This is a genomic window from Saezia sanguinis (assembly GCF_963921665.1).
Taxonomy (GTDB): Bacteria; Pseudomonadota; Gammaproteobacteria; order Burkholderiales; family Burkholderiaceae_C; genus Saezia; species Saezia sanguinis.
On sequence record NZ_CAWUGC010000008.1, the window covers coordinates 1 to 57671 of the forward strand.

52 protein-coding genes and 1 other RNA gene (1 of these 53 running past the window's edge) are annotated in these 57671 nt (G+C 51.5%); 18 read left to right on the forward strand and 35 right to left on the reverse strand.

Annotated elements, in window-relative coordinates:
- Positions 1-155: 155 nt before the first annotated feature.
- Complete coding sequence (locus tag AACY98_RS05590) at positions 156-551, reverse strand: response regulator (protein WP_126978326.1); 396 nt, start codon at positions 549-551, stop codon at positions 156-158.
- Between the two features lie 813 nt (positions 552-1364).
- Here AACY98_RS05590 and AACY98_RS05595 point away from each other — a divergent pair.
- The 6 genes from AACY98_RS05595 to AACY98_RS05620 all read left to right on the forward strand — a co-directional run bounded on the left by AACY98_RS05595 (position 1365) and on the right by AACY98_RS05620 (position 6156).
- On the forward strand, positions 1365-2108 hold the full coding sequence (locus AACY98_RS05595; protein ID WP_126978328.1) for an amino acid ABC transporter permease: 744 nt from the start codon (positions 1365-1367) through the stop codon (positions 2106-2108).
- Positions 2108-2782 (forward strand): amino acid ABC transporter permease, encoded by a 675-nt coding sequence (locus AACY98_RS05600; RefSeq protein ID WP_339802658.1) that lies wholly within the window; start codon positions 2108-2110, stop codon positions 2780-2782. The genes AACY98_RS05595 and AACY98_RS05600 overlap by 1 nt, the downstream gene beginning before the upstream one ends.
- A 20-nt stretch (positions 2783-2802) precedes the next feature.
- Positions 2803-3537, forward strand: a complete 735-nt coding sequence (locus tag AACY98_RS05605) for an amino acid ABC transporter ATP-binding protein (protein ID WP_126978572.1) — start codon at positions 2803-2805, stop codon at positions 3535-3537.
- A 97-nt stretch (positions 3538-3634) separates the two neighbouring features.
- Positions 3635-4684, forward strand: a complete 1050-nt coding sequence (pyrC, locus tag AACY98_RS05610) for a dihydroorotase (protein ID WP_339802661.1) — start codon at positions 3635-3637, stop codon at positions 4682-4684.
- 425 nt (positions 4685-5109) lie between these two features.
- An RNA gene (gene rnpB / locus AACY98_RS05615) (RNase P RNA component class A) lies at positions 5110-5436 on the forward strand.
- A gap of 198 nt (positions 5437-5634) precedes the next feature.
- Positions 5635-6156: a hypothetical protein gene (locus tag AACY98_RS05620; protein ID WP_339802664.1), complete on the forward strand. Its 522-nt coding sequence runs from the start codon at positions 5635-5637 to the stop codon at positions 6154-6156.
- A gap of 101 nt (positions 6157-6257) precedes the next feature.
- On the opposite strand, the gene rplS is transcribed toward AACY98_RS05620, so the two are convergent.
- The 4 genes from rplS to rpsP all read right to left on the reverse strand — a co-directional run bounded on the left by rplS (position 6258) and on the right by rpsP (position 8672).
- A complete protein-coding gene (gene rplS / locus AACY98_RS05625; protein WP_126978336.1) occupies positions 6258-6662 on the reverse strand; it encodes a 50S ribosomal protein L19 in 405 nt (134 codons plus the stop codon).
- A 105-nt stretch (positions 6663-6767) separates the two neighbouring features.
- Positions 6768-7559 carry a tRNA (guanosine(37)-N1)-methyltransferase TrmD gene (gene trmD / locus AACY98_RS05630; protein ID WP_339802666.1) on the reverse strand — a complete coding sequence of 264 codons (792 nt, stop codon included), beginning with the start codon at positions 7557-7559 and terminating at the stop codon, positions 6768-6770.
- A gap of 99 nt (positions 7560-7658) precedes the next feature.
- Complete coding sequence (gene rimM, locus AACY98_RS05635) at positions 7659-8312, reverse strand: ribosome maturation factor RimM (RefSeq protein ID WP_339802669.1); 654 nt, start codon at positions 8310-8312, stop codon at positions 7659-7661.
- 81 nt (positions 8313-8393) lie between these two features.
- Entirely contained in the window at positions 8394-8672 is a 279-nt protein-coding gene (gene rpsP / locus AACY98_RS05640; RefSeq protein WP_339802672.1) for a 30S ribosomal protein S16, read from the reverse strand.
- Between the two features lie 242 nt (positions 8673-8914).
- On the opposite strand from rpsP, the gene AACY98_RS05645 reads away from it, so the two are divergent.
- Positions 8915-9439, forward strand: a complete 525-nt coding sequence (locus AACY98_RS05645) for a GNAT family N-acetyltransferase (RefSeq protein WP_204250808.1) — start codon at positions 8915-8917, stop codon at positions 9437-9439.
- 48 nt (positions 9440-9487) lie between these two features.
- On the opposite strand, the gene AACY98_RS05650 is transcribed toward AACY98_RS05645, so the two are convergent.
- Positions 9488-10381 carry a LysR family transcriptional regulator gene (locus tag AACY98_RS05650; RefSeq protein ID WP_339802675.1) on the reverse strand — a complete coding sequence of 298 codons (894 nt, stop codon included), beginning with the start codon at positions 10379-10381 and terminating at the stop codon, positions 9488-9490.
- Positions 10382-10496: 115 nt separating this feature from the next.
- On the opposite strand from AACY98_RS05650, the gene AACY98_RS05655 reads away from it, so the two are divergent.
- Entirely contained in the window at positions 10497-10964 is a 468-nt protein-coding gene (locus AACY98_RS05655) for a multidrug/biocide efflux PACE transporter (protein WP_126978348.1), read from the forward strand.
- Positions 10965-11046: 82 nt separating this feature from the next.
- Here AACY98_RS05655 and AACY98_RS05660 read toward each other — a convergent pair whose 3' ends face one another.
- From AACY98_RS05660 to AACY98_RS05680, 5 genes are all read right to left on the reverse strand, one after another.
- Positions 11047-12057 carry an inorganic phosphate transporter gene (locus tag AACY98_RS05660; protein WP_126978350.1) on the reverse strand — a complete coding sequence of 337 codons (1011 nt, stop codon included), beginning with the start codon at positions 12055-12057 and terminating at the stop codon, positions 11047-11049.
- Between the two features lie 2 nt (positions 12058-12059).
- Complete coding sequence (locus AACY98_RS05665; RefSeq protein WP_126978352.1) at positions 12060-12707, reverse strand: DUF47 domain-containing protein; 648 nt, start codon at positions 12705-12707, stop codon at positions 12060-12062.
- Positions 12708-12854: 147 nt separating this feature from the next.
- A complete protein-coding gene (locus tag AACY98_RS05670; protein ID WP_339802680.1) occupies positions 12855-13508 on the reverse strand; it encodes a deoxynucleoside kinase in 654 nt (217 codons plus the stop codon).
- A 231-nt stretch (positions 13509-13739) separates the two neighbouring features.
- Complete coding sequence (locus AACY98_RS05675) at positions 13740-15092, reverse strand: DUF945 family protein (protein ID WP_339802683.1); 1353 nt, start codon at positions 15090-15092, stop codon at positions 13740-13742.
- A gap of 156 nt (positions 15093-15248) precedes the next feature.
- Entirely contained in the window at positions 15249-16601 is a 1353-nt protein-coding gene (locus tag AACY98_RS05680) for a DUF945 family protein (RefSeq protein WP_339802686.1), read from the reverse strand.
- Positions 16602-16834: 233 nt separating this feature from the next.
- Here AACY98_RS05680 and AACY98_RS05685 point away from each other — a divergent pair, with 233 nt between their 5' ends.
- Positions 16835-17263 (forward strand): GFA family protein, encoded by a 429-nt coding sequence (locus AACY98_RS05685; RefSeq protein WP_339802689.1) that lies wholly within the window; start codon positions 16835-16837, stop codon positions 17261-17263.
- 27 nt (positions 17264-17290) lie between these two features.
- Here the strand turns inward: AACY98_RS05685 and uvrA are convergent, their stop codons facing one another.
- A complete protein-coding gene (gene uvrA, locus AACY98_RS05690; protein WP_339802692.1) occupies positions 17291-23044 on the reverse strand; it encodes an excinuclease ABC subunit UvrA in 5754 nt (1917 codons plus the stop codon).
- A gap of 168 nt (positions 23045-23212) precedes the next feature.
- Here uvrA and AACY98_RS05695 point away from each other — a divergent pair, with 168 nt between their 5' ends.
- Positions 23213-23845, forward strand: a complete 633-nt coding sequence (locus AACY98_RS05695) for a YggT family protein (protein ID WP_339802695.1) — start codon at positions 23213-23215, stop codon at positions 23843-23845.
- Between the two features lie 77 nt (positions 23846-23922).
- Here the strand turns inward: AACY98_RS05695 and accD are convergent, their stop codons facing one another.
- The 12 genes from accD to leuC form a co-directional block, all read right to left on the reverse strand.
- Positions 23923-24795 carry an acetyl-CoA carboxylase, carboxyltransferase subunit beta gene (gene accD / locus AACY98_RS05700; RefSeq protein WP_339802698.1) on the reverse strand — a complete coding sequence of 291 codons (873 nt, stop codon included), beginning with the start codon at positions 24793-24795 and terminating at the stop codon, positions 23923-23925.
- A gap of 45 nt (positions 24796-24840) precedes the next feature.
- Complete coding sequence (trpA, locus tag AACY98_RS05705) at positions 24841-25653, reverse strand: tryptophan synthase subunit alpha (protein WP_339802701.1); 813 nt, start codon at positions 25651-25653, stop codon at positions 24841-24843.
- 14 nt (positions 25654-25667) lie between these two features.
- Positions 25668-26870 carry a tryptophan synthase subunit beta gene (gene trpB / locus AACY98_RS05710; protein ID WP_339802703.1) on the reverse strand — a complete coding sequence of 401 codons (1203 nt, stop codon included), beginning with the start codon at positions 26868-26870 and terminating at the stop codon, positions 25668-25670.
- A gap of 9 nt (positions 26871-26879) precedes the next feature.
- Positions 26880-27539, reverse strand: coding sequence for a phosphoribosylanthranilate isomerase (locus tag AACY98_RS05715; protein WP_339802705.1), 660 nt, complete (start codon positions 27537-27539; stop codon positions 26880-26882).
- 406 nt (positions 27540-27945) lie between these two features.
- Positions 27946-28740 carry a tRNA pseudouridine(38-40) synthase TruA gene (gene truA, locus AACY98_RS05720; protein ID WP_339802708.1) on the reverse strand — a complete coding sequence of 265 codons (795 nt, stop codon included), beginning with the start codon at positions 28738-28740 and terminating at the stop codon, positions 27946-27948.
- Positions 28741-28799: 59 nt separating this feature from the next.
- Positions 28800-31331 carry a type IV pilus assembly protein FimV gene (locus AACY98_RS05725; RefSeq protein WP_339802711.1) on the reverse strand — a complete coding sequence of 844 codons (2532 nt, stop codon included), beginning with the start codon at positions 31329-31331 and terminating at the stop codon, positions 28800-28802.
- A 206-nt stretch (positions 31332-31537) separates the two neighbouring features.
- Positions 31538-32653 (reverse strand): aspartate-semialdehyde dehydrogenase, encoded by a 1116-nt coding sequence (gene asd / locus AACY98_RS05730; RefSeq protein WP_339802714.1) that lies wholly within the window; start codon positions 32651-32653, stop codon positions 31538-31540.
- Between the two features lie 105 nt (positions 32654-32758).
- Positions 32759-33841 carry a 3-isopropylmalate dehydrogenase gene (gene leuB, locus AACY98_RS05735; RefSeq protein ID WP_339802717.1) on the reverse strand — a complete coding sequence of 361 codons (1083 nt, stop codon included), beginning with the start codon at positions 33839-33841 and terminating at the stop codon, positions 32759-32761.
- Positions 33842-33886: 45 nt separating this feature from the next.
- Positions 33887-34537 (reverse strand): 3-isopropylmalate dehydratase small subunit, encoded by a 651-nt coding sequence (leuD, locus tag AACY98_RS05740; RefSeq protein ID WP_126978381.1) that lies wholly within the window; start codon positions 34535-34537, stop codon positions 33887-33889.
- A 241-nt stretch (positions 34538-34778) separates the two neighbouring features.
- A complete protein-coding gene (gene sodC, locus AACY98_RS05745; RefSeq protein ID WP_423817531.1) occupies positions 34779-35300 on the reverse strand; it encodes a superoxide dismutase [Cu-Zn] SodC in 522 nt (173 codons plus the stop codon).
- Positions 35301-35774: 474 nt separating this feature from the next.
- Positions 35775-35900 carry an entericidin A/B family lipoprotein gene (locus tag AACY98_RS05750; protein ID WP_204250812.1) on the reverse strand — a complete coding sequence of 42 codons (126 nt, stop codon included), beginning with the start codon at positions 35898-35900 and terminating at the stop codon, positions 35775-35777.
- A 52-nt stretch (positions 35901-35952) separates the two neighbouring features.
- Positions 35953-37374 (reverse strand): 3-isopropylmalate dehydratase large subunit, encoded by a 1422-nt coding sequence (leuC, locus tag AACY98_RS05755; protein WP_339802723.1) that lies wholly within the window; start codon positions 37372-37374, stop codon positions 35953-35955.
- A 444-nt stretch (positions 37375-37818) separates the two neighbouring features.
- Here leuC and rquA point away from each other — a divergent pair, with 444 nt between their 5' ends.
- A complete protein-coding gene (rquA, locus tag AACY98_RS05760) occupies positions 37819-38583 on the forward strand; it encodes a rhodoquinone biosynthesis methyltransferase RquA (RefSeq protein WP_339802726.1) in 765 nt (254 codons plus the stop codon).
- A gap of 100 nt (positions 38584-38683) precedes the next feature.
- Here rquA and AACY98_RS05765 read toward each other — a convergent pair whose 3' ends face one another.
- The 7 genes from AACY98_RS05765 to AACY98_RS05795 form a co-directional block, all read right to left on the reverse strand.
- Positions 38684-39997 (reverse strand): citrate synthase, encoded by a 1314-nt coding sequence (locus AACY98_RS05765; RefSeq protein ID WP_126978389.1) that lies wholly within the window; start codon positions 39995-39997, stop codon positions 38684-38686.
- A gap of 20 nt (positions 39998-40017) precedes the next feature.
- Positions 40018-40296, reverse strand: coding sequence for a succinate dehydrogenase assembly factor 2 (locus AACY98_RS05770; protein WP_339802730.1), 279 nt, complete (start codon positions 40294-40296; stop codon positions 40018-40020).
- Positions 40297-40362: 66 nt separating this feature from the next.
- Positions 40363-41070 carry a succinate dehydrogenase iron-sulfur subunit gene (locus AACY98_RS05775; protein ID WP_126978393.1) on the reverse strand — a complete coding sequence of 236 codons (708 nt, stop codon included), beginning with the start codon at positions 41068-41070 and terminating at the stop codon, positions 40363-40365.
- Between the two features lie 33 nt (positions 41071-41103).
- Positions 41104-42912 carry a succinate dehydrogenase flavoprotein subunit gene (gene sdhA, locus AACY98_RS05780; RefSeq protein WP_339802733.1) on the reverse strand — a complete coding sequence of 603 codons (1809 nt, stop codon included), beginning with the start codon at positions 42910-42912 and terminating at the stop codon, positions 41104-41106.
- Between the two features lie 12 nt (positions 42913-42924).
- A complete protein-coding gene (gene sdhD / locus AACY98_RS05785; protein WP_339802736.1) occupies positions 42925-43290 on the reverse strand; it encodes a succinate dehydrogenase, hydrophobic membrane anchor protein in 366 nt (121 codons plus the stop codon).
- Positions 43291-43313: 23 nt separating this feature from the next.
- Complete coding sequence (gene sdhC / locus AACY98_RS05790) at positions 43314-43742, reverse strand: succinate dehydrogenase, cytochrome b556 subunit (RefSeq protein ID WP_126978399.1); 429 nt, start codon at positions 43740-43742, stop codon at positions 43314-43316.
- A 204-nt stretch (positions 43743-43946) separates the two neighbouring features.
- Positions 43947-44714 (reverse strand): GntR family transcriptional regulator, encoded by a 768-nt coding sequence (locus AACY98_RS05795; RefSeq protein WP_239442005.1) that lies wholly within the window; start codon positions 44712-44714, stop codon positions 43947-43949.
- A 248-nt stretch (positions 44715-44962) separates the two neighbouring features.
- On the opposite strand from AACY98_RS05795, the gene AACY98_RS05800 reads away from it, so the two are divergent.
- From AACY98_RS05800 to phaR, 3 genes are all read left to right on the forward strand, one after another.
- A complete protein-coding gene (locus tag AACY98_RS05800) occupies positions 44963-45952 on the forward strand; it encodes a malate dehydrogenase (RefSeq protein ID WP_339802740.1) in 990 nt (329 codons plus the stop codon).
- 269 nt (positions 45953-46221) lie between these two features.
- Positions 46222-47229: an HpcH/HpaI aldolase/citrate lyase family protein gene (locus tag AACY98_RS05805; RefSeq protein ID WP_339802743.1), complete on the forward strand. Its 1008-nt coding sequence runs from the start codon at positions 46222-46224 to the stop codon at positions 47227-47229.
- 249 nt (positions 47230-47478) lie between these two features.
- On the forward strand, positions 47479-48024 hold the full coding sequence (phaR, locus tag AACY98_RS05810) for a polyhydroxyalkanoate synthesis repressor PhaR (RefSeq protein WP_339802746.1): 546 nt from the start codon (positions 47479-47481) through the stop codon (positions 48022-48024).
- Between the two features lie 151 nt (positions 48025-48175).
- Here phaR and AACY98_RS05815 read toward each other — a convergent pair whose 3' ends face one another.
- On the reverse strand, positions 48176-48739 hold the full coding sequence (locus AACY98_RS05815) for a phasin family protein (protein WP_126978407.1): 564 nt from the start codon (positions 48737-48739) through the stop codon (positions 48176-48178).
- 289 nt (positions 48740-49028) lie between these two features.
- Here AACY98_RS05815 and AACY98_RS05820 point away from each other — a divergent pair, with 289 nt between their 5' ends.
- The 4 genes from AACY98_RS05820 to AACY98_RS05835 all read left to right on the forward strand — a co-directional run bounded on the left by AACY98_RS05820 (position 49029) and on the right by AACY98_RS05835 (position 55398).
- On the forward strand, positions 49029-51761 hold the full coding sequence (locus AACY98_RS05820; RefSeq protein WP_339802749.1) for a DUF3141 domain-containing protein: 2733 nt from the start codon (positions 49029-49031) through the stop codon (positions 51759-51761).
- A 348-nt stretch (positions 51762-52109) separates the two neighbouring features.
- Positions 52110-52853, forward strand: coding sequence for an acetoacetyl-CoA reductase (gene phbB, locus AACY98_RS05825; protein WP_126978411.1), 744 nt, complete (start codon positions 52110-52112; stop codon positions 52851-52853).
- A 130-nt stretch (positions 52854-52983) separates the two neighbouring features.
- Positions 52984-54702 (forward strand): class I poly(R)-hydroxyalkanoic acid synthase, encoded by a 1719-nt coding sequence (gene phaC / locus AACY98_RS05830; RefSeq protein ID WP_339802752.1) that lies wholly within the window; start codon positions 52984-52986, stop codon positions 54700-54702.
- 267 nt (positions 54703-54969) lie between these two features.
- Positions 54970-55398, forward strand: a complete 429-nt coding sequence (locus AACY98_RS05835; protein WP_126978415.1) for a hypothetical protein — start codon at positions 54970-54972, stop codon at positions 55396-55398.
- Between the two features lie 64 nt (positions 55399-55462).
- On the opposite strand, the gene AACY98_RS05840 is transcribed toward AACY98_RS05835, so the two are convergent.
- The 3 genes from AACY98_RS05840 to cysW all read right to left on the reverse strand — a co-directional run.
- A complete protein-coding gene (locus AACY98_RS05840) occupies positions 55463-55996 on the reverse strand; it encodes a hypothetical protein (protein WP_339802757.1) in 534 nt (177 codons plus the stop codon).
- 87 nt (positions 55997-56083) lie between these two features.
- On the reverse strand, positions 56084-57169 hold the full coding sequence (locus AACY98_RS05845) for a sulfate/molybdate ABC transporter ATP-binding protein (RefSeq protein ID WP_339802759.1): 1086 nt from the start codon (positions 57167-57169) through the stop codon (positions 56084-56086).
- Between the two features lie 26 nt (positions 57170-57195).
- Positions 57196-57671: the 3' end of a sulfate ABC transporter permease subunit CysW gene (gene cysW / locus AACY98_RS05850; RefSeq protein ID WP_339802763.1), read on the reverse strand. Its footprint extends 595 nt past the window's final position; the window shows 476 of its 1071 coding nt (coding positions 596-1071); the start codon falls outside the window, past its right edge; the stop codon is at positions 57196-57198.

The window sequence follows — 57671 nt, forward strand, 5'->3', positions numbered from 1 at the left end:
TTATAAAGAATCAACTTTATAACCCCAACATAAACATACTGTCCGTGACTCACTGTCATTCAGTTCAACACAACAACGTGTCACGTCCCCACATCTGCAAACAACACCGCTGATAAACAAAACTTGTTTCATGAGCCGCATAATGCATCATAACATCACGAATGGTCCACGCCCATTTGTTGCTCCACCACCGTGATCAACTGACCTTTGGTAAAAGGCTTGGTTAAGTAATCGTCCGAGCCGACCATACGCCCGCGTGCCTTGTCGAAAACGCCATCTTTGGATGAAAGCATGACAACAGGGACAGAGCGAAACTTTTCATTACGTTTAATGATAGCGCAGGTTTGATAACCATCCAGCCTGGGCATCAGAATGTCGCAGAAAATCAGATCCGGCTGATAGTCATAAACTTTCGACAACGCATCAAAGCCATCCTCTGCGAGCAAAACATCGCAGCCAGCCTGTTTCAAGAAAATCTCTGCGCTGCGTCGAATGGTATTGCTGTCGTCCACAACCAATATTTTTTTCCCGCTTAGACTTGGTTGAGCCACATCAATCTCCTTTTTGCATCTCAAAAACAGATGAAATGCCGCATAACATATTCACCCCCCATCTCTTTATATGAAAAAGAGCCTTCCTCGTTTTGTCAGGTGTAAATTCTACACCAGCCGCCATTTCTAAATGGCCTTTTTCATGCCACTGCCCTGTAACAATACATACAACACTAATTTTTTGAGTTATTACAACAATATACCGAAAACTTGTTAACTAAACAATGACAAGGACTTTTCCATCATATGACGTTTTCTATTCCGCAGTGCAAAAAAACAACAATACTCCACCTTTCTCATATAGCAGGAACACATGCCAGAAAGTGGCCTCATACACCGGCTATTTCTATCTCACAACATTTGTGAACAAAAACATGCGGAAAAATCCGCTCTCCACCAGCCTCCAACGCCTGCCTGACTCATAAAAAACAATACACAAGCAGACCCACATTGTGTTTTATACCCTTCACTAATGTTTGTACCCAAATAGGGCTATTCAGTTTCAAACTGAAATCAATCATTTTTATCTATTTGATTTTTATCAATTTTTATCAAATTACATTAAAAAATCCTGGATTAATGCACGCAATTAAAAATCGTTTTATCATATTTAGTTGCTTTTTACACATATTCCAACGGTATTACCAAGCACGCTATAGCAACGTAGCTGCATCCGACCTCTGCGTCCGCATGCGTCTTATAGGCTCACTGACGGCATAGGTATAAAAAGCAGATGAAACTAATTCGCATTTCAACAATAACAGCACCATGACATACACCCCTGTCGATTTTTAAAGAACGGAGCACAATGAAATGAACTATAACTGGGACTGGGGGATTTTCCTGCAACAGGATTACACCGGGCAAGCATATTTACAGGTTCTGATTAAATGTTGGGGCTGGACGTTTGCCATCGCGGCTGTTGCATGGATCATTGCTTTATTTGCCGGCGGCGTCATTGGCACCATCAGAACGCTGCCGAATAAAGGGTTTGTAAACCGCTTTTTACTCGTCTTTGGCAACGCCTGGGTGGAATTGTTTCGCAATGTCCCTGTGCTGGTACAAATGTTCCTGTGGATGTTTGTTATACCCCAGGTGATTCCTGCGCTGCAAATTCTCAGGCCACACCCCTTCATCATGGCGGTGTGCGCACTGGGCTTCTTCACCTCGGCCCGAGTGGCAGAACAGGTCAGGGCTGGCATACAGGCCATTCCCCGTGGGCAGCGTGATGCCGCCAGGGCGTTAGGGCTCAACACATTTCAAACCTATTTTTACATTCTGTTGCCCATCGCCACACGCATCATCATGCCGCCGCTCACATCCGAAGCCATGAACATCGTGAAAAACTCAACCGTTGCCATGGTGCTTGCAGGCTTGCCAGAACTCATGAACTTCCTGACCCAGGCAATGGAAGAAACACAGCGCATTTTTGAGTTGTACATTGCTGTGGCTATTCTGTACATCATTACGGCATTTGGATTTAACAGGGTCATGCGTTTTATCGAAAAACGCATGAGAATTCCCGGATTCGCTTCTGGCGCTGCAGGAGGTCACTGATGAATATCGATTACACCTTCTTTGCGCCAGAAAACTGGAACCTGATATTCACATACGTCTTAAAAGGACTTGGCTTCAGCCTTCTTTTAACCGTTGTTGCCACTATCGGCGGGATTTTCCTGGGAACCATCATTGCGCTCATGCGCTTATCCAACTCTAAAGTACTGCAATGGACTGCCGCCATCTACGTTGATGGCCTGCGCTCCATGCCGCTGATGCTTGTACTGCTTGGATTTTTCCTGGTCGTCCCGTTCCTACTTGGACATCCGCTGGCTGCGGAAACATGCGCCATCATTACCTTCGTGTTATTTGAGGCTACCTACTTCTCTGAAATTGTCCGCGCCGGTATCCGGTCCGTTTCATCCGGACAAAGCCAGGCCGGTCAGGCACTGGGCATGACCTATGGTCAGAACATGCGGCTGATTGTGCTTCCTCAGGCATTTCGCAACATGATCCCCGTGTTTCTGACACAGGTGATTGTCCTGTTTCAGGATACCTCGCTGGTTTATGTGATTGGCGCCTATGACCTGCTTAAAGGGTTCAGCGTCCTGAGCTCCAACACCAGCCGCCCGGTAGAGGCCTATCTGCTGGCTGCCGTCGTCTATTTCATTATCTGCTTCTCGCTTTCCCGTGCTGTTAAAGCCTACCAAAAGCGTGTTGCCATTATTCGCTAATCAGGAGACCATCCACTATGATGATTGATATTAAAAATGTATCCAAGTGGTACGGAGCATTCCAGGTACTAACTGATTGCAGCACCACCATTGATAAAGGCGAAGTTGTCGTCGTCTGCGGCCCATCAGGCTCAGGCAAATCCACCCTGATCAAAACCATCAATGCGCTGGAGCCTTTTCAAAAAGGGGAAATCTGGGTTGACGGCGTTGCAGTGCACGACCCTAAAACCAACCTGCCCAAACTGCGCAGCCATGTCGGCATGGTATTCCAACACTTTGAACTGTTTCCGCACCTCACCATTACCGAGAATCTGACCCTTGGGCAGATGAAGGTTCTGCGGCGCAGCAAAGCACAGGCCATGGAACACGGCCTCAAATACCTTGAGCGCGTGGGGCTAAGTGCACATAAAGACAAATACCCGGGCCAGCTCTCCGGCGGGCAGCAGCAGCGCGTTGCCATTGCCCGCGCCTTGTCCATGGATCCGATTGTCATGCTGTTTGATGAGCCCACTTCTGCTCTTGACCCCGAAATGGTCGGTGAAGTGCTGGACGTCATGGTCCAGCTTGCACACGAAGGCATGACCATGATGTGTGTCACACACGAAATGGGATTTGCCCGCAAAGTCAGCAACCGCGTCATATTCATGGACCAGGGCAAAATCCTGGAAGACTGCTCTAGCCAGGAGTTTTTTGAAAACCCCGAAGCCAGAAGCGACCGTGCCAAAGACTTTTTAAACAAAATTCTCCAGCATTGATGCCGGTATAATCCTCATATTCTTTTTCTTTTAACCCCGCTCAAGCGGGGTTTTGTTTACAACACACCTCCTCTGTCAATAACCCTGTGAAGCAGATATGAGCCCACAACCACAAACCATCACCCTGACACGCCCTGACGATATGCACCTGCATGTACGGGACGGGCAGATGCTTGAAACCGTATTGCCGCACACAGCCAGGCAATTTGCCCGTGCGCTTATCATGCCCAATCTGCGCCCGCCCGTCACCACCGCCGAGCAGGCGGTCGCTTACCGCCAGCGTATCCTGCAGGCTTTACCCCCGGGCGCTGATTTCACGCCATTGATGTCACTTTATCTGACCGATAACACCTCTGCGCAGGAAGTGATGCTCGCCAAACAGGCTGGCGTTGTGGCATTTAAACTCTACCCGGCAGGCGCCACCACCAACAGCGATGCCGGCGTTACTGACATACGCAAAACCTATGCGACTCTGCAAGCCATGCAAAAACACGGGTTGTTATTGCTCATTCATGGAGAAGTCACAGACCCTCAGGTTGATATTTTCGACCGCGAAGCCCAGTTCATTGAGCGAGTCCTTATCCCGCTGAGAAACGACTTTCCCGAATTAAAAATCGTTCTGGAACACCTCACCACTCAAAATGGGGTTGATTACGTCAAAAGTGCAGATTCATTTGTAGCAGCAACCATCACACCGCAGCATCTGCTGTTCAACCGCAATGCCTTGTTTACCGGTGGCATCAGGCCCCATTATTACTGCCTGCCCATCCTCAAACGCGAAGAGCACCGGCTGGCCCTGGTACAGGCCGCTACCAGTGGCAGCCCTAAATTTTTCCTGGGCACAGACAGCGCGCCCCATTTGGCCTCGTTGAAAGAGGCCGCTGTTGGATGCGCCGGCTGCTACTCGGCATTCAGCGCACTTGAGCTTTATGCCCAAATATTTGATGAGGTTGCAAAAATTGAGCGGCTTGAAGCCTTTGCCAGCCATTATGGCGCTGACTTTTATGGCCTGCCACGCAATACAGGAACTGTCACCCTGAAAAAACAGCCATGGACGGTTCCCGAATCCATCCCTGTGCAGCACAGCGCCGCCCAGTTGAAACCATTGTGTGGCGAATCCCAGTTGAACTGGCAAATCCAGCCATAAAGCCCTGTCATTACTCTCATGCTGCGCACCATGAGGGTATACAACCAGGCATTTCCTGAAAAGGCAAAAAAAACCGGACTCCAAAGAGTCCGGAACAATTCCCCCACAAGAGCGCACAAAGGCAGGACCACCTTTGTGCCCACCATGGCAGCATGGCACTGCTATGGTCTGCTCAGCAAATCTTTCCAGGAGACAGGAAAGCATCAACTGAACATGGAGCAAGTATGCCATAGGGGGCTTGGCACCATCTTTGCGCCAGATCAAATGAAAGCGTCCTTTCAGCCCGGATTTGGGAGCGAATATCCCCGCCCCATCCCGTCAGATCGCTGAACTGTCACTAACATGCTACCAAATTTAAATAAAATACATAAAATCAAACTAATTTCTTTTATTTTTCTATAAAAAAGAGGATAATCAACACTTGTAAAGCAGGCCAGACCGTTGCTGGTACCGTATCCGAAAGGTGGTACTGGAGGAAGGTCCGGACTGCACAGGGCAACGTAGGAGGTAATACCTCTCCGCCGTGAGGCGAGGATCAGAGCAACAGAGACGAGTCCTGCCACTGATGTGGCAGGGGTGAAACGGGCAATCTCTACGTGCAGCAACACCAAATAGGCCAGCATTGATGCGGCTCCGCGGAGCTGGCGGGTAGGTGGCATTGAGCTGTTTCAGCGATGGGCAGCCCAGATGAATAACGGTCACATCATGAATCTCATGATGCACAGAATCCGGCCTACAGGCCTGCTTTACACTTCTTCTTTTCTTCCACGACTTTCCTGTCCCTCTCCTGCCTCATCCACCCGTCTGAGCGCAGCACACCCGGTCTTAAAAATACAAACAAAATGTGCAATATGTCCATTGAGGCGCTTATGCATCACACCTAAAATGCACCACGATGCAGCATTTGACACTGCTACCCAACCTAAACAACCCTCACTTATTTATAACCTATGATAAACGTTACACTCTTTTATGCGCTGATCATTGGCGGCGCTCTGCTCATATCGATTGCGGCATTGTTCACCATCAAGAAACTCACACGGGAAAATCTGAAAAAATTCCAGACCTTCAGCGGCATATACTTTGTCATTGTGATTCTGTTAGGCGGACTTGCATACATTTATATCGATATACTGGCAAAAAGAATGCTGATCGTGACAGATAGCGATGGTCAGTATGAATACAACTTTGTGTTCACCCCCCAGACATTGCATCTGAATAACGGCGATTCCCTGAACATCACACCCGATGAGATCGAAAGAATACTGATTCTGAATAATTCAGAGCAAGACGTCTTTTACGAGTATGTGAATTATGGCAATTTTCACATGGACACCACCCCGAAAGTCATTGCCCCTTATCAACACCTCAACAATATTGCCCGTATTGACCACATTTTTGAAGACCCACCCGATTCCGTACGTGTCAACAGCAACAGCCGGGGTGACTTGCGGGCTTGGCTTCATTATTGACAGCATCCATATCAGCTTTGGTCAAAATAACTGCATCATGCAAAAAGCCACCTTATAGGTGGCTTTTTGAATATCATCGGCAGACCATTTTCTGCTGAATATTATTCCGTTTGTGCTGCTGAATCATCCGCCGCTTGTTTTGCTGCAGAAGAACGCACCAGTTTTTCCTTAATACGTGCAGCCTTACCAGAACGCTCACGCAGGAAGTACAGCTTGGCGCGGCGTACATCACCACGGCGCTTCACTTCAATCTTGGCAATCAGCGGTGAATACAACTGGAATGTACGTTCCACGCCTTCCCCACTGGAGATTTTGCGCACGATAAAGCTGGAATTAAGGCCACGATTGCGTTTTGCAATCACAACACCTTCATAAGCCTGTACACGTTTGCGTGTGCCTTCAACCACATTCACACTGACCACAACGGTATCACCGGGGGCAAACTCAGGCAGAGTTTTGTTCAAGCGAGCAATCTCTTCTTGCTCAAGGGTCTGAATCAGATCCATTTACTTTTCTCCATGTCGATCATATCCAGCTTTTGTTGCGAAATTATGGAAAGAGATTCATCGTTGCAATATGCATCCTAAATCTCTTATAAGACTGGTAGAGGATCAAAGCCTTTTATTATAACCTATCTTTTCCAGAAAGTCTCTATCGTTTCGATCCAGCAACCCCTGGCTCAGCGCCTTCTCAATAAGCTCCGGCCGCCTTTGCCAGGTCAGTTGAAGCTGCTGCTCTCTGCGCCAGCGTGCAATTTTGGCGTGATCACCAGATAACAGCACAGAAGGAACCGCCTGTGCATCCCCCTCCCCCTGAAAAAGCAGCCTCTCAGGACGCGTATAGTGGGGATAATCCAGCAAACCATCATGCACGGGATGAAAGCTGTCCTGAATGCTGGAAAGGTCATCCCCCAGCACCCCCGGTTGCAACCGTGCCACAGCATCCAGCAATGCCATCGCGGGAATTTCGCCGCCAGAGAGCACAAAATCGCCCAACGACAACTCCATCTGAACATATTGGTCGATAAAGCGCTGGTCAATGCCTTCATAGCGCCCGCACAACAGGATTGCACCAGCTCCCTGCGCCAGTTCGCTGACAATCTGATGCGTCATCGGCCGGCCGGCCGGTGAAAACAGCAACACAGGGGGCAGGTTTCCCCCTTGCTCAGTGCACTGCGCATAAACATGCTGAATACAACGCTCCAGCGGCTGCGCCAACATCACCATGCCAGGCCCGCCACCATAAGGGCGGTCATCCACACGGTGGTAGTTATCCTCGGTAAAGTCCCGCAGTTGATGCATATGCACATCAACCATGCCGGAGGAAAATGCCCGGCGGGTAATCCCCTGCGTCAAAAAGGGAGCGAACAATTCCGGAAATAGGGTAACAACATCAAAACGCACGTATCTGGCTTTCCAATTTGCGGTATATGGAACTCTCTGCCATCCGGCATCGCAAAAGCGGTTTAAATCCGCTCATCATGCACGGCAGAGACAAGAAGCTCAATCATCAGCTTCCCAATCTACATGAATGACACCCGACTGCAAGTCCACATCCCCCACATACGCATCAACAAACGGAATCAACCGTTCAGCCTGCCGGGGAACACCCTGCGCATCTGCCTGTTCATAGGCAATGCGCAAAATACTTTGAACACCATTGCTCATCAGATCGGTCACCTGCCCCAGTACGGTGCCTTGCTGATTCACAACCTGCAATCCGATCAAATCCACCCAATAGAACTCACCCTCTTCCAACTCGGGGAAATCGCGGCGGCAAACAAAAATCCGCCCCCCCTTAAAAAGCTCGGCGGTGTTACGGTCAGGAATCTCCTGAAGCAACGCGATGATGCTGTCCCCCTGCTCACGAATCTGCTGCACGGTTAGCATACCGGGCCATTGTTCTGTCTTCTGCCCTGCCAGGGACCGTGCCTGCCTGTCTCGGCCTGATAAACTCTCGGCCGTCTTTGCTGTTTTCGCCGTTTTGGCAAAACGAGGCTCGGGTGGTAAAAAATACCATTGGTCAACAGAGAAAAGTACATCCGCCTCAGCACTGTAAGGCAGTACACGCACCGCCCCCTTGACGCCCCAGGCGCCTGCAATACGGCCCACTTCAACCGCATCATCGGGTAAATTGGATTCACTCATCTTTGTCATATAGAAAAAGGCATGGTGCAAAACACCCTCATCAGGAGGTATTTGCAACCATGCCTTATGGCATGTCAGCGTTTGTAACGATCAGGCTGCAGCTTGGTCAGCCGGAGCAGCAGCCACATTTTGGGTAGCTTGCTTCACCAGACGCACCACTGTCGGCGACAGTTGCGCACCAACGCTTTTCCAGTAGTTCACGCGGTCCAGCGACAGGCGCAAAACTTCAGCCTGACCAGAACCCAGCGGGTTATAAAAACCAACGCGCTCAATAAAGCGGCCATCACGGCGGTTGCGTGAATCAGCAGCAACAATGTTGTAAAAAGGGCGCTTTTTAGAGCCACCACGGGCAAGGCGAATAACGACCATATTTTCAAAATCCTTGATTAACCTGATAATGCAACCTGATGCCACCCTAGATACTAGGCAGCCAGGTGCTCTTGGCAGGCACAACAGAAACGATATTTACTTTTTCAGTCCGTATCAGCGTAAATATACATTACTGTTTTATACTCGCGATGCCGAGACACGTGCATGACCCCTTGGTCAGCTAACATCGCAGAAGGCGCTATTATAGCGCAAAGTCAATTGTTTGTTGTATGAGAATTCAAATGCTGATTCGACCCTGCTCCTCAGATGATTTGCCGGCTGTTACCGCTATTTACGCTTACCACGTTTTAAACAATACGGGCAGCTTTGAAACTGATCCTCCCTCTTTGGAGGAAATGCGGATGCGCAGAAAAAGCATTCTTCAGCAGGGCTGGCCCTATCTGGTAGCCATTTTTCAAAATGAAGTGGTCGGCTACGCTTATGCTGGCGCATTTCGTCTGCGCCCAGCATACCGCTATACCGTGGAAGACTCCATTTATGTGCGTCAGGACATGCATCAAAAAGGCATTGCCCGTGCACTGCTGGCAGAGCTCATCACCCAGTGCGAACTCCGGGGTGCCCGCCAGATGGTGGCCGTCATCGGGGACTCGGACAACCGGGGCTCCATTGGCCTGCATACCGCTCTGGGATTTGAGCATACCGGCATCATGCGTGCAGCAGGCTGGAAATTCGACAAATGGCTGGATGTTGTCACGATGCAACGCGCTTTAGGCATGGGTGATAAATCTGCACCGCCTCAAACCTGATTTACCCCATCGCACACACCCTGCACCCTCACGAAAATTCACCGCACATCAACGCGGCGCTTCAGATGCCTGTTCTTTTTTAAACCCTTGCTCCAAGAGCGCCAGCAGCCAGGCGCTGACAGAACCGACTGCATACCGGCTAGACCAGATGGCATCAATGGCGATGTGCTTTGGCCAGCCCGGCACACCGAGTTCATGAAGACGAGCAGGGGCATAGTTTTCAACCAGCCATTTCGGCAGACGCGCCCAGCCATAACCGGCAAGGACCATTTCAAGCAAAACCAGATAATGCGACGTTGACCAGCACGCATTCGAACGCGGTTGCACATTGCTCTTCTCAAATGACTGAATGCGCAGCTCTCTGTGATGTGCCAGATCTGCCGCACGCACATGCTTTAAGCGGGCTAATGCGTGACCAGGCGCCACCACCAGAACCACCTCTGACGTTTCTTCCAAAGTGAAATGCCGGATATGGGCAGGATATGACGCCATTGCTGCCAACAAGCCAATGTGGGCTCTACCCTGCTCCACACTCGAGACTACATCCGCATCTTCCGCAATCAGACATTCCAGCGCCAGTTCAGGCGTACGCTGGTGCACCAACGCCATCATCCGTGTAAAGCCGTCTGCCTGATAAATATCGGAAATGGCAATCGTCATCTCCAGTTGCCGCCCCTGGGCCAGTTCGCTGGCACAACGTGACAAAGAATCATTGGCAAGCAAAACCCGCTGGGCATGTTGCAGCAAAATCCTGCCAGCATGTGTCAAATGCGGCGTATGGTGTGCTCTGTCAAACAGTTGAACGCCGTATTCAATTTCAAGATTGGCAATCGCCTCGCTGATGGTGGACTGCCTCTTGCCCAGTTGGCGTGCAGCGGCTGAAAAAGACCCTTGCGAGGCCGCTTCGACAAAAGCGGTTAATGCATCCAGTGATTGCGCCATACAACCCTTCTTATAAATCAAATCATCGGAATATCCGATATATATTAACTTGTTTTTATCGGCATAGTTGTTATATTTACGGCCTTTGTACACATAGTTTACAGAAGAGGAAAGTATGCAACCCCGCAAAACTGCCAAAGAACTGGTCATACATGCCATGCTGTTTGAAATCATTGCAACAGCCATATGCGCACCCCTGTTCGCATGGATCATGGGCAAGACCCTTTTGCAGATGGGCGCGTTGTCCGTCATGTTCGCTTTCATCGCCATGACCGTGAATATGATCTACAACGCCATATTTGAACGCATTGAACACGCACTGAAATTCAAGCGTACACCGCGCATACGCATTCTTCATGCCTGCTTTTTCGAAATGATATTGATCCTGATCGTGGTGCCGCTGGCCGCATGGTGGCTGAGCGTTACACTGTTGCAGGCATTTATGATGGAAATTGGCATGATCGCCTTTTTCCTGCCCTATACCTATGTCTATAACCTGGTTTACGATCGCTTACGCGCCAAACGGCTGAAACGCATAGCGTCCCGGCGTTTTCACCTGGCCAGTTCCGGCGGGCCACACTGAACCTACATACAGAGCCGCATCAAAAAATCAGGCCTTCAGTAGCAACTGAAGGCCTGATTTGTGAGAAAAAGAATTCAAAGCGTCAGAACAGCAATATGCTGATGCCATACCCCAGTGCTGCAATCAGCGCGGATGCAGGGATGGTGAAAATCCATGCCCATACAATGGTCCCCGCAACACCCCAGCGAACCGCTGAAGCGCGCTGTGTGGAGCCGACCCCGACAATGGCGCCGGTAATGGTATGTGTTGTGGAAACAGGAATCCCAAAAAATGTGGCAATAAACAAGGTCATTGCCCCACCTGTTTCAGCACAGAAACCACCCACAGGCTTGAGCTTGGTAATTTTCTGCCCCATCGTCTTCACAATGCGCCAGCCGCCAAACATGGTGCCCAAAGCAATCGCCATATAGCAACTGATGATGGTCCACACAGGCGGCATATCGTGATTGGCACTGTACCAGCCCGTCGCAATCAGCAGCATCCAGATAATCCCAATGGTTTTCTGTGCGTCATTGCCCCCATGCCCCAGACTGTAAGCCGCGGCAGACGCCAACTGCAATCGCCGGAACCAGTGATCGACTTTGCCGGGTGCCTGTTTGCGACAGATCCAACTGACCAATACCATCATCAGGGAGCCCAGCAAAAAGCCCAGCAACGGTGAGACAAAAATAAAGGCGACAACCTTACCGATGCCGCCCCAGACCATGACCGAAGGCCCTGCCTTGACCAAGGCAGCCCCCACAATACCACCAATAAGCGCATGGGAAGAGCTTGAAGGAATACCCCAATACCAGGTAATCACATTCCAACTGATGGCACCGATCAAAGCGCCAGTCACCACATGGTAGTCAATGACCCCTGCCTGCACAATTCCTTTACCCACCGTCGCAGCCACACTTAAATGGAACACGGCAATGGCAAGCAGGTTAAAAAACGCTGCAAAAACAACGGCATGCTGGGGCTTGAGCACACCAGTGGAAACAACCGTTGCAATAGAGTTGGCCGCGTCATGAAACCCGTTCATGAAGTCAAAGATCAGGGCAATCAGAACCAACGCTCCTACAGCCCATATGCTCAGGGTAACAGCATCCATGATCAGCTATTTTCCAGTACGATGCCTTCGATGATATCGGCAACATCCTCACAGCGGTCAGTGATCTGCTCCAACTGGCTGTAAATGGCGTTGTACTTAATCAATTCACGAACATCCGGCTCTTTGCGAAACAGTGCGCTGATGGCCACGCTCTGCGCCTTATCCGCCTCAGACTCCAGCTTGTCAATTTCCTGGCACGCCTGAATCACGACCTTAACAACATCTTCTTTATTCAGCTGCTTGAGAGGCTGGACCGCATTTTTCAGGCAGACACAGGCTTTCATGGACAGATCGGTCATTGACACAATCTCAGGCGTCATGGCATGTACATCATAAAGCGACATCGCCTGTGCCACATGCTGAATGGTATCGACCACATCATCAATGCCGATCGTCATGGAATGAATCTGCTCACGATCAATGGGCGTGATAAACGTCTTGTGCAAAAGCCTTAACACTTCTGCCGTGATGCGATCGGCCTTGTGTTCGATTTCAGCGATTTCGGCAGTCAAACGCTCACGCGCTTCAACATTATCATATTCGCTGACCAGTTGGGAAAAAGATAAGGCAGCCTGATACATTTCATCTGCATGCCTGTTGAACAGTTCGAAAAAGTTACCTTCTCGAGGCAGTAATTTGCTGAATAGCATAAAGCGTTGTAACTTCTCTCAAGTGTGAAGCTAACAGTTTAACCTGTCTTTCCCCCAATTTTCACCAAACCTGACATTTTCCTTTCATCCCACTGGACTAAATGAAAATAACCACATGATTTCCGAAAAATAAGGCAGGAATCCACTTTATAGCTGGGGGTTAAAGAAACCACGGGTTCCGCGAAACCCCTCCAACCGCTGTAATAATCCATGAAAATGCGCTTCATTATCAATAGGATTGAAGTTTTCGGTATTCACGGCAAATACCGGCGCCCTTTCATAATGCTGAAAAAGGTGTGCATAACCATCTGCCAGCCGTTCCAGATACGGCAGCTCAATGCGCTTTTCCATGGATGTTGCGCGTTTGCGAATCCGCGCCAGCAGGGTTTGCGGCTCGGCCTGCAGCCAGATCACCAGATCCGGCGGCGCAACCTCGGCAGGTATGACATCATGGTGGATGCGCTGGAATAAAGCGTACTCTTCCTTATCCAGTGTCAGCCAGGCAAAAACATCGTTCTTCTCAAATAAATAATCCCCGACAACTCTTTGCCCCTGAGCCAGGCACGCCTGTTCATTGCGTTGCTGGTCCAGGCGCTGAAACATGAAGTACAACTGTGTCGCCAGCGCATGGCTGGCCCCGGAGGTTTCATAAAAACGCCCCAGAAAAGGATTTTGCGCCGCATTTTCCAGCACAAGCGTTGCGCCCAATACAGAAGCCAGCTTTTCCGCCAACGAGGTTTTACCTACCCCAATCGGCCCCTCAACCACGATATGCGGAAACCGTTCCAGAACTTTTGACACATTACCCCCTTCACTGTGACATGAATCTGTATGCATACATACTTAGCCGTTTTTATCACACTTCTCTGCCGGGCAAATTCAGGCCGGTATAAAAAACCGCAGGGCTCCCGGATATCGTACGCAAAACATATGCAAAGCCGAACGCCCGCATCACCAAAATAACAGGGCGATCACGCACTGCGTGACCGCCCCACCCATCAAACGTACAGATAATAAAAAGCTAATGCGCCATCATCGGCCAAGAGACCTTCCATTCATCATCGCAGTGCCTCCTTGATAAGAGAAGTCCCATGTCACCATTCCGCCTCTGTTGACCAAAACACCTTGTTGAATCTGCTCCTGCAACTGAGCATATACCTTTGGCCCCAGAATCTCACGTGTCAGCATTGAGGCAGGCGCACGGAAATCCATTTGAACACTGAGCCTGGTCATCAGTAACGCCATAAATGGCGTGCGTTTCAAATCGTCGGCAGTAATGCTTGCAACTCTGATATCCACGTGAGATTCAGCGGTTTGCCCATTATAGGTAATTGTAAAAGGATCAATGATAAATGCCGGCGATGCTTTGAAGATATCCGCAGCCCTGCTCTCCATGATTCTCATCGCTTCCTGTTGCGCCCGGGGCGAGTTTCCGGCAGCTTCATACTGTTTTGAAAACTCCTCCATCACAGGCACGTTGATATTATCCAGTCTGGAATAAAGGTTCACCTGCATGGAATTCCCCATGACTTTGGCATCAAACTTGATTTCCATTTTGTATGAGGCAAAATCACCGTCACGCCGCTCTTCACTGACCAAAAGCACTTTGTTAATATCAAATTGCTGCTCCGGTTTTCCCCCATCGATCAAAAACCTCTCCAGTGCCAGATTGTGATTGCCATTCCACCACGTGACAATATCACCCACCTCACTGTCACGGGCCTGATAAGTCAGTTGATGAATCAATAATTGAGACTGGGTGCTTGGCTGGGTCAGCAGCAGATACGGAAAATTCACAGACAAGTCTGCTTTGGTCCCCAAACGACGGGTCTGAAATTGTGCCGCTACCCCGTTATACTGAAATTGTGTATCGCCATTATCCAGATCGAAAGCGGCACCATAGACATCGGTTGAAAAATCCTTCCAGTAGGTGATTTTAATTTGCGCTGTTATCAGGTTCTGCCCCTGCAACGACTGCACGATCTGCGGCGAAACATGCGCCGGGTCAAAATTGGCAACTGTATCAATCCTGGCTAATCCAAGGCCTTTGCTTCCCAGCCAGGGGCCTGTGCGAATGTCATTATCCACAATAATGCGGATTGGCTTTTGCGGCAGTTCAAAAGGCGTTTCGTAAAACTCGTTCTGGCGCAAATAGCTCCGACGGACATCCCACTCAACAGCGAATTGCGCCTGAGAGTCAAACAGCCCCCTGTGGTAACTCAATTCCGTTACACGCACATCAGGCATGTTTTCCTGCAGCCATATGTTGGTTTCAACAACTTCCTCATGATAACGTTTCTCAATATAAAAGCTGCTGCCAAAAGCAGCTCCTAAATAAACCCCAACCAATACCACAGTTCCAACCAGCAGCGTCTTCGCCTTCATAATCTCCTCACATGCACTGATACGTAAAATAATTTTTAAAGAAAACACCCATCAGCAGACAATTTTCTTTGATTTTGGCTTTTCCATGTAACAAACAGCCCCCTTTCACCATTAAATTGGCACAAATAAGACATTTTTTATATGGCATGGCAATGATCAAAAAACAGCCAAAGTGGACCCTATTGTTTTCCCATTCACCTGTGTAACGCCCTGCTGGTAAGAAAAATCAGACACCAGCAGCTCTCCTCTTTTCACCAAAAATCCCTGCTCAATCAGGGCCAAAACCTGAGGATATACAACTTCACCCAGCATATCCTCTGTGAGTAATGATGCAGAAGCCTGAAAATTGCTCTGACCATTTATCTTACTCATCAACACCATTGGCAATGGCATGCGCTTCAAATCTCCATCTGATATGGAGTCCACCTGTATTTGCGCTGAATAGTCGGCAGTTTTTCCATCATAGACAAATGCAACGTTGATTGAAAAAGAAGGTGATCTTTTGTAAATATCTGCCAGATGCTCTTCAAGCTGTGCAAACAATGCCATCCCTTTTTCGCTAAACGCGCTTGTCTTCGACAATAGCTCTAATGTGGCTGCATATCCATCAATTGCCGGGGAGAACAAGCGATTCATCTTCGAATTAAATGACAACTGAAACGGACGCCCCGACCACACGCCTTTGGTTTCGAAATTCATGACAGGAGAGATAAAATCCCCCTCACTATTTTCCTGCACCATCAAGTGCAATTTAGCAATATCGATATTCATACCCTCGGAACCCAAACGCAGGCCATCCAGGGTTAATTTCTGATCGCTCGTCCAGAAAAATATGTTGGCTCTGCCATTCAATGACTCATACAGCAAATTATCAACCTGCAAATGCGTATGACGCTTTGCATCGCTCCAAAGCACGTAAGGCAGCCTGACACTCATATCCACCAGCGATCCAGACTGATGTGTTTGAGCTCTGACATGCATACCAGAAAACTGAAGCTGCATTTGCCCGGCATCCATGTGAACCGGAGTCACATAAACCTCCGTCCCGAAACTGTTCAAATAACCAACTTTCGTCTGCCCTGTTCCCAGGTCCTGCCCTTGCAATGATTGAATCAACTCGGGTGAAACGCTGGCCGGATCAAAGTGAGCACGCGTTTCTACTCTGGCCAACCCCACCCCCTGGCGCCCCAGCCAGGGGCCTGTACGGACCTGATGTTCAAAAACAATACGCACAGGCTTGCCAGCCCCGCCGAAAGATGACTTATTCGCATCATCAAAAATTGGGGGCATATCCACTTCAAGCACAAACTGCGCAGATGAATTGAAAAACCCTCGCTGATAGCTCGACTCAATGATACTGATGCCTGGTGCAGATTCCAGCAGCCAGGCGTTTATTCTGATTCTTTGCTCGTTGTAACGTTTCTCGAAATACCAACCATGCCACCAGGCACCTGCTAAATATATAAAAACCAACGCCACAATACCAATTAACAAGTATTTTGTTTTCATAACATTCACATGTATTTTCTTGCGATATATATGCGTTAATTATATGTAAGTATTTTTTAATCAGCAAGTCTATTATTTTTCATGTACTTATGTTATGTTGTATACAGGTATTTTCAAAATACGGGTACTTTTTTTACATGTCATAAAAGCAAATAGGACACCCGCCCCTTTGATACAAACGTCATTGTTTCAATGTAAATACCCGGCCACCGACAACTTATAAGGAGCAATAAATGGACACCAGACAGGCAAACGGCAGTTGTTTATGCGGCAAAATCAAAGTTAAATTGGGGGCATTCAATTCGCAGGTGTATGCCTGCCATTGCGGAATGTGCCGCAAATGGAGCGGCAGTCTGCTCATGTCTGTTGACGCTGGTAAAAGTGTCCAGTTTGAAGGCGAAGAATATATCCAGGTTTACGATTCATCTGCATGGGCCGAGCGGGGCTTTTGCAAAAACTGTGGCACACACCTGTTTTACCGCATCAAAGCAACACAGGATTACTTCCTGCCCATCGGGCTGCTGGACGATATCCAGGACGACCAGGTGCAGTTTGTCTCGCAAATCTACATTGACCGCAAACCCGCATATTTCAGCTTTGCCAACCCCACACAGACCATGACAGAAGCGCAGGTCATGGCCATGTTTGCACCTGAAGCATAAATGCCGCCAGCGGCAAGCTGCCGCGGCTTAACGCCGCCGCAGCACCGTTTTCAGCGCCTCTCCGGTATGAGAATCTTTGGTTGCCATGACCTGCTCCGGCGTACCGGTTGCAACCACAAGGCCGCCACCGGAACCGCCTTCCGGCCCCATGTCGATCACCCAGTCGGCCTCGGCCACCACATCCAGGTCATGCTCAATCACCAGCACCGTATGCCCCGCATCCGTCAGCCGGTGCAGCACATGAATCAGTTTTTCAATATCGGCCATGTGCAGCCCTACGGTCGGCTCATCCAGCACATAAAACGTATGTGGCGTGCGGTTGCCACGCCGCGTCACATCATCGCGGACTTTGCTCAGTTCGGTTACCAGTTTAATGCGCTGCGCCTCACCGCCAGAAAGTGTGGGTGACGGCTGCCCCAGCGTCAGGTAACCCAGCCCAACATCCTTGAGCAACTGCAACGGATGGCTGATGGCAGGCATGGAGGCAAAAAACGCCACCGCTTCATCCACCTCCATCTGCAACACTTCACCAATGTTTTTGCCTCGCCAAGTTACCGCCAGCGTTTCGGGGTTGAAACGCACGCCATGGCAAATCTCACATGGGACTTTCACATCAGGCAGAAAGTTCATTTCAATCGTGCGCATGCCCTGCCCGTCGCACCCCGGGCAGCGTCCTTCGCCGGTATTGAAAGAAAAGCGTCCCGGGCCATAGCCGCGTGCCTTGGCTTCCAGCGTATCAGCGAACAACTTGCGCACGGTATCCCAAAAACCGATATAGGTCGCCGGACATGAGCGCGGCGTTTTACCAATCGGTGTCTGATCCACTTCAAGCACCCGGTCCACCCGCTCATAGTGGTCAATCCCCTGACAATGCTGCCAATGCGGCTTGCCTTTGCTATTCACGGCCATGTGCAGGTTGCTCAGCAGAACATCACGTGCCAGCGTCGATTTGCCTGACCCTGACACACCGGTAATGGCCACCAGCCGTTTCAGCGGCACGGCAATATCCACATGGCGCAGGTTATGCATCATCGCATCACGCAGATAGACCGACTCGTTCTCCAACGTCTGCGCATCCACTTTGCGGCGCTCATGCATCGGGTGTTTCAGCGGATGCGCCAGATAGCGCCCGGTTACAGAATCCGGCTGCGCCGCCAGATCCGCCATGCTTCCCTGTGCAATAACGCGACCGCCACGCGTACCCGCACCAGGCCCGATATCAATGATATGGTCAGCCGCACGAATCGTTTCCTCATCGTGCTCCACCACCATCAGCGTATTACCCTTATCGCTCAGCGAATGCAATGCTTTCAGCAGAATCCGGTTATCGCGCGGGTGCAGGCCAATGGTCGGCTCATCCAGCACATAGCATACGCCCTGCAGATTGCTGCCCAACTGCGCTGCCAGCCGGATACGCTGCGCCTCACCGCCTGACAGCGTAGGCGCACCACGATCCAGCGTCAAATAACCCAGGCCGACCTCTTCCAGAAAATCCAGCCGGCTTTCAATCTCGGGCAACAGGTCGCGGGCAATCTCTGCATCGCGTCCATGCAACTGCAACGCCTGCACCCAGTTCCGCATATCGGTTACCGAAAGCTGCGCCAGCTCGGTAATGGTAACCCCGGCAAACAACACATTACGGGCCTGCACATTCAGTCTGGTGCCATGGCAGCTCGGGCACACTTCATCGCCAACACCATCCACTTCAGGCTCGGCAAAACTGCGTTCGCGGCCCCTGTTATCATCCTGCGCAACGATGGAATCGTCATACGCTTTACGCTGGTCCTTGTTCAAACGCAAACCCGTTCCCACACAATCGGGGCACCAGCCATGCTTGCTGTTGTAGGAAAATAAACGCGGATCAAGCTCAGGATAACTGGTGCCGCATACCGGGCAGGCCCGTTTGGTTGAAAACACATGCACATGCCCAATACGGGCGGCAGATGAGCTGTCGCGCATGGCCTGCTGCAAACCGGTCAGGTCATCAAGCACATGCGCAATGCCTTTTCCATGCTCCAGTGTTTTGCGCAAGGCATCACGCAGGTATGTTTCATTCTGTGGCTTCACATGCACATCGGCAACCGGCAACTCCAGTGTATGTTCCTTATAGCGGTCCAGCCGTGGAAATTTAGCCGTAGGCAAAAACTCGCCATCCACACGCAGGTGCGTATATCCCTGGTTCTTTGCCCAGTCTGCCAGATCCGTATAGACACCCTTGCGGTTCATCACCAAGGGCGACAGCAAACCAATGTGCTGCCCGCGGTAACGCGTCAACAGTTGGGCGGCAATCTTTTCAGCCGTCTGCGGCTCCACCGCTGTATCATCATGAATACAGTGCTGCACACCCAGTTTCACATACAGCAGGCGCAGATAGTGCCATACTTCCGTGGCGGTACCCACCGTGCTTTTCTGTCCACCACGCGAAAGGCGTTGCTCAATGGCCACCGTCGGCGGAATGCCATACACCGCATCCACCTCGGCACGGCCTGCCGGTTGCACAATGGAGCGTGCATAGGCATTGAGCGATTCCAGATAGCGCCGCTGCCCTTCGCCAAACACAATGTCAAATGCCAGCGTCGACTTGCCGGAACCGGAAACGCCGGTAATCACATTGAATACGCCGCGCGGAATATCCACCGAGAGTGACTTCAAATTATGCTCACGCGCATTCACCACTTCAATTTCATTATGCGCAGCAGCGTGTGCCTGTTTCTGGTCTTCCAATGTCAGCAGGTATTTCGCAACCTGCCCTTCAGCCACATGCATATCGCCGGAACCCAAAGCCTGTTCATACGCTTTGAGCGCCTGCCCGGTATAAGAATCGCGGCAGGCTTTTACCGCTTCCGGCGTGCCTGTGCATACCACCTGCCCGCCCGCATCTCCACCCTCTGGCCCCAAATCAATCAGCCAGTCTGAGGCGCGAATCACATCCAGGTTATGTTCAATCAGAATGATGCTGTGCCCGGCGTCCAGCAATTTACGGAAAGCCCGCATCAGTTTGGCAATGTCATCAAAATGCAGTCCAGTGGTTGGCTCGTCAAACAAAAACAGCGTCCCTTTTTTAGCCAGCTTTTGTGCCGTGGCGCTGCGTGAGCTGAGCTTGCCCGATGTTGCCTGCGCCAAAAAGCCAGCCAGTTTCAAACGCTGTGCCTCACCACCCGACAGTGTTGGTACCGGCTGCCCCAGCTTAACGTATTCCAGCCCGACATCGACAATCGGCTGCAACACGCGGCCGACTTCTGCATCCTGCGCAAACACCTGCGAAGCCTCGCTCACCGTCAGGTCCAGCACATCAGCCACCGTGTAATCACGGCCACCCCGCATCAGGGTCACCTCCAGCACCTCCGGCCGGTAACGTTTGCCGTCACAGTCTGGGCAGCGCAAATACACATCGCTCAGAAACTGCATTTCCACATGCTCAAAGCCTGAGCCGCCGCAGGTGGGGCAGCGGCCATCGCCGCTGTTAAAGCTGAACTTGGACGCCGTATAACCACGCTCACGCGCCAGGGGCGTCTGGGCAAACAGCGAACGGATGGCATCCCATGCACCGACATAACTGGCCGGATTGCTGCGTGCCGTCTTGCCGATAGGAGACTGGTCCACAAAAACCGCATCGGCCAGCCAGTCTGCCCCCAGCAGCTGGTCATGCACGCCGGGGGTTTCCGTCGCTTTCCCCAGGCCGCGACATAGCGCCGGATACAGCACATCCTGAATCAATGTGGATTTGCCGGAACCCGAAACGCCGGTTACCGTGGTCAGACAATGCAGTGGAAACTCCACATCAATATCTTTCAGGTTATGCTCGCGCGCGCCCTGCAAAATCAGGCGGGGTGTTCCTTCTGTCACCAGGCGTCTGACGCCCACCCCAATATGCTTTCGCCCCCCCAGATAAACGCCGGTCAGCGTATCGGCCTTGCGCAACGCTTTGGGTGTGCCGTCAAATACAATCTGGCCACCGTTTTCTCCCGGCCCCGGGCCCATATCCAGCACCCGGTCGGCCGCCAGCATCACGGCCGGGTCATGTTCCACCACCACCAGCGTATTGCCTGCATTGCGCAAACGGTGCATCGCTTCAATGATGCGGTTCATATCGCGCGGGTGCAGGCCAATGCTGGGCTCGTCCAGCACAAACAGCGTATTGACCAGCGAAGTGCCCAGCGCGGTCGTCAGGTTGATACGCTGCACCTCACCGCCCGAAAGTGTCCGGCTTTGCCGGTCCAGCGTCAGATAACCAATGCCCACATCACACAGGTACTGCAAACGCGTACGAATTTCGTCGTACAGCAGTTGCAGCGGGTCTTTCTCTGTATCCGTTGCCTGCTGCTTTTTTAAAACGGGAAACGCCAGATTGATAAAGCGGTACAGCCGCTCTATCGGCAGCAGCATCAGGTCATGTAAAGATAGTCCCGGCAATGCCTCGAGCTGCTTATGGCTCCATTGCACACCTGCGGGCATAAACCGTTTTTCCGGTGCCAGCACGGCATCCGCTTGCTCTTTGCTGCCCACACGCCACAACAGCGCTTCCGTTTTCAGGCGCGCGCCCTGACAGACCGGGCAGGTGGTATAACTGCGGTATTTGGAAAGCAGCACACGGATGTGCATTTTGTATGACTTACTTTCCAGATATTCAAAAAACCGGCGGATGCCATACCACTGCTTGTTCCAGTTGCCCTCCTTGAAGTCGGGCGTGCCGTCAATCACCCACTTTTTCTGGGCATCCGTCAACTGGCTCCAGGAAGTATCACGCGGTATGCCTGCAACCGCCGCATAGCGCAACAAATCATCCTGTATCTCAGACCACGCTGGCGTCTGAACCGGCTTGACCGCGCCGCCACGCAAGGTCAGTTTTTCATCGGGAATCACCAGCCCCCAGTCCACACCAATAACCCGCCCGAACCCACGGCACGATTCGCACGCACCATAAGCCGAGTTGAATGAAAACAGGGAGGATGTCGGCTCCGAATATGTCAGATCACTCTCAGGGCAATGCAGCCCGCTGGAGAAACGCCAGATATCCGGCTCTTTTTCACCAGATTCATCTTCAGCGTTTTCAGGCAAGGCATACACATTCAAACGGCCGCCGCGTTTCAGACAGGTTTCAATGGCTTCAGCCACCCGTGCCGGCTCTACATTGTCTATGCGGAAACGGTCCGCCACCACATCCAACAGCTTGCGCGGACCGGTCAGTGTTGCAACCTCACGCTCAGCCTGAACGCGCGTAAACCCGCTCACCGACAGCCACTGCTCCACCTCCGCCTCGCTCACATTGGACGGCAACTCCACCGGAAAAGTCAGTACCACGCGCGGGTTTCCGGCCTGCTGCGCCCTGCGCTCCAGCTCGTGCTGAATCGACTGCACATTGTCATGCTTGACAGATTGTGCCGTAACGCGGTCAAACAAATGCGCCGCACGCGCAAACAGCAGCTTGAAATGGTCGTTCAGCTCCGTCATGGTGCCTACTGTGGAGCGCGATGTCCGTACCGGATTGGTCTGGTCAATGGCAATGGCAGGTGGCACTCCCTCTACCGCATCCACCGCAGGCCTGTCCATACGGTCCAAAAACTGGCGCGCATAAGCACTGAATGTTTCCACATAGCGGCGCTGCCCTTCCGCATACAGCGTATCAAACACGAGGCTGGACTTTCCCGAACCACTTGGCCCGGTGACCACCGTCAGTTCCCCCGTATGAATATCAAGATCAACCCGCTTGAGGTTATTCTGGCGTGCGCCGCGGATATGAATATCTTTTTGACTGTTGTCTTTTTTGGCTGATGTGCTCATACAAGGCTTTAGAAATACATATACTGGTCAGGCTGAATATTGTAGAACTATCTGGATAAATTTACAGCACTTGTCTGCAACGACCACAATGCGCTCATGAAGTGCCCAATCATGCGAAAGTCACAAATCCTGACAGGTAAAAATACAAAATCAACTGTGTTAGTATTTATGTTTGGTCCAACCATTGCGCACATACGTCCCATACACACACCTACCGGCCATATGACCCTGCTACTGAATATTCTCGCCTTTTTACTGAATGTCGTATTTGACCTGTTTGCCATCCTGTGCCTGCTGCGCCTGTATATGCAGTTGGTCAAAGCATCCTTCATGAACCCTGTCGGGCAGGGCATTATCAGGCTGACCAACTGGCTGGTACTCCCACTGCAACGCATTCTGCCCCGTATACAGCGTTTTGATCTCTCTTCCTTTCTGGCAGCCTATTTATGCAGCCTGCTGCATTTCCTGATTCTCTGGACGGCCATTTACCTCTCACAGGATACAGCCGCTGTTGCCATTTCCAGTCCATTGCACGGTATTTTCCTGCTTTTGTTCTTTGCACTGCTCAACGTCATCAAGCTCATGCTGTACCTGCTCAGCCTGATTGTTTTGCTCAACGCCATCCTGTCCTGGCTGCAGCCGAATCACCCCTTTTACGGGCTGACACAGCAGTTAAGCGTCCCTTTGGTCAATCCGGTGCGCAAGGTCATTCCCTCCATTGGAGGGCTGGATTTAAGCCCGTTCATTGTGCTGATCATTCTGCAGGTACTCCTGATCATTGTGAATTATTTGATGAGATGATCTATTTCCCATCTCCATAAAAAAGGACCCTGAAGGGTCCTTTTTACCAATGGCTGGAACGCTGAATCCAGATCAGATCACGCAGCTGCTTCCGCCGGTATTTTCTGCAGCATGGTTAACAGGCTGGCAATCGTATCGCGTAACTGACGGCGATCGCAGATCATGTCAATCGCGCCCTTGTCCAGCAGAAACTCTGCACGCTGAAACCCTTCGGGCAGTTTTTCACGCACCGTGTTTTCAATCACACGCGGACCGGCAAAACCGATCAACGCGCCCGGCTCGGCAATCACCACATCACCCACAAATGCAAAGCTGGCCGAAACACCGCCCATGGTCGGGTCGGTCAGCACACTGATATAAGGCAGCCCGAGCTTACCCAGTTGCGTCAGCGCTGCATTGGTCTTAGCCATCTGCATCAGGCTTAACAGGCCCTCCTGCATACGTGCGCCACCTGTTGCAGAAAAACTGATGAACGGTACTTTTTGCTCAACGGCTGCGTGCACGCCTTCTACAAAGCGCTCACCCACCACCGAACCCATAGAACCGCCCATGAAGTCAAACTCAAAGCATGCAACCACCGCAGGCAGGCTTTTAATGCTGCCACGCATCACCACCAGTGCATCCGTTTCACCTGTGCTTTCAGTCGCTGCTTTCAGGCGGTCCGGGTACTTTTTGGTATCTTTGAACTTCAGGGCATCCATCGGCAAAATTCTCTGCCCGATCTCAACCCGCCCATCGGCATCCAGCATGGCATCCAGCCGTGCCCTGGAACCCATGCGCTGGTGATGCCCGCACTGCGGGCATACATTCAGGTTTTTCTCCAGATCACTGCGATACAGTACCGTTTCGCATTTAGGGCATTTGAACCAGAGTCCTTCCGGAATGGATCGCCTGTCCTCTGGAGAGGTTTGCAGAATTTTGGGAGGCAATATTTTATCTAACCAGCTCATCAATCAACCTCTTTCAGTGTGACTACTACGGTATGTATGTACCTGTTATTTTGAATCCAGAGCCTGGCGCAGTTCCGCGATAAAGGCCTGCGCCACTGGTAGAACCTGATCTCGCGGCTGTTTTTCAATCAGCTCGATCAGGCGTGAACCTACCACCGCACCATCAGAAACTGCTGCAACGGCTTTTGCACTGGCTGCGTCACGAATGCCAAACCCCACGCAGACAGGTGCATGCACATGTTCTCTGATACGGGGCATGAACGCCGAAACCGAATCCGTATTCAAACTGGCGGCCCCGGTCACCCCTTTCAGAGAGACATAATACACGTAACCCGATGCCAGTTTGCCCACCTGCGCAATACGCTCCTCTGTCGAGGTGGGGGCAAGCAGAAAAATCTGGTCCAGACCGTGCAATTTTAACTGTTTGGCAAATTGGTGCGATTCCTCAGGCGGATAGTCAACGATCAGCACACCATCTACACCGGCAGCGGCGGCATCCTGCGCAAAACGGTTCTCGCCATGGCGGTGGTCATAAAACTCCACCGGGTTGGCATACCCCATCAGCACCACCGGGGTCTGCTGGTCTTTTTGGCGGAAAATGCGGACAATTTCCAGCACATTCGCCAGATTCATGCCTTTGGCCAAAGCACGCTCACTGGCACGCTGAATGACCCTGCCATCGGCCATCGGGTCGGAAAAAGGCACCCCGACCTCAATCACATCGGCACCCGCGCTGACCAGCGCATGCATCAGATCCGGTGTGATATCGGCATAAGGATCGCCTGCCGTGATATAAGGAATCAGCGCTTTACGCCCATTGGCCTGCAATTGCTTAAAAGCAGTAGATATACGACTCATGATGTGTAATCCTTTCAGGCCAGTTGCATACCCGCGCGCTCGGCCACGGTATGAATGTCTTTATCGCCTCGTCCTGAAAGGTTCACCAGCAGAATCTGGTCGGAACGCATGGCAGGTGCTATTTTCATCGCCTGTGCCACCGCGTGGCTGGATTCCAGCGCCGGAATGATGCCTTCTGTGCGGCACAGATAATGGAACGCATGCAGCGCCTCTTCATCGGTAATGCTGACATAGTCGGCACGACCGCTGTCTTTCAGCCATGCATGTTCCGGCCCGACACCGGGATAATCCAGCCCGGCACTCACCGAGTGCGCCTCAATGATCTGGCCGTTTTCATCCTGCAGCAGGTAAGTCCGGTTGCCATGCAGTACACCCGGAACACCCAGCGTCAAAGAAGCCGCATGACGACCGGTTTCGAGTCCGTCTCCGGCGGCCTCCACGCCCAACAGACGTACATTTTCGTACGGAATATAGGGATAAAAAATGCCCATTGCATTGCTGCCACCGCCAACAGCGGCAATCACCACATCCGGCTGCCGGCCAGCATATTCGGGCATCTGTTGCAGACACTCATCTCCGATCACACGCTGAAAATCCCGTACCAGCATGGGATAAGGGTGCGGTCCGGCAACCGTACCGATGATGTAAAACGTATCCTCTACATTCGACATCCAGTCACGCATCGCCTCGTTCAGCGCATCTTTCAGGGTTTTGCTGCCGGATTCCACAGGAACCACCTCCGCCCCCAGCAGTTTCATGCGGTACACATTGGCAGCCTGGCGTTTGATATCCTCCGCGCCCATGTAGACAATACACTGCTGTTCAAAACGCGCTGCGATCGTGGCAGTTGCCACGCCATGCTGCCCAGCGCCAGTTTCGGCAATGATACGCGGTTTGCCCATACGGCGAGCCAGTAGCGCCTGACCAATGACATTGTTAACCTTGTGCGCGCCCGTGTGGTTGAGGTCTTCCCGTTTTAAATAGATCTGCGCACCACCAAGCTCGCGGCTCATGCGCTTGGCATGGTATACCGGCGTAGGTCGGCCTACATAATGAAGCAGTTCATCATGGTATTCCGCCAGAAAATCCGGATCATTTTTATAACGGGTATAGGCAGCAGTCAACTCATCAAGCGCGTGACGCAAAGTTTCAGCCGCAAAAACGCCCCCATAGGGGCCAAAATGCCCGTTGGCATCGGGCAGTTCATAAGCTTTCATGGAAATTATTCAATTCTCGAAAAGACAGGCATCCGCTACACGGACCGACTGTACAAAATGCTGAATGGCTTTGGCATCCTTAATACCTGGAGACACCTCCACCCCGGTACATACATCAACAGCCCACGGCTGTACCTGCAGAATAGCCTGCTTCACATTTGCAGCATTTAATCCACCAGACAAAACGGCCTGAACGCCTATATCGTGAGGTATAAGTGACCAATCGAACACCTTCCCAGAACCGCCATATGCTTTACTGTCAGAATCAAGCACCAGTGCCTGAGCCGAAGCATAATCTTGCGACAATTTTACCAAATCTGTATCAGAATGTACACGAATGCCCTTCAGGAAGGGGCGCCCCCAGCTTTCACACCAATAAGGCTCCTCATCGCCGTGAAACTGAAATGTCGCGTTGGGAATATTCTCCTGCACCAGCAATATTTCATGCACCTTGGCGTTCACGAACAGAACCACAGGGGTAACAAACGGCGGCAGCCGTTTTGACAGCTCCAAGGCACGCTCCACACTGATGACCCGCGGACTTTCACGGTACAGAATAAATCCCACCGCATCAGCACCAGCCGCCACTGCTGCATCCACATCTTCTTCGCGAGTCAATCCACAAATCTTAATGCGCGTACGACGCAATCTTTTTTCTATGATGTCCATCAGCTAAGACCGCCTTTCAGTCATTTTCGATATTTTGATATTGTCTGATAATTGAATCTGATAGCCCACACCAGCAAAAGCCAGTTTACCCGTATACGGTCGGGCTGCAAACCTTTCCAGAGCAGAAAACTCTTAATGCCTAATCAACCGCTATTCAAACTTCCCGTCTGACCCTGCATGATCTTCCCTCTCAAACAGAAACTTTTCTGATCGAACCACGCCGACAAGGCTATTTTAATCAAGCCACTGATATCTATCGCTCATGTACGTTTTGTCTATGTTACAACAAAATGAAATAACACAGCAGATCAATTTACAGTGATATCAACACTGCAACTCAGGTTATGCCTGTTTTATCAACAAAAACGGCTTTTTGGACGGCGCCGTGCATCAGCCCATCCTTAATTCAAGGCAACCAGCTCAAAGCAGCCACCTCTTGTGGCAACCCCCATTTCGGATCGTATTGCGGCCCGGCAAAATACAAGCCATCAGCAGCAAAAGTAGGCGCAGCAAACTCCCTCTTTTTACCGGCCAGTACCTTCTCAACCCATTGCGGCGCCTGGCTGCCTGTACCGACAGCAATCAGGCAGCCCATCAGGTTGCGTACCATATGATGCAGAAAAGCATTGGCTTCAAACTCAAAACGCCAGTAAGCACCGCGCTGTTCAATGTGAATTCGCCGCAAATGCTTTACAGGCGTCAGCGCTTGGCACTCGGACGAACGGAATGCGCTGAAATCATGCTCCCCTTCCAGCAATGCAGCCGCCTCACGCATCGCATCACCGCTTAAAGGCCGCCAGCTCCATCCGACACGCTGAGACTCGACAGAAGGTCGCACAGGAGACTCCAGCACAATATAGACATAACGCCGCCCAATGGCACTGTTACGGGAGTGAAAACTGTCCGGCACGGTTTGGCACCACTGTACAGCAATGTCAGAAGGTAAAAAGCGGTTGGTCCCGCGCACCCAGGAAAAAGAATCTCGCTCCACTCGGGTATCAAAATGGATAACCTGATTCAGTGCATGCACACCTGCATCGGTACGGCCAGCACACATTGTCCTCACGGCTGCCTCATCCGGTACGGCCATGAATGACTGCAACGCCCGCTCCAGTGTGTCCTGCACCGTGATTCCGCTAGGCTGGCTCTGCCACCCCTGGTAAGCAGTCCCGGCGTAACTGATACCCATTGCAATACGCAAAGTTCTCTCCAAATAAAAGGGGGGCCAAGCCCCCCAGTTTCAAAACATATGCTTTTGAATCAAGTCTGATCAAGCAGCGCTTTTGCACGTGCCTGAACTTCCTGCGACGGATTTTCAGACAGGACTTCCTGCACAATTTCCTTGGCATCATCGGTATTGCCAATCGCCAGGAACTCCTCTGCCAGAGCCAGACGGGTTGCAGGGCCTTCATCTTCATCAGGAATCGATGAAGGTGCAGCCTGGCTGCTGCCCGGTGCATCATCTGGCAGGTCAAGCGAAAGACCGGAAAGATCATAACCGGCATGCGGTTGTGCCTGAGCTGCACTGCTGTCTGCCGCAGATGGTGCACTGGCTTGCGGTGCACTCTGCGCCGGACGGCTGACTGGTGCTTCCGGTTCGCTGGCGTTGGGAGCCGGGGCAAACTGAGGCGCAAACCCACCGCCACCGCTGCCGCCGCTATTCATGTTTTTCGTTTCAATCGCATCGGAGTAAAGCGAGTTGGTCGGGGAAATACTATGCCCTAACTTGGCAATTTTCACCCAGTCATTGCCCCGTCCGGATGTCAGGGCGCGCAATTGCGATGCCTGGTCATCAAACTGGGCCACTTTACCCTGGCGAGCATACACTTCACACAGCTTCGTATGCAATGCAATACGGTTAGGATCTGATTGCAATGCGTCGCGCAGAATTTCTGCCGCCTGCTCATCGCGCCCATAAGCCAGATACACATCAGCTTCCTGTACCGGATCAACATCGGCATTGGTATCAAGCTGGCTGGCTGCATACAGGCTGGAAGACTGATCCAGCATGCTGGCTCCGGCACCCTGCTGGCTGATATTGTCAGCAAAGAACGAATCTATCTGTGAAGTGGACTCAGGAACATCATCATCCAGATCATCATCCTCGTTCTTTTTACGACGCGCCAGTTTGACGCCTGCAAAGGCAATCAAAGCAATCACTGCCAGACCACCCACCGGAATCAGGGGGTTATCCATCAGCTGGTCAATCAGACTTTTTTCCGGCGGCACAACCGGTGCTACAACGGCTGCCGGGGCGGGCCGCGGTGTCGTAGTTGCAGGCGTTGGCTGCGGCTGTGGTACCGGCTCAGGTTGTGGCACAACTTCAGGCACAGGCTCAGGTTGTGGTACGGGATCAGGTACCGGATCTGGCTGTGGCACAGTATCAGGCACCGGCTCAGGTTGTGGTACAGGGTCCACCACCAGCGGCGGCTGCGTTTGTGGCACAGGTTGTGGCGCTGGCTGCGGTGCAGGCGTTACTACAGCAGGCTGCTGCGTAGGAGCAACTGCTACAGGTGTATTGTTCAGTGCATCCTGAGCACGCCTCAGGTCGTCTGTATTAGAGGCAATTTCTGTACGGCGTGCTTCGGCATTTGCAGCCTGTTGCTGTCCTGCCCGCTGTGTATCCTGCGGAGCCTGGGCACTTGAAATCTGCAGCTGATCAATCGGTTGTGCAGGTTGTGCAGGCTGCACAGGCTGTGGCGTCACATCACCACCGGTTGTCCTTGTTGTGCTATCCGCACTGCGCACAGGAGCCGAACCCCTAGCTACCTGGGTGCGGTAGTCATTGAATTGACGTGCATGCTGGCTCACCTGGCTGCGTGCTTCCGCCTGGCTGATTGATGCAATTTCACTTTCACTCGGTATGCGCAAAGTTGCGCCAGCCTTCACCCAGTTGATATTTCTATTGATGAACGCACCCGGGTTGGCCCGAAACAAGGCAATCAGCATTTGCTCATTGGAAACGCCTGCCGGTTTCATGGCTGAAGCAATCTGCCCCAGCGTCTGGCCCCGGGCAACTTTGACAGTCCACTGGTCACCGCCAGCAACTGGTGCCGGCTGCGGACGCGGCTGTTGAGGCGTAGCCTGCCGCTGAGGTGCTGGCGCAGCAGGAGCTACCCGCCCGCCCTGGCTCGGCTGCACGGTTGCTGCCTGTCCAGCCTGGGAAGGCGCTACAATTCTTTCGCGAATCACATCATCACCGGATACGGCACTTGGGCGTACCGGTGCAGCCGGTGATGTTGCCTGAGCAGATGTGGTTGGTTGTGCTGATGTCACTGCGGCAGGCTGTAATGCAGAAACCTGCGGCGCCGGTGCTGCAGCGCTGGAAGTAGTCACCGATGCCGGCGGATCCACCAGCATGGTATAGCTGCGCTGCATGCTGCCTGTACGCCATGACACGTCCAGCAGCAGGTCAATGAACGGATCCTGCACCGGGCGCATGCTGCTGAGTCTGATCACAGCTGTTGTATTGCCCGTTTGCTGGAAAGACACTTTAATAGCAGACATGGCACTGCTGTAAATCAGTCCACGGCTGCTGAAGTCGCCTGGGCTGGCCAGCCGCACCTGTAAGGAGGCCGCTTCATCCGCATTCAACTGCGTGATAGGCACTTCCGCCTGCAACGGCTCACCTAAAGCAGAGTTGACACGAATCTGCCCCAGAACCAGTGCCTGAGCAGAAAACGACCAGCCGCCCGCCAGTAGTGCCACCGCCAACGCAGCAGAAGTTACACGCCAATGCTTCTTTGCAGGCTGCCCCTGCACCCCCCGATTCTTCGAGCTGATTGCGTTCACAAGAAGGTCCCTCTTTATCATGTTTATCAAATTTTCAGCCGGCCACGAATGGCCGACCAATTCTTATACCCCTATAGCATACACTCACATGCAAGCTTACACATACTAAAACTGCACAAAATTCAGGTTTTCCAAGCCCCTGAATTGGTATTTGTGCAACATTTTACTGTTTTTTCACCCCGATGACCGATAAATTGACCGATAAATCACCCAAGCAAAATCAATAGCATACGGCGCAAAGGTTCCGCTGCGCCCCACAATAACTGGTCACCAATGGTGAACGCGCCCAGGTACTCAGGGCCCATTTTCAGCTTGCGCAGACGACCCACCGGAATCGTCAGTGTTCCGGTCACCGCCACCGGCGTCAGATCCTTCATGGTGGCTTCTCTTGTATTGGGAACCACTTTTACCCACTGGTTATCCGCAGCCAGCATGGCTTCAATATCAGCCAGTGGTACATCCTTCTTCAGCTTGAAGGTCAGCGCCTGGCTATGGCAGCGCATGGCACCAATACGCACACAGAAACCATCTACCGGAACTGCCGCATTTTGCGCCAGCCCCAGAATCTTGTTGGTTTCGGCCATGCCTTTCCATTCTTCGCGGCTTTCTCCATTGCCCAGATCCTTGTCGATCCATGGGATCAGCGAACCGGCCAGTGGCACACCAAACTGTGCCGTCTGTTCGGCAGACAGGCCACGCTGGGTTTCAATCACCTGGCGGTCAATTTCCAGAATCGCGCTTTTCGGGTCTGCCAGCTTGTCTTTCACCGCAGCATTCAAAATGCCAAACTGGTTCAGCAGTTCGCGCATATGCTGGGCACCGCCACCCGAAGCCGCCTGGTAGGTCTGCGTGCTCATCCATTCCACCAGACCAGCCTTGAATAAAGCGCCCACGCCCATCAGCATGCAACTGACGGTGCAGTTGCCGCCAACCCAGTTCACGCCGCCCTTAGCCAGGGCATTTTTAATGGTAGGCATGTTGACCGGGTCGAGCACGATCACCGAGTCATCACGCATCCTCAGTGTAGAGGCCGCATCAATCCAGTGCCCTTTCCAGCCGGCAGCACGCAGTTTGTCAAAAACGGCGGTTGTGTAATCGCCGCCCTGGCAGGTCACAATAATTTCACAACGCTTCAAACTGTCGATGTCATGTGCATCGTACAGTTTAGTCTCATTTTTAGCCCACTGGGGTGCCTTGCCCCCTGCATTGGACGTTGAAAAGAATACAGGTTCAATGTGCGCAAAATCACCTTCATCCTGCATGCGTTGCATCAATACCGAGCCGACCATACCGCGCCAGCCGACAAAACCTACCAGTTTCATGTTACACCTTTCAACCTTTGACATGCGTCTGTTGATTATCTGACTCTATCGGGTTTACCGCAACCTTAACAAGCGCAAACAGCACGCAATGTCCTGTCAAAATTCTCAGCTTGCCTGTGTTTTTAGCGCCGTTACAACAGCATCGCCCATTTCCGCAGTTCCCACCCGGGTGGTGCCTTCGGAATAAATATCCGCCGTGCGCAAGCCGGATGCAATGACGGAACGCACTGCCGCCTCAATCCGGTCTGCCACTGCCGCCTGGTTCAGAGAAAACCGCAGCATCATCGCTGCCGACAAAATTGTTGCCAGCGGATTGGCTATGCCTTTGCCGGCAATGTCGGGCGCCGAACCATGGCTGGGCTCATACAAGCCCTGTTGCTTGTCATTGAGAGACGCCGAAGGCAGCATGCCGATAGAGCCTGTCAACATCGATGCCTCATCAGACAGAATATCGCCAAACATATTGCCAGTAACAATCACATCCAACCGCTTCGGGTCACGCACCAGTTGCATCGCCGCATTGTCAATGTACATGTGCTCCAGCTCCACATCCGGATACTGTTGATGCACTTCAATCATGATATCGCGCCAGAACTGAGATGTTTCCAGAACATTCGCTTTATCCACGCTCAGCAGCTTTTTACGCCGTTTGCGTGCGGCCTGAAATGCCACATGCGCAATGCGCTCCACTTCCGGGCGGCTGTAGCGCATCGTATCAAATGCCTCATCCGTTCCCGGGAAAGCGCCATCGCTTGCCGTGCGTCGTCCTCTGGGCTGGCCAAAGTAAATATCGCCTGTCAGTTCGCGCACAATCAGCAGGTCAAGCCCACCAACGATTTCCGGGCGCAACGTGGACGCCTGAGCCAGTTCGCTGTAACAGATCGCCGGGCGGAAGTTGGCAAACAACCCCATATTTTTACGCAGGCCCAAAATAGCCTGTTCAGGACGCAAAGCACGTTCCAGATGGTCATATTTAAAGTCCCCGACCGCCCCAAACAAAACGGCATCGCTTTGCATTGCCAGCTTGAGCGTTTCAGGCGGCAGCGGATGGCCCGTGGCCGCGTAAGCAACGCCCCCTACCAGAGCTTCTTCAAATGACAATGGCACCCCGGTTGCTTTGAGCACCTTCACGGCCTCTGCAACAATTTCTGCACCAATACCATCCCCTGCCAATACTGCGACTTTCATGCTGACCTTTCTATAAAGAAAAAATACAAAAACAGGGTATTAAAATCATCCAAGCCATTTGGCTGCCAGCCACGGCTTCTGCGCCAGACGGTTGGCCTCATAAGAGCGGATTTCATCCGCATGGCGCAACGTCAGCCCGATATCATCAAAACCGTTCAATAAACAGTATTTGCGAAATGGCTGCACGTCAAAACCAAGCGCCGAACCATCGGGTTTGATGATTTTTTGCTGCTCCAAGTCAATCGTTAACTGGTAGCCGCTAAAGGCATACACCTCGTGAAACAAGGCATCCACCACCGCATCGGGCTGAACAATCGGCAGCAGTCCGTTTTTAAAACAGTTGTTAAAGAAAATATCGGCAAAACTCGGCGCAATGATCGCCCTGAAACCATATTGCTCCAGCGCCCATGGCGCATGCTCACGCGAGGAGCCACAGCCGAAATTTTCACGCGCCACCAGAATAGACGCACCCTGGTAACGCGGCTGGTTCAGCACAAAATCAGGGTTGGGCCGGCGTGAAGCCGGATCCTGCCCAGGCTCTCCATGGTCCAGATAACGCCATTCATCAAACAGGTTGGGGCCAAAACCAGTGCGTTTAATCGATTTCAGAAACTGCTTCGGAATAATTGCATCCGTATCGACATTCGCTCTGTCCATCGGCGCCACAATGCCCGTGTGTTTGGTAAAAGCTTGCATGATGCCTGATATCTCTCTTGAAAAATAAGATGAATTGCATGTACGAATGTATCAATATACCTGAGTACATGCCTGCTATTGAAACGCAAATCAATAAGAGTGCTATTTTTTCATACTTTTGTCACTTTGTTGCTTGCTCAAGAATGTCGCTCGCTAACAACAAATGGACAAACAAAAAAGCAAAGAGGCGTTACCGCCCCTTTGCTGTGATAAACAGCGAATTATTTGATCGCGCAGGTAATTATTTCACCACACCACACGCAACACGGGCTCCGCCGCCACCCAGAGGTGCCGGATGATCGGAATAGTTCTCGCCACCGGCATGCACCATGATAGAACGGCCATCCAGATCCGCCACCTTCAAGCGCGGAGCCAGAACCGGGGTTACTGCAGTACCATCTGCTGCAACATACAGCGGCGGCAAATCACCCAGGTGCCCATCACCCCACGGGGTACCATGCTTGCCTGTATTTTGAGGGTCATAATGCCCGCCAGCAGCCAGCGCGGCAACCATCTTGCCATCCTGCTCTTTCGGACCACAATCCGGGTTCACATGAACATGAAACCCATGAACACCCGGTGCCAACCCCTGCAGGTTAGGCGTTAAAACCAGCCCATACTGCGAATCAACAGCGGTTACTGTACCAATGGGCTTACTCCCGCCATCGGCATCCACCAGGTTCACTTCAATCACTTTTTCAGCCTGAGCAACGGCCAGCGCGGTAGCAAACATCAAACTGGCTGCAATCACGGTCTTTTTCAACAAACGCATGTTTAACCTCCTTTGGTGAGCTCTGCACATTACAGAATAGTCGTAATATAACGGAATCTTTCAAAATGCCATGTCCGGGCACGCATCATCGAGTAATTTATTACCCTTTGAAAAATTGTACGTAGCGCAGCATTTGGCATGATACATAGACACGCCCTGGTCTGAAAGTCTTGAACCTGAACACTGGATACAAGCGTTTGTATCCGCCCGGTATTCACGTGGTGTGATGCGAACTATCGGTTAAACTGTACCAGCATCAAATAGATGCTTGCTGCCTGAGTCTTTGGTCATCCAGCGTGCAATATGATTTTTCCATGGCTCAACGCCTTGTCGCACAACCAGTTAACAGCACAACAGCACCGGCCAATCTGCCATGTCAATCAGCGCTTATGCATCACAAAACGCTTTCATGAAAAGCACAATCAGATGTGATAAAGGCCGGAATTTGCATTCCGGCCTTTAGCGTTATTTAGTGGCAGCATCCTCAATCGCTTCACCGCCCTGCTGTATATCTTTACCAGCACCGGCAACTGTGTTACAACCTGCCAAAACTGCTGCTGAAAGCATTAAAACAAGTAGGTACTTTTTCATTACTCACCTCCGATTCATTCGCATGAATCAAAATCAAATTAAAGATCCGCAACTACACAATACGGCGCACATCAACAAAATGCCCTTCTATCGCAGCCGCTGCTGCCATGGCCGGGCTCACTAAATGGGTCCGTCCCCCGGCTCCCTGGCGTCCTTCAAAATTCCGGTTGGACGTTGAAGCACAGCGCTCTCCCGGTTCCAGCCGGTCGGCATTCATCGCCAGACACATGGAACATCCGGGCTCACGCCACTCAAAACCGGCAGCTTTAAAAATCTGGTCCAGCCCTTCCCGTTCGGCCTGTTCACGCACCAGCCCGGAACCGGGCACCACCATCGCCAGCTTGACGTTAGTTGCAATTTTACGGCCTAATTTTTTGACAACGGCTGCCGCTTCGCGCATGTCCTCAATACGTGCATTGGTACACGAGCCAATGAAAACCTTATCCACATAAATATCAGCCATTGGCTTGTTAGGCTCAAGCCCCATATAGCTCAAGGCGCGTTCAATACCAGCACGTTTGCCGGCATCTTTTTCTTTATCGGGATCAGGCACTTTGGCATCAATGGGCAATACCATTTCCGGCGAAGTGCCCCAAGTGACCTGTGGCATGATCTGGCTGGCATCCAGCGTAACCACCTTATCCCATTGGGCATCGGCATCCGAATGCAGCGTACGCCAGTAGGTAATCGCCTGCTCCAGCGCCACCCCTGTAGGCGCTAAAGGACGGCCCTTCACATAGTCGATGGTTTTTCCATCCACCGCCACCAGCCCTGCGCGTGCACCGGCTTCAATCGCCATATTGCACAATGTCATGCGCCCTTCCATCGACAGCGCCCGCACCGCATCGCCGGCAAACTCAATGGTATAGCCAGTTCCGCCTGCAGTGCCGATTTTGCCGATCACCGCCAGTGCAATATCTTTCGCGCTGCATCCTTTGGGCAATACACCATCCACCTTGACCAGCATGTTCTTCATCTTCTTGGCCAGCAATGTCTGCGTTGCCATCACATGCTCAACTTCGCTGGTACCAATACCATGTGCCAATGCGCCAAATGCGCCATGCGTTGAGGTATGCGAGTCACCACACACCACTGTCATGCCGGGCAGGGTGGCACCATTTTCAGGGCCAATCACATGCACAATCCCCTGACGCTGATCCATGAAAGGAAAATAGGCCGCAGCACCATATTCCTGAATGTTTTTATCCAGCGTGGTGATCTGTTGTTTGGAGATCGGGTCCTGAATGCCATCATAGCCCTGCTCCCAATGCGTAGTCGGGGTATTATGGTCCGCCGTTGCCACAATGGAACTGGGGCGCCACAGCTTCCGGCCAGCCATACGCAGCCCTTCAAACGCCTGAGGACTGGTCACCTCATGCACCAGATGGCGGTCGATATAAAGCGTGGCCGTACCATCTTCTTCCGTACGAACCACGTGCTCATTCCATAATTTATCGTAAAGCGTATAACCCATTTTGACCTGATTTCACCGTTGTAATATATAAATTATTCATCCGCTGGCAAAATGCCTGCACTGGCCTGACCTTGACCAAACCGCCAGGAACCACATTCTCCGCTATTCTGCACGCGTCAAAATCCAGGATGCGCTCCAAAATACCGGTTTGGCGATCTGCTATTATAAAGCCTTTGACATTATCATCAGGCCGCCCGGGTCGATCAGATCCCCTCTTTTTACCCATTACGCATAACCATAATGCAAGCACAACTAGTTACAAAGAACTAAGCTGCTCTAAATATAATGGCCTAGTTTTTTGGAAAAGCCCTGCAAAACAGCAGAGCATAAAGATCAATTTATGATCTAACTCAAGCTCCTTGCACCATAATGAGGCTATCTTTTAACCGTGGGATGCTGCTCACAAAGCCTGTTTTCCTCAACCCTAAAAGCATACAACCAGTCATGAACCCAAACCAACTACAATCGGCCGTCAACCAAGACATTGACGCTGAAGCACCGCCCACCTCCATCAAACAAAACGCCACATCCTTACCTGCCATCCCAGAATACCTTTCCAGCACCTATACCTGGGCTTACCTGAACCCCAAATCTGTTGCGCGGCTTGATCAAGGTCTGGTGGTTTCAACCATTCTGTGGGGCAATGCCAACCGGCTCATGAGAGCTGCCGTCAATGAATTCTCTGCCGGACAGCATGTGCTGCAATCGGCCTGCGTGTATGGCTCCATCACACCCGACCTGGCCAAAAAAATAGGTTCTGATGGGCAACTGATGGTGGTGGATGTTGCCCCGGTGCAAATTGCCAACATGAAGCGCAAACTGCCTAACACGCCGCAGTTGAATACGCTGATTGCTGACTTGTCCGTGCCGGGCTGCCTGTCTCACCTGCCCGATTATGATGGCGTGTGCTGTTTTTTCCTGCTGCACGAGGTGCCAGTCAAAGAGCGCAGCCAGATTGTTGAAAACCTGTTGCAGAAAGTGAAACCAGGCGGCAAAGTTGTTTTTGTGGATTACCATAAGCCGGCCTGGTGGCATCCGTTGAATCCGATTACCTATACCGTTTTCCATTTCCTGGAGCCGTTTGCCAAATCATTGCTGAGCCAGCCTATACAGGATATTTCACCTTTAGGAAAAGAATACACTTGGCAAAAAAGAACGCTGTTTGGCGGCCTGTACCAGATACTGGTAGGCATCCGGAACAAAGCCTGATACACCGTAAAGAAGATACCGTTTAAACAAACTCTGTCGGTACACCAACATCAAAAATGCCCGCATTTGCGGGCATTTTTCATTCAGCATGATGCTTGGTTTACTTACGCTTGTCCATGGTAGGTACATCGCGTCTTGGAGAACCAATATACAGCTGACGCGGACGACCAATCTTATAATCCGGATCGCTCATCATTTCGTTGAGTTGTGCAATCCAGCCCACCGTACGTGCCAATGCAAAAATGGCTGTGAACATCGGCACCGGAATGCCAATCGCACGCTGCACAATGCCTGAATAGAAGTCCACATTCGGATACAGTTTGCGCTGTACAAAATAATCATCTTCCAGCGCAATCTTCTCCAATGTCATTGCCAGCTTGAACAGCGGATCATTTTCCAGACCCAGCTCCACCAGCACTTCTTTACAGGTTTCCTGCATCAGCTTGGCACGCGGGTCATAGTTTTTATACACGCGGTGACCAAAACCCATCAGGCGCACGCCGGAAGATTTGTCTTTAACCTGGTTGATGAATTCACCAATTTTTTCCACACCACCCATTTTCTGGATGTCTTCCAGCATGTTCAGGCAAGCTTCATTGGCGCCACCATGCGCCGGGCCCCACAGACAGGCCACACCGGCAGAAATTGCAGCAATCGGATTGGTTCCGGAAGAGCCGCACAAACGCACGGTTGACGTCGATGCATTCTGTTCATGGTCAGCGTGCAGGATGAAAATACGATCCAGCGCACGCACCACAGCATCATTGGCTTTGTATTCTTCACAAGGCGTGGCAAACATCATCCGGCAGAAGTTTTCTGCATAGGAGAGCTTGTTGTCCGGATACATAAAGGGCTCGCCCTTATTGTATTTATAGGTCATCGCCACCAGCGTAGGCATCTTGGAAATCAGCCGATGCGCTGCAATGGCGCGGTGCTCAGGGTTATGCACGTCCATGTGGTCATGGTAAAACGCTGACATCGCACCTACCAGGCCGGTCATCACAGCCATCGGGTGCGCATCACGGCGGAAACCACGCAGGAAGAAATGCATCTGTTCATGCATCATGGTGTGGTGCATGATCGTTTCATTGAATGTCTTCTTCTGGTCAGCGTTGGGCAACTCGCCTTCCAGCAACAGATAAGCCACTTCAAGGAAGTCGCACTTTGTTGCCAGTTGCTCGATCGGGTAGCCCCGATAAAGCAACTCACCCTTATCCCCATCAATGTAAGTGATTGACGAGCCGCATGACGCTGTAGACATAAAGCCAGGGTCATAGGTAAATTTATCAGTCTGCGCATACAGCTTTCTGATATCAATCACATCCGGACCAATCGTTCCTTTGTAAATAGGCAACTCGACGCTGGGGCTGCCATCACTGAAAGAAATACTGGCTTTTGTTTCTGAAGGTGTCATCTCTGTTCCTTTTTTATCATCTACTTTTTTACCTTGGCCTGTCGAATCTGCTCAAGCACGGCCTTGACCTCGGGCGTATCCAACTCGCCCTGCGGCTCTTTACGTGCCATCAGCAGATCCAGCAGATCACTGTCACTGAGCTCCATCAAGCTCAATAATGCTAAAGCCTGTGGTTGTGACAAATTGTCTCCGTAACAAGAAAAAAACCGCTCAATGAGCAGATCATTTTCCAGCATACCGCGCCGGCAGCGCCAGCGCAGTAACCCTAAGTTCAGAGGGGTATCAGCCTCTTGCGTCATTTTAGGCCTTCATCTCTCTTGTTTCAAATGTGTTCTTAATAACGTCAACGCACTTGTTTGCATTGATCAAACAGCACGCCTTACCATCATTTCCTTGATTTTGCCAATGGCCTTGGTCGGGTTCAGACTCTTCGGACAAACATCCACACAGTTCATAATGGTATGACAACGGAATAACCGATAAGGATCCTCCAGATTATCCAGACGCTCTTCAGTCCCTTTGTCCCGGCTGTCCGCCAGGAAACGGTATGCCTGCAACAGGCCGGCAGGACCAACGAATTTATCCGGATTCCACCAGAAGCTCGGGCAACTGGTAGAACAACTGGCGCACAGAATACATTCATAAAGGCCATTGAGCTCTTCACGCTCTTCCGGTGACTGCAGGCGCTCTTTTTCAGGCGGTGGGTCGTCGTTGATCAGATAAGGTTTGATCGAGTTGTACTGATTGAAAAAGTGCGTCATATCCACAATCAGATCCCGGATCACCGGCAGACCGGGCAAGGGCTTGAGCACAATCGGATCAGCCAGGCTGCGCAGATTAGCCAGACAGGACAAACCGTTCTTGCCGTTGATGTTCATTGCATCAGACCCGCACACGCCTTCGCGGCATGAACGACGGAATGACAGTGTCGGATCAATCGCCTTGAGCTTAACCAGTGCATCCAGCAGCATGCGTTCATGCCCTTCGAGTTCAATCTCGATGGTCTGCATGTAGGGTTTCTCATCCTTATCCGGATCGTAGCGGTAAATTTTGAAAGTACGTTTGATTGTCATGGGGAATTACTTTCTTAAAACCTTGTTGATATATTAAAAAGTACGGGGCTTGGGCGGTACGGTAGGCACCGTCAATGGCTGCATACGCACAGGTTTATATTCCAGGTGGTTGTCTTCACTGAACCACAGGGTATGTTTAAGCCATTCCTGGTCATTACGACCCAATGGATGATCAGGATCATCTGCCGGGCGTTCATAATCATCCACCGAGTGCGCGCCACGACACTCATGGCGTGCAGCAGCAGACAGCATCGTTGCCTTGGCAACCTCGATCAGGTTCTCCACTTCCAGCGCCTCCATGCGCGCTGTATTCCAGACCATCGATTTATCCTTGAGCGTAATGCCCGGCACACGCTCGGCAATCTTCATGATCTCCTTGACACCTTCATCCATCTTGGCCTGGGTGCGGAACACGCCCGCATGTGTTTGCATGCACTGGCGAATATCGTTCGCCACATTCTGCGCATACTCACCACCGGTCGATTGATCCAGATGTGCCACGCGCGCCAAGGCGGCATCTGCCGCATCGGCGGGCAGATCCTTGTGCGAGCGTGTCTGCTTGCACAAATCCACCATGTGGTTACCTGCCGAGCGGCCAAACACCACCAGATCCAGCAGCGAGTTGGTGCCCAGACGGTTGGCGCCATGCACGCTAACGCAGGAGCATTCGCCTACCGCGTACAGGCCATTCACCACCTTCTGATTGCCTTGTCCGTCAGGCACAACCACCTGCCCATGCACATTGGTCGGAATGCCACCCATCTGATAGTGAATGGTCGGCACCACCGGGATAGGCTCTTTGGTAATATCCACGTTGGCAAAATTCAAACCGATTTCAAATACGGAAGGCAGCCGTTTATGGATGGTTTCAGCACCCAGGTGATCCAGCTTCAGCAGCACATAATCTTTATTGGGACCACAGCCACGGCCTTCTTTGATTTCCTGGTCCATTGAGCGCGATACAAAATCGCGCGGTGCCAGATCCTTCAGTGTCGGTGCATAACGTTCCATGAAACGCTCGCCTTCGCTGTTGATCAGAATCGCGCCTTCACCACGACAGCCTTCTGTCAGCAACACACCGGCGCCAGCCACACCTGTGGGGTGGAACTGCCAGAACTCCATATCCTGCAACGGTATGCCGGCACGCGCCACCATACCCAAACCATCGCCGGTATTGATGAACGCGTTGGTAGACGCCTGGAATACACGCCCTGCACCCCCCGTAGCCAGCAAAGTGGCCTTGGCCTCCAGCACATAAATGTCGCCGGTTTCAAGCTCCATGGCCGTCACGCCCACCACATCGCCATCAGCATCGCGGATCAGATCCAGCGCCATCCATTCCACAAAGAAATTGGTATGCGCTTTCACATTCTGCTGATACAGCGTATGCAGCAATGCATGCCCGGTACGGTCGGCTGCCGCACAGGCACGCTGCACCGGCTTTTCACCATGGTTGGCGGTATGGCCGCCGAAAGGACGCTGGTAAATCGTACCATCGGCATTGCGGTCAAACGGCATGCCGAAGTGCTCCAGCTCATACACCGCAGCAGGTGCCTGGCGGCACATGAACTCAATGGCATCCTGATCGCCCAGCCAGTCCGAGCCTTTCACCGTATCGTAAAAGTGCCATTCCCAGCTATCCTCAGACATGTTGCCTAACGAGGCACCAATACCGCCCTGCGCAGCCACTGTGTGCGAGCGGGTAGGAAATACTTTTGATAAAACAGCCACGCTTAAACCTGCGCGTGACATCTGCAATGCGGCCCGCATACCGGAACCACCGGCACCAACGATGACCACATCAAACTGACGCTTGGGGAGTTTTTTTGTAGTTACTGACATTTTAATTTTTCCTCACAGACTCCAAAGCACTTGAATCGCCCACCCTGAGCAGCCAATCAGCCATACCAGCGTAAACACGTGTAAAAACAGTCGCAAACCGACCGGTTTGATATAGTCCATAAAAACATCACGGACCCCCACCCAGACGTGGTAGAGCAAAGCCAGAATGGTAAGCAACGTTAAAACTTTCATCCACTGCGGCGTAAATACGGCAACCCAGCCTTCATAACCCAAAGCGCCGGAAGTGCAGATCACACGCAATGCCAGCACCACAATGAACAACGCCATCAAAACAGCGGTAACACGCTGTGCCAGCCAGTCTTTCAAGCCGTAATGAGCACCGACCACCAGCCGTTTAGAACCATATGTTGTAGACATTTTTTTCGACTCCTGATCAATGCTTAATACAAGCCAAACAATTTGGCACCCAGCCCAGCCGTAAGCAGCAACGACACAATCAGCGAAATGATTGCGGTTGACTTACCCTGCTCTTTGCTGACGTTGTGATGCACGTCGGCCATCACATGGCGCAAACCGGCGCACAGGTGGTGCATCAAGGCCCAGATCAATCCCAGGCACACCAGCTTGACAAACCAGCCCGGCACAAAAGCGCAGCCGTTATCAATGAAGTTGGTAAATACCGCATAGGTTTCTTTACTGCGCAAACTGGCATCAAACATCCATATCACAAACGGCAACAGGATGAACATGATCACCCCGGTAATACGATGAAGAATGGAAACCCATGCCGCAATCGGCATGCGATAACTCAAGATGTCACCCAGTCCGATGTTTCGGATCTCTGGGCGCTTTTTTGCTTGATCTTGCATAACAAGGCGCCTTCTTTATTAAAGTAAATATCATGGGAGGAACAATAGATAACATCAGGAATTGTAGTTCAAGGGTTTGCCCACAAAGCACAAAACCCCCATATGATGCTATCGTGATTTTCGGGGATCAGTGTCAAATTTCGTTTTCTTAATCTGTGTTGTCTCCATCAACTTTTATTACATCAGCAAAATAAATACTGCGTTTTAATTCAACTCGTTACGGTAATAATAATCTTCAGTACGGTAAAAGCCGCGTCGGTACTCCACCGGCACATCTCCGTACGTATACGAGGTGCGCAAAACCTGCAACAAAGGCAAACCTTCATCAACCTGTAGCAATGCTGCCACATCTTTGGTGGCAGCAATTGCCGAGATCTGTTCCGTAGCGCGGATCATGCGCACACCATACTCTGATTCAAACAGTGCATACATCGGCCCGCGATATTTGGATAAACGTTGCGCAGTCAATGTCTCAAACAATTTATAGGGCAGCCAGATTTCGTCCAGCACCACCGGTGCCTGGTCTGAGCTCAGCACGCGCCGGATCTCCAGCACCTGCTTATCGCCTTTCAACTGCAGCACAGATGCCACATTGGCCGGTGCCTTCAAGCTCTGGCAGTCAATGAAACGCCGGTGCAATGGGCGCACCTCACCATTGTTGGGCTGCAAACGTAAAAAACGATACTGAATTTTTTCTTCGTGGTGGGTCGCAACAAACGTTCCCTTACCCTGTTTGCGCACCAGCAAATTCTCTGCCGACAATTCGTCAATTGCTTTGCGGACTGTCCCCTGGCTCACTCCGAAACGCGCAGCCAGTTCAATCTCGCTGGGAATAACCTCGCCTGGTTTCCATTCGGCAGAACGCAAACTCGCAATAATCAAGTTCTTGATCTGGCGGTATAAAGGACTGTAAGATGGCGTGGCAGCCTCTTCTGTTTTTGCAGTCGCAGATGGTTTTGTATTTTCAGGCATGGTCATCGTTGTGATACAAACATATGTCCTGGCAATCATAACAAGATGTTTGATTCTTTATATCTTACATAAGATATAAGACTATTGACGACGTGCCACCCCTTTTCTGGACTCTTCCACTATGATATCGATCATTTTCTGATGTACAACTCTCCCCATTGGAACGACAATGTACTGTTCGACACACAGGAAATCATAGACTAAGCGTTTATAAACGCCTAAATACAAAAACTGATATGGAGTCATCAATGAACAAAAAACCCGTTCGCGTTGCCGTCACTGGTGCCGCAGGTCAAATCGGCTATTCGCTGTTATTCAGAATTGCATCCGGTGAAATGCTTGGCAAAGACCAGCCCATCATCCTGCAACTGCTTGAAATTCCTAATGAAAAAGCGCAGCAAGCGCTTAAAGGCGTCATGATGGAACTGGAAGACTGCGCCTTCCCGCTGCTCGCAGGTATGGAAGCCCACAGCGACCCGATGACCGCATTTAAAGACATCGACTATGCTTTGCTGGTTGGTGCCCGTCCGCGCGGCCCTGGTATGGAGCGCAAAGACCTGCTGTCTGCCAACGCTCAGATCTTTACCGAGCAGGGCAAGGCGCTGAATGCCGTTGCAAGCCGTCGCGTTAAAGTCCTGGTAGTCGGCAACCCGGCCAACACCAATGCCTATATTGCCATGAAGTCTGCGCCTGACCTGCCGGCGAAAAACTTCACAGCCATGCTGCGCCTGGACCACAACCGTGCGCTGGCTCAGTTGTCTACCAAACTGAAAAAACCCGTTACCGCCTTTGAAAAACTGTGCGTATGGGGCAACCATTCCCCAACCATGTATGCGGACTACCGCTTTGCCACAGCAGACGGCCAAAGCGTTAAAGACGCCATCAACGATCAGGAATGGAACAAAAACGTGTTCCTGCCCACCGTTGGTAAACGTGGTGCCGCCATCATTGAAGCACGTGGCCTGTCATCAGCCGCATCGGCTGCCAATGCGGCCATTGAGCACATGCGCGACTGGGCACTGGGCTCCAACGGCGCCTGGGTGACCATGGGCGTGCCCTCCAACGGCGAATATGGCATTCCAAAAGAAGTCGTTTTCGGCTTCCCGGTTACCACCAGCAACGGTGAATACAAAATCGTGGAAGGACTGGAAATCGATGAATTCTCCAAAGAGCGTATCGCCCTGACACTCAAAGAGTTGCAGGAAGAACAGGATGGCGTGAAAGGCCTGTTGAAATAATTGGCATCGCCCCATTATTTCAGCAGCAGTTAACACACATCTGCTGTATCGCGTTAAAGGCCGTTTTTAAACGGCCTTTTTTCATGGCAACAAGCATCAGCATCCCGCGCTGAATTCATTCATACCCCACCTTTGCATTGCTTCATACCTGTTTTGCAACAAAGCATGTTTCAGAGCAAAATCCAGATTTTGGGCATTCCACTGAACTGCCAACACACCCTAGTCTGGATACAATACGTGCCATACACACCGAACCACATACAGAACTCATGAATACACTCTTGCCACAGGATGCCCTGTTTGACGGCAATGCTGAGCCATGGACCAGCCTGCCTGTCTGCGACCACTATGCCGGTATCGAAAAACGCATGATCAAAAGCCTTGAAATGCAGGCAGAAATGGGCCCCGTTTTTGATGTCACGCTGGATGCAGAAGATGGCGCACCGATCGGGGGAGAAAACGACCATATTGAATTAATCGCCTCCATCATCAATTCCGAGGCCAATCTTTACAACCGTGTCGGTGCCCGTGTACACCCCGTTACACACCCAGCTTTTGAAAATGATGTGCGCATGCTGTTTAAACACGGCATTTCCCGCCTGGCTTATCTCATGCTGCCCAAAGCCAGAAATCTGGATGACGTACGCAACGCCATTGCGTTTATCAGCCGCTGCGCTGATGAAGCCAATGCGCCGTTGCCCCCATTGCATGCCCTGATAGAAACCCATGGTGCGTTGCACGACGTCTGGTCAATCGCCAGCCTGGCGCAGATACAGTCACTTTCATTTGGCCTGATGGATTTTGTCTCTGCGCACGGCGGAGCCATACCTGCCCAGGGCATGGGAGCCCAGGGACAGTTTACACACCCTCTGGTGGTACGCGCCAAGCTTGAGATTGCGGCCTCTTGTCATGCCCACGGCAAAACACCATCCCACAGCGTCATTACCGAGTTTAATAATGCTGACATTGTCTTTGCAGCAGCACGCAAAGCCAGCCAGCAGTTCGGCTATACCCGCATGTGGAGCATTCACCCCAGCCAGATCCGACCTATCGTTGATGCGTTTAAACCCGATCTGGTCGAAATCAATGACGCATGCCAGATTTTGATGCTGGCTTACCAGAACAACTGGGCTCCAATCCGTTACAAATCTGAAGGGCAGGACAGCCTGCATGACCGTGCCAGCTATCGCTACTACTGGCATATTTTGCGCCGCGCCAAACAAACAGGCTGTGCCCTGCCGCAAGAAGTCGAGCACCTGTTTTTTGAACACCAATAACGCACTTCAGCACAGCCGCATATCCTGGCAGAATTTCAAAAACCTCCTCAATTTCACAAGTGCACTTCCAGGGGAAACAAAGAGGCCTTTGATCCTGAGTTTCTGCCGGGTCATACCATTGGTGTTATATTACGCATGAACTCTCAGGGCATTTGCGGGCTGATCGATCCCGTGGAACCGCCCCAAATAATTCGCCTGCGTATCTCAACGCTGCGACTGGATGGACCTTTTTCATGTCTTTGAAAGAAAATGACAAAATCTACTGAATCATCTGAAACACGGATCATTAAAAAATACGCCAACCGGCGACTGTACGATACCCAGACAGGCAGCCACCTGACACTGAGCGACATCAGGCACTTGGTCGCGGAAGATGCGCAGTTTCAAATCGTTGATGCCAAAACCGGCGAAGACCTGACACGCAGCGTTTTGCTGCAAATCATCAAAGAAGCCGAGAGCGAAGGCAACCCGATACTCTCGGACGACTCACTTCGCGCCATTATCCGTTTCTACGGTCCGCTGCAAAGCATGATGGGCGGATACCTGGAAAAAAGCATCCAGTCGATGATGGAAATTCATACCCAGGCCAACGCACAATCGTCCAAGGCATGGGAAACATTTCTGCACAACCAGATTCCGGCCATGCAAAATGTCATGAACCAGTACATGGAACAAGCCAAGCAGCTTTACCTGAGCTCGCAAAACATGTTTGGCCTGTTCTCAGGCACACCGAATGCCGATGCTCCCAAAGAGACCAGCACAACCAAAGGTAGCGACGCTGGCAACGAGAAGTAACCATCCACATTCACTGAATCAGGCATAAAAAAGGGTTCTCTGTAGAGAACCCTTTTTACTGCAGTAAACCGTATCTTCCATGTAGCACATTCAGCGCTGCCAGATCAGGTATCCCTCATCTTATGGAAGATATCTTGCTTAACTTACTGCATTATTTTTTGCTGGTAGCTTTGGTTGCAGCGGTGGTAGCCTGAGCAGCAGCAGAAGCAGCAGCAGAAATACCGCCTTCTACCAGTTCAGAAGCCTGTTTAACAGTCTTCTGAGCGTTTTCATACAGTGTGTTAGCTGCATCAACAGCGGTTTTCCAAGCAGCAATCACGGGTTCTGAACCGCCAGGAGCGTTCTTGGCAACAGACTCAACGATTTCATGCAGGTCTTCTGTACCTTTTTTCAACTGGCTTTCGGCCAGCTTAGCAATTTCAGCCTGTGTTTTAGACAGAACGTCATACACTTCGCGATTAATTTCCAGCAAAGCGCCAGATTGTGCAGGAGCCTGAGCCAGAGCACTTTGGAATTCAGCAAAAGATTGGGGATCACGCACGTTCAATGCTTTTTGGAAAGTTTTGATGCTTTCGCTGGTGGCTGAACGCAGAGCTTTCAACTGCAACTGAGACAGCTTTTCAACGCTGTCAAACACTTTGTCTGTCAGTTTCTGCAGTGTATCCAGGTTGCTCTTTTGTGCAGCCTGAAATTTTTCAGTATCAAATGCGGCCATGTTTGTATCTCCTAAATATAAAAAATCGATCAAAGAATGAAATCAGCAATTAGCAATTCCTGCGAGCAGCAATCCATCAAACAGCAGGACCTAGAACTGAATTGTGATGGAATTTTACATCAAATGCAAGAATTTTTTTGCGTTGCACAAAAAAATGCAATGAAAGCAGTGCGGACTTCCCCCAAATGAGGCTATACTTCGGATAAAACCCTATAGAATCATAAAGGAAAATTGTAACTATACGGTTTTTCTGAATTTGACCCAATTCCCATAAGAACAGGAGATTGTCGTGAGTGAAGAAACATTTTTTGCTAAGCAAAAAGAGCTGGCAATGTCATTTGAGAAACTCGGACGCAGCCTTCAAGAACTCACTGATATTCAATCTGACCATGGTTTTGCAGCGATACAACGTAAACAAGAAGCCGCATTAGCCCCTTTTTCATCAGGGCTTTTCAACAAAGTTCCTTCCTTCAAAGACTGGAGCGACTACCTGGTTGACTTCAGCCAGCGCATGGTTTTGTATTGGGACACCTTGCGTCAGCGTGCAGACAACATGATTGCCGATGAACAAAACGGCTACCCATGGGTTTTGAAATTCGATTACGAAATCCTGGTTGACGGCAAGGATCTGCCCGACCCGGTCAACTACTGCCTGCTCAGAATACTGCCCGACCCCGGACAAAAAATTGACAACACACGCCAGCCGATTGTGATCGTCGATCCGCGTGGCGGACACGGCTCAGGTATTGGCGGGTTCAAAAAATCCTCTGAAATCGGTGAAAGCCTGCGTGCCGGCCATCCCACCTATTTCATTGCCTTTCGCAATGCGCCAGAGCCTGGTCAAACGATCATCACGGCAGGCAAAGCACAGGCATATTTCCTGGAGCAGGTCATTGCCCGCCACCCGAAAAGCCCCAAACCCGTCATCATCGGGAATTGCCAGGCCGGCTGGGCCGTCATGGGGTTGGCAGCCTCCCGGCCAGACCTGGAAAGCCTGGTCATTATCAACGGTGCGCCGCTGTCTTACTGGGCAGGCGTCAAAGGGCAGAACCCGATGCGCTATGCTGCAGGCCTGATGGGCGGCGCATGGATGACACGTTTTGGCAGCGATATTGGCAACGGTATTTTTGATGGCGCCTGGCTGGTGATCAATTTTGAAAACCTGAATCCCGCCAACACCTGGTGGAGCAAAGATTACAACCTGTTTTCCAAGGTCGATACTGAAGCTCCCCGCTACCTGGATTTTGAACGCTGGTGGTGTGCTCCCACTTTATTCAACAGTGAAGAAATCGAGTCCATTGTTGATGAACTGTTTATTGGTAACCGCCTGACAGGCGGCGTATCAGGCCGCGCCGGCTCTCCGCTGAACCTGCGCAACATCAAATGCCCGGTCGTGGTGTTCTGTTCCTCCGGTGACAACATCACACCGCCCCAACAGGCGCTCAACTGGGTGGTCGACTTATACCCCAATGACATGTTGCTGCGCGCCTCAGGCCGTACCATTGTTTACCTGAAACACGCCAGTGTCGGGCACTTGGGCATATTTGTTTCCGGCCGGGTTGCCGAGCGCGAACACCGTGAACTTATCAATGCCATTGACAGCATCAAAGCACTGCCACCCGGTTTGTTTGAACTGGTCATTGACGATGTGCAGCAGTCCGACGGCAAAGAGAAAATTTACCAGGTTCATTATGAAAAACGCAGCATCAAAGACCTGATCAGCGCTGACCAGGATGGACGCACCGACGAAGCCGAGTTTGAACTGGTCGACCGTTTGTCAGAAATCAACTCAACGCTTTATGACTGGTGTGTACGCCCCTGGCTCTCGAACTCCGTCAATGAGCTTTCAGCCCGCCTGTTCAGAGAGTTTTTCTATTTCCGCTCCAACAGAAGAATGTGGAGCAGCACCAACCCCGCATTGTGGTGGCTGCCCGGTATGGCACAACAGGTCAAGGCCAGCAGAGCCCCTGCCCACCCTGACAACCCCCTGCTGGGCTGGCAGGAGGCCACATCCGACAATATTGAGGCCAGCCTTGATGCCTACCGTGCCACACGCGACTCTTTTGTCGAAACCATTTTCCACCTGATGTACGGTACGCTCAACGCCATTACCGGCGAAGGCACTGCGGCACAGAAAAGCCCGATTGATGTTGAGGCTGTCAGCCATGATCTGGTTGAAAAACTGGAAGGGCTTCTGACACAGGGCGGCACACGCGAAGCTGTCATCCGGATCATCCTTTTGCTTACCCAGTCCAAAGACAAACTGGACCAGCGGTTTTTAGATGCGGCAGTCAACTTCTGCCGCCAACAAGGAGAGAGCGTATCGCCACAGGAATGGGATATGCTGCGCGAAACCATCAAGGTCCAGAACCTGCTGGTCTTCACATATCCCAAAGACAGCCTGAAAACACTGCCGGCCCTGTTGCGTACCAAAGCAGATCGTCAGGACGTGATTGCTTTCATCAAAGCCAGCGCTCAGTTTTTCCCGGCTGATTCTGTGGACAAAATGCGCCCCATGTGGCAAAAAATTCTGGAAGTTCTGGAGCTGCCTGTCTCTCGTACCGAAAAACTGGCCCAAACATCAGACACGCCAAAGCCGGTCGCAACCAATCGCGCTCCTGCAGCAGCCTCTGAAAAGAAAACGGCTGTTCCACAACAAACTTCTTTTCTGCCCGCAGCAAGTGAGGTCGTAAAACCCAAAGCACCCGCTACCGCAGCACCTGCTAAAGCAACACCCCCGGCTAAAGCGGCTGCAACACCTGCTGCGGCAAAACCCTCGCAACCCAAAGTCAAGCCTGTTGCCAAAAAAGCGGCTCAACCCAAAGCGGTGGTCGCCTCCAAAGCCAAAACTCCAGTCAAGGCTGCGGGAAAACCTGCAGCAAAACCTGTGGCAGCATCTGTTGCAGGCAAAAAAAATGCATCAACACCCAAGCGCACCGAGTCTCCCAAACTACCCGTAAAGGCAGTTCCCCAAAAACAGACTCTGCGCACCCCACAAAAAACAACACGCAAGAAAGGTTAATACCATAGAAAACCATCAAAGATCTGATGCACTTTGGCAGGCCGCGGCAGCCTTTCATCCCGGCCTAAAACACAGGGTTATCTGTCATACACCTGCCACTAAGAAGGTCTACAATGGTTTCGATAAATATTAAATTGACAGGGCAAACATTCAAAATCGATTTTTGAGTGTTATTACGCATACATATTTGTATGAAACATGATAAACATGTAAATTTTTGAGTCGGCAATGAAAACACTGACCCCCTTCTGGTAACTTGACTGAGTCAAATTTGACAATTGCCTGTTGGATTGCTTTGGTGTTCTTATTAATCCGTTAAACTTTATTTTTTACCCGTTGGAGGAACTTATGACAACAAAACGTATTGCACTGGTTACCGGAGGCATGGGCGGAATCGGAACTGTGATTTGCCAGTATCTGCACAAACAAGGACATACTGTCATTGCAGCACATACACCCAATGCCAGCAATCAGCAGGAATGGCTGAGTGAGCAGAAAAAACTGGGTTTCAATTTTGAAAGCGTTGGTTTTGACGTTGCCGACTGGGACTCTGTTTCAGCAGCACTCAAAGAAGTACAGGAACGCGTTGGCACCATTGATATTCTGGTCAACAATGCAGGTATCACACGCGACGGCATGATGAAAAAAATGCCGGTTGAAAACTGGGATGCCGTGATCAAAACCAACCTGAGCAGCATGTTCTACGCCAGCAAATGCGTGGTTGACGCCATGCTTGCCAAAGGCTGGGGCCGTATCATCAATATTTCTTCGGTGAATGGCCAGCGTGGTCAGTTTGGCCAATCCAACTATTCTGCTGCCAAAGCCGGCGTACACGGCTTTACCATGGCAATGGCACGCGAAGTGGCCGCCAAGGGCATTACAGTCAACACCGTGTCCCCAGGCTACATTGAAACACCGATGACCGCCATGATGAAACCCGAAGTGCTGCAACAGATTACTTCAGGCATTCCTATCGGCCGTCTGGGCAAACCTGAGGAAATTGCTTCCATCGTTGCCTGGCTGGCTTCTGATGAAGCGGCTTACTGCATTGGCGGAGATTTCAGCGTCAACGGCGGCCTGAATATGCAATAACGCCTTTTGGTACCTGAACCCCGCCTGTGTTCCCTATTAAAAATGCAGGTGGTGTTCTGGCTGGCAACATCAAATCAACAAACAACCGATACCCCCAGGCGTGTTTAAAAACGCAATTGGAGAATAACAAATGACAGCAAAGCAAGAAGAAAAGGCTTTCACAGACTTCTGGTCTGTGCAGACACCTTTTACAGCCATATCCACCATTGAAAGCCTCAAACTGTGGATCGGTTCCAATCCATGGTTTTCACACTGCGATACATCCACATGGTTTGATGTGGATACCCAGCAGTTAGACAAACTCCAGCTTGAATACCAGGCACAGTGGTTCAAACTGTGCAGCAAGCTGATGACACGCGAGGCCTTCACTTTTGATGATGCCCGCTTCAAAGCCAAAGAATGGTCAGACCCGATGTATGGTGCCGTTGCTGCGTTGTATCTGATGAACTGCACCTTTCTCCAAGAAACCGTCAAGCTGCTGAAAATTGACGACCCTAAAGCGCAACGCCGGCTCGATTATCTGCTGGAGCAGACACTGGCCGCCGCCGCACCCAGCAACTTTCTGTTCACCAACCCGGAAGCTATTGACAAAATGGTCCAGACACAGGGTGCCAGCCTTTTTTCGGGCATGCTGCACTGGATGGACGATGTTAAGGCCGGCGTATTGCGCCAGTCCGACAAAGACGATTTCCAGGTTGGCGTAGATCTGGCTGTAACGCCCGGAACCGTTATCTTCCAAAATGAGATGCTGCAACTGATTCAGTATGCACCATCCACCGAAACCCAGTACAAAATTCCTCTGCTGGTTGTGCCACCGTGCATCAACAAATACTACATCATGGACCTGCGTCCCAAGAACTCCCTGATCAAATACATGGTTGAGCAGGGACATCAGGTCTTTTTGATCTCATGGCGCAACATGGATATTTCCATGGCAGAAACCTCATGGGATGACTACCTGCAAAAAGGTGTCATTGCGGCCATGAGTGTGGTGCGCTCCATCTCTGGCGTACACGATATCAACACCCTTGGTTTCTGCGTGGGCGGCACACTGCTGACACAGGCCCTGGCCGTACTTGCGGCCCGTGGCGATACTCCTCCCAACAGTCTGACGCTGCTCACCAGCTTCCTGGACTTTATGGACACCGGCCCGATTGACGTTTATGTTGACGAGCAGACTGTCAACTACCACGAAGTCACTGTCGGCGGAAAAGCCGGCCATTACGGCATCTTCCGTGGTGAAGACATGGCCAATACATTTTCCATCCTGCGCCCCAACGAGTTGTGGTGGAACTATAACGTTGACAAATACCTCAAGGGTGAAAAACCCCGTGCATTTGACATCCTGTTCTGGAACAACGACAGCAGCAACCTGCCCGGCAAAATGTACTCCTACTATTTACGCCACGGCTATCTGCAAAACGACTTCAAATCAGGCGAAATGCAGATGTGCGGCGTCACCATGGATTACCACAACGTCACCGCACCGGCTTACATCTACGCCTCACGCAAAGACCATATCGTGCCATGGGAAAGCGCCTATGCCTCCACAGCCATCCTGCCAGGGCAAAAACGTTTTGTATTAGGCGCATCGGGTCACATTGCAGGCGTTATCAACCCGCCTGCTGACAACAAACGCTCCTACTGGACCAATGACAAGCTGGTCAAAAAAGCGCAGGACTGGATCAACAAGGCTACAGAACATACAGGTAGCTGGTGGCCTGACTGGGCCCAATGGCAGGCCCAATACGGTGGGGAAAAAATTCCTGCCGTTACCAAGGCCGGAAGCCCTGCATTCCCACCCATTGAACCGGCTCCGGGAAGTTATGTGATGCGGTCTGCAACATAATTTGCCACGCTGCATCACCCGTTAAAAAGCCACCGCTCCCGGTGGCTTTTTTTATGAAAAATGCTTGCTCACTGATAAATGCAACGCCGTTGCAGGAAATATTACCGCACACTCCGCTTTTTCCATCATGGTTACCCTGTATATGATGCAAATTAAACCATTTCATAGCATAATCAGACCACATGATCCGTTTTAACTGTATCAGCAGGCTTGCTTGGCCCACTGATATGCCGGCAACCTAATTCATTGTTTTCAAAGCATTTTTCTATGCCAAAATCCATACGTACTTTGACCCTTGCCTGCCTTGGCGCTATTGCCCTGAGCGGATGCCAGTTCCTGGCTGATATCATTCCCGCTGCCCCCCGTACCGACGGACCGGCACCAGCAACCGGCACTGCGCCGGAAACCATTACTTTTTACAGTGCAGATAACCCACCATGGGCTCGGCTGCATGTAGGCAAAATGGCATGCGCTGAAGGCGTGTCGTTCAACATCAGCCGGGCTGATGCCAACAACGAACTGGACCTGAACTGGAAAGGCCGGCAATACACGTTGCGCCGTGTACAGACCTCTTCCGGCGCATTCCGTTATGAGGACCCGGCATCAGGCATGGTATTGATCCAGATCCCGGCCAAGTCTTTGTTGCTGGACGCTAAAATCGGCCAGCGTCTGGCTGATGAGTGCAACCCCGGATAATTACACCTCTTCTGGTCTGCACAGAACATGAAAAAAGCACTTCCACATGATGGAAGTGCTTTTTTTATTCATACATCCTGCCCAGCTCCAGCAAACGTCCTATAAAAAACCAACCGGTGTCCTTTTCTGTGCCCTCTTCTTCCTCTTCCCAGTCGCTCATGCATTCAATGCCGCAACTCAGGTTACTGAACGGATCAAAGTTGTACCACCAGTTGCCGGTTTCAGACTCAATGCCGTAATAACGGTCTTCATTCTGAAGTTGTTTGCCCTGCATTTTATGCAGTTCTGCTATCTGAAATTTCAAAACAGCCAGACTGTATGCCATACCGGCAACCGGATCAGAACCGCTTGCGGATATCTGCTCCACATCAGGGCTTTCGGCCAAATCCAGCCACGCGTCATTGAAACATGCGGGCTCAGACGTAATCGCCTGTTTCAACACCTCCAGCACCAATTGTCGTGACGCCTGCTGCCTGACATATTGTTCTTTGCCATCAGTCAGAATTTTATAAAGCGCCAATAAATACGTTTTCAAATCTCTGCTTTGCAGATTATTTTCCAAAAGCCCAATTTCATCCGCAAAATCATCCAGCGTCATGGCATACCTCAGTCAGTTTCCAACATTATAGGTATACCTGCCAATCAGCAGTTTCATGAGCCTCATATGAAAAGCAGAGTCAGCGCATTATTCAGATACAAACACCCTCGCCTGTTTGGGCACAGCATGCAAATGTGCGCCTTCCCGCACATTCAACGCCCGAAACGTACCCGTGTCGACATAGGCTTCCAGCGTATCAGCTTCACCGGCCTGTACCGTATCCTGGCGGCGCAGTTCCAGCCGTGCGGTAGGCCCAATCACCATGGCGCGCACCAGCTCCACCGGGAGCCCGGCAAAACCTGGCCTCCCCTGCTGATCCGCAGTCAATTCAAAATCATACGGGCGCACATATGCCACCGCATTCTGAGCTTTTGCATCTGTATACTCAGGCACGGCCCATTGAACGCCGTTGACATTCATCACCCCTTGGCTGACCTGCCCGCGCAACTGGTTGACATCGCCCAGAAAACCATACACAAACGGACTGGCCGGGTTCTCCCATACCTCCTGCGGTGAGCCCACCTGCTCAATCTGCCCCTGATTCATCAGCACCACACGGTCTGCTACTTCCATCGCCTCTTCCTGGTCATGCGTGACAAAAATGCTGGTCACATGCAGGTCATCATGCAGCCTGCGCAACCAGCGGCGCAATTCCTTGCGCACCTTGGCATCCAGCGCGCCGAAAGGCTCGTCCAACAGCAACACTTTGGGTTCCACCGCCAAAGCCCTTGCCAATGCAATGCGCTGGCGCTGTCCGCCGGAAAGCTGCGCCGGATAACGGTCTGCCAGCCAGTCCAGTTGTACCAGCTTGAGCAGGGCATAAACCTTTTCTTTGATTTCCGCCTTGCTGGGGCGCTGTCCATGCGGCTTCACGCTCAAACCAAACGCCACATTGTCAAACACTGTCATATGGCGAAACAGCGCGTAATGCTGGAACACAAACCCCACCTGCCTCTCGCGCACATGCTGATCGGTCGCATCCAACCCGGAAAACGCAATTGTCCCCGTGTCTGACGACTCCAGCCCTGCAATGATGCGCAGCAGCGACGTCTTGCCGCAGCCCGAAGGCCCAAGCAACGCCACCAGCTCTCCCGAATGCACATCCAGGTTGATATCTTTCAGCGCCTGAAACTGCCCAAAATGTTTATTGACCTGACGAATTTCAATGCTCATGATTTACTCTTTTCAAATCCATATCGTTATTCTGCCGGCTGCATAGCGGCACGAGACGCCTGATCAGCAGAATTCACTGTAAACGCTTTCACTCTTTCACCCGGGTTTTGTTGCATGAGTGAAGGCGCTGTTACCGGCTCTGGCGGCAGGTCTTCAATCATCTTCAAAGCCCGCTCATGCCGCCATTCGGCAATGCTTTTAATCACCAGCGTCACCAGTGCCAGCATCGCCAGCAATGACGCCAGCGCAAACGCGGCAGCACCCTGATAATCGGCATGCAAAATCTCCACCTGCAGCGGAATGGTATTGGTCTGCCCACGGATATGGCCTGACACCACCGATACCGCGCCAAACTCCCCCATGGCCCGCGCATTACACAAAATCACACCGTACAGCAACCCCCACTTGATGTTAGGCAACGTCACCTTGCGAAACACCTGCCAGCCACTCGCGCCCAGCACCACTGCGGCCTGCTCCTCATCGTTGCCCTGTGCCTGCATCA

Excerpts from the sequence above, each read along its gene's own strand:
- AACY98_RS05650 (WP_339802675.1), bottom strand. The coding sequence starts at position 10,381 with ATGGCGCAATCACTGGATGCATTAACCGCTTTTGTCGAAGCGGCCTCG.
- AACY98_RS05645 (WP_204250808.1), top strand. The coding sequence starts at position 8,915 with ATGCTGATTCGACCCTGCTCCTCAGATGATTTGCCGGCTGTTACCGCT.
- asd (WP_339802714.1), bottom strand. The coding sequence starts at position 32,653 with ATGAAACTGGTAGGTTTTGTCGGCTGGCGCGGTATGGTCGGCTCGGTA.
- phbB (WP_126978411.1), top strand. The coding sequence starts at position 52,110 with ATGACAACAAAACGTATTGCACTGGTTACCGGAGGCATGGGCGGAATC.
- rpsP (WP_339802672.1), bottom strand. The coding sequence starts at position 8,672 with ATGGTCGTTATTCGCCTTGCCCGTGGTGGCTCTAAAAAGCGCCCTTTT.
- AACY98_RS05695 (WP_339802695.1), top strand. The coding sequence starts at position 23,213 with ATGTTTGGTCCAACCATTGCGCACATACGTCCCATACACACACCTACC.
- AACY98_RS05815 (WP_126978407.1), bottom strand. The coding sequence starts at position 48,739 with ATGGCCGCATTTGATACTGAAAAATTTCAGGCTGCACAAAAGAGCAAC.
- AACY98_RS05600 (WP_339802658.1), top strand. The coding sequence starts at position 2,108 with ATGAATATCGATTACACCTTCTTTGCGCCAGAAAACTGGAACCTGATA.
- AACY98_RS05620 (WP_339802664.1), top strand. The coding sequence starts at position 5,635 with ATGATAAACGTTACACTCTTTTATGCGCTGATCATTGGCGGCGCTCTG.
- AACY98_RS05715 (WP_339802705.1), bottom strand. The coding sequence starts at position 27,539 with ATGGACATCATAGAAAAAAGATTGCGTCGTACGCGCATTAAGATTTGT.
- sdhD (WP_339802736.1), bottom strand. The coding sequence starts at position 43,290 with ATGTCTACAACATATGGTTCTAAACGGCTGGTGGTCGGTGCTCATTAC.
- rimM (WP_339802669.1), bottom strand. The coding sequence starts at position 8,312 with ATGACAAAGATGAGTGAATCCAATTTACCCGATGATGCGGTTGAAGTG.
- phaC (WP_339802752.1), top strand. The coding sequence starts at position 52,984 with ATGACAGCAAAGCAAGAAGAAAAGGCTTTCACAGACTTCTGGTCTGTG.
- leuC (WP_339802723.1), bottom strand. The coding sequence starts at position 37,374 with ATGGGTTATACGCTTTACGATAAATTATGGAATGAGCACGTGGTTCGT.
- trpB (WP_339802703.1), bottom strand. The coding sequence starts at position 26,870 with ATGAAAGCTTATGAACTGCCCGATGCCAACGGGCATTTTGGCCCCTAT.
- AACY98_RS05845 (WP_339802759.1), bottom strand. The coding sequence starts at position 57,169 with ATGAGCATTGAAATTCGTCAGGTCAATAAACATTTTGGGCAGTTTCAG.
- AACY98_RS05840 (WP_339802757.1), bottom strand. The coding sequence starts at position 55,996 with ATGACGCTGGATGATTTTGCGGATGAAATTGGGCTTTTGGAAAATAAT.
- AACY98_RS05805 (WP_339802743.1), top strand. The coding sequence starts at position 46,222 with ATGAATACACTCTTGCCACAGGATGCCCTGTTTGACGGCAATGCTGAG.
- AACY98_RS05800 (WP_339802740.1), top strand. The coding sequence starts at position 44,963 with ATGAACAAAAAACCCGTTCGCGTTGCCGTCACTGGTGCCGCAGGTCAA.
- AACY98_RS05660 (WP_126978350.1), bottom strand. The coding sequence starts at position 12,057 with ATGGATGCTGTTACCCTGAGCATATGGGCTGTAGGAGCGTTGGTTCTG.
- leuB (WP_339802717.1), bottom strand. The coding sequence starts at position 33,841 with ATGAAAGTCGCAGTATTGGCAGGGGATGGTATTGGTGCAGAAATTGTT.
- leuD (WP_126978381.1), bottom strand. The coding sequence starts at position 34,537 with ATGCAAGCTTTTACCAAACACACGGGCATTGTGGCGCCGATGGACAGA.
- AACY98_RS05750 (WP_204250812.1), bottom strand. The coding sequence starts at position 35,900 with ATGAAAAAGTACCTACTTGTTTTAATGCTTTCAGCAGCAGTTTTGGCA.
- AACY98_RS05770 (WP_339802730.1), bottom strand. The coding sequence starts at position 40,296 with ATGACGCAAGAGGCTGATACCCCTCTGAACTTAGGGTTACTGCGCTGG.
- sdhC (WP_126978399.1), bottom strand. The coding sequence starts at position 43,742 with ATGCAAGATCAAGCAAAAAAGCGCCCAGAGATCCGAAACATCGGACTG.
- AACY98_RS05795 (WP_239442005.1), bottom strand. The coding sequence starts at position 44,714 with ATGCCTGAAAATACAAAACCATCTGCGACTGCAAAAACAGAAGAGGCT.
- AACY98_RS05685 (WP_339802689.1), top strand. The coding sequence starts at position 16,835 with ATGGACACCAGACAGGCAAACGGCAGTTGTTTATGCGGCAAAATCAAA.
- accD (WP_339802698.1), bottom strand. The coding sequence starts at position 24,795 with ATGAGCTGGTTAGATAAAATATTGCCTCCCAAAATTCTGCAAACCTCT.
- AACY98_RS05680 (WP_339802686.1), bottom strand. The coding sequence starts at position 16,601 with ATGAAAACAAAATACTTGTTAATTGGTATTGTGGCGTTGGTTTTTATA.
- trpA (WP_339802701.1), bottom strand. The coding sequence starts at position 25,653 with ATGAGTCGTATATCTACTGCTTTTAAGCAATTGCAGGCCAATGGGCGT.
- AACY98_RS05765 (WP_126978389.1), bottom strand. The coding sequence starts at position 39,997 with ATGACACCTTCAGAAACAAAAGCCAGTATTTCTTTCAGTGATGGCAGC.
- sdhA (WP_339802733.1), bottom strand. The coding sequence starts at position 42,912 with ATGTCAGTAACTACAAAAAAACTCCCCAAGCGTCAGTTTGATGTGGTC.
- rplS (WP_126978336.1), bottom strand. The coding sequence starts at position 6,662 with ATGGATCTGATTCAGACCCTTGAGCAAGAAGAGATTGCTCGCTTGAAC.
- AACY98_RS05605 (WP_126978572.1), top strand. The coding sequence starts at position 2,803 with ATGATTGATATTAAAAATGTATCCAAGTGGTACGGAGCATTCCAGGTA.
- AACY98_RS05835 (WP_126978415.1), top strand. The coding sequence starts at position 54,970 with ATGCCAAAATCCATACGTACTTTGACCCTTGCCTGCCTTGGCGCTATT.
- pyrC (WP_339802661.1), top strand. The coding sequence starts at position 3,635 with ATGAGCCCACAACCACAAACCATCACCCTGACACGCCCTGACGATATG.
- AACY98_RS05775 (WP_126978393.1), bottom strand. The coding sequence starts at position 41,070 with ATGACAATCAAACGTACTTTCAAAATTTACCGCTACGATCCGGATAAG.
- AACY98_RS05655 (WP_126978348.1), top strand. The coding sequence starts at position 10,497 with ATGCAACCCCGCAAAACTGCCAAAGAACTGGTCATACATGCCATGCTG.
- AACY98_RS05595 (WP_126978328.1), top strand. The coding sequence starts at position 1,365 with ATGAACTATAACTGGGACTGGGGGATTTTCCTGCAACAGGATTACACC.
- AACY98_RS05675 (WP_339802683.1), bottom strand. The coding sequence starts at position 15,092 with ATGAAGGCGAAGACGCTGCTGGTTGGAACTGTGGTATTGGTTGGGGTT.
- AACY98_RS05665 (WP_126978352.1), bottom strand. The coding sequence starts at position 12,707 with ATGCTATTCAGCAAATTACTGCCTCGAGAAGGTAACTTTTTCGAACTG.
- phaR (WP_339802746.1), top strand. The coding sequence starts at position 47,479 with ATGACAAAATCTACTGAATCATCTGAAACACGGATCATTAAAAAATAC.
- uvrA (WP_339802692.1), bottom strand. The coding sequence starts at position 23,044 with ATGAGCACATCAGCCAAAAAAGACAACAGTCAAAAAGATATTCATATC.
- rquA (WP_339802726.1), top strand. The coding sequence starts at position 37,819 with ATGAACCCAAACCAACTACAATCGGCCGTCAACCAAGACATTGACGCT.